Origin of the sequence: Psychrobacter sp. PSP (assembly GCF_024085615.1) — a bacterium.
Classification (GTDB): Bacteria; Pseudomonadota; Gammaproteobacteria; order Pseudomonadales; family Moraxellaceae; genus Psychrobacter; species Psychrobacter pacificensis.
In genome coordinates, this window is record NZ_JABLTF010000014.1 from 1 (window position 1) to 57,671 (window position 57,671).

50 protein-coding genes, 2 pseudogenes and 2 riboswitches (1 of these 54 running past the window's edge) are annotated in these 57,671 nt (G+C 45.2%); of the genes and pseudogenes, 29 read left to right on the plus strand and 23 right to left on the minus strand.

The features are described from left to right. Positions 1 to 125: 125 nt before the first annotated feature. The 5 genes and pseudogenes from HL061_RS03510 to HL061_RS03530 all read left to right on the plus strand — a co-directional run. Positions 126 to 518: pseudogene (locus HL061_RS03510) on the plus strand (TerD family protein); the annotation flags it as partial. Between the two features lie 222 nt (positions 519 to 740). After that, entirely contained in the window at positions 741 to 1,802 is a 1,062-nt protein-coding gene (locus HL061_RS03515) for a DUF475 domain-containing protein (protein WP_071001908.1), read from the plus strand. 586 nt (positions 1,803 to 2,388) lie between these two features. Then, positions 2,389 to 2,964: a TerD family protein gene (locus tag HL061_RS03520; protein ID WP_071001909.1), complete on the plus strand. Its 576-nt coding sequence runs from the start codon at positions 2,389 to 2,391 to the stop codon at positions 2,962 to 2,964. A 210-nt stretch (positions 2,965 to 3,174) separates the two neighbouring features. After that, positions 3,175 to 3,927 carry a TIGR00266 family protein gene (locus HL061_RS03525; protein ID WP_071001910.1) on the plus strand — a complete coding sequence of 251 codons (753 nt, stop codon included), beginning with the start codon at positions 3,175 to 3,177 and terminating at the stop codon, positions 3,925 to 3,927. A 57-nt stretch (positions 3,928 to 3,984) separates the two neighbouring features. Further along, positions 3,985 to 4,593, plus strand: coding sequence for a TerD family protein (locus tag HL061_RS03530; RefSeq protein WP_071001911.1), 609 nt, complete (start codon positions 3,985 to 3,987; stop codon positions 4,591 to 4,593). Positions 4,594 to 4,873: 280 nt separating this feature from the next. Here HL061_RS03530 and HL061_RS03535 read toward each other — a convergent pair whose 3' ends face one another. Beyond that, complete coding sequence (locus HL061_RS03535; RefSeq protein ID WP_071001912.1) at positions 4,874 to 6,121, minus strand: TerD family protein; 1,248 nt, start codon at positions 6,119 to 6,121, stop codon at positions 4,874 to 4,876. 293 nt (positions 6,122 to 6,414) lie between these two features. Between HL061_RS03535 and HL061_RS03540 the strand changes: the two genes are divergently transcribed. The 7 genes from HL061_RS03540 to HL061_RS03570 all read left to right on the plus strand — a co-directional run bounded on the left by HL061_RS03540 (position 6,415) and on the right by HL061_RS03570 (position 14,658). Continuing rightward, positions 6,415 to 7,560 carry an ATP-grasp domain-containing protein gene (locus HL061_RS03540; protein WP_071001914.1) on the plus strand — a complete coding sequence of 382 codons (1,146 nt, stop codon included), beginning with the start codon at positions 6,415 to 6,417 and terminating at the stop codon, positions 7,558 to 7,560. Positions 7,561 to 7,626: 66 nt separating this feature from the next. After that, entirely contained in the window at positions 7,627 to 8,850 is a 1,224-nt protein-coding gene (locus HL061_RS03545) for a serine protease (protein WP_071001915.1), read from the plus strand. A 60-nt stretch (positions 8,851 to 8,910) separates the two neighbouring features. Continuing rightward, entirely contained in the window at positions 8,911 to 9,999 is a 1,089-nt protein-coding gene (locus tag HL061_RS03550) for an NYN domain-containing protein (RefSeq protein WP_071001916.1), read from the plus strand. Between the two features lie 48 nt (positions 10,000 to 10,047). Continuing rightward, the gene (locus HL061_RS03555; protein ID WP_071001917.1) at positions 10,048 to 11,364 is read left to right on the plus strand and encodes a phosphoribosyltransferase domain-containing protein; all 1,317 of its coding nucleotides are present in this window, start codon (positions 10,048 to 10,050) and stop codon (positions 11,362 to 11,364) included. Positions 11,365 to 11,406: 42 nt separating this feature from the next. Then, positions 11,407 to 12,225: an HAD hydrolase family protein gene (locus tag HL061_RS03560; RefSeq protein ID WP_071001918.1), complete on the plus strand. Its 819-nt coding sequence runs from the start codon at positions 11,407 to 11,409 to the stop codon at positions 12,223 to 12,225. Positions 12,226 to 12,327: 102 nt separating this feature from the next. Next, complete coding sequence (locus tag HL061_RS03565) at positions 12,328 to 13,509, plus strand: cysteine protease StiP domain-containing protein (RefSeq protein ID WP_240366182.1); 1,182 nt, start codon at positions 12,328 to 12,330, stop codon at positions 13,507 to 13,509. A gap of 69 nt (positions 13,510 to 13,578) precedes the next feature. Next, complete coding sequence (locus tag HL061_RS03570; RefSeq protein WP_252962536.1) at positions 13,579 to 14,658, plus strand: HpcH/HpaI aldolase/citrate lyase family protein; 1,080 nt, start codon at positions 13,579 to 13,581, stop codon at positions 14,656 to 14,658. A gap of 130 nt (positions 14,659 to 14,788) precedes the next feature. On the opposite strand, the gene HL061_RS03575 is transcribed toward HL061_RS03570, so the two are convergent. Beyond that, a complete protein-coding gene (locus tag HL061_RS03575; protein ID WP_252962537.1) occupies positions 14,789 to 15,601 on the minus strand; it encodes an alpha/beta fold hydrolase in 813 nt (270 codons plus the stop codon). A gap of 372 nt (positions 15,602 to 15,973) precedes the next feature. Between HL061_RS03575 and HL061_RS03580 the strand changes: the two genes are divergently transcribed. Further along, positions 15,974 to 16,771 carry an enoyl-CoA hydratase-related protein gene (locus tag HL061_RS03580; protein ID WP_071001921.1) on the plus strand — a complete coding sequence of 266 codons (798 nt, stop codon included), beginning with the start codon at positions 15,974 to 15,976 and terminating at the stop codon, positions 16,769 to 16,771. A gap of 120 nt (positions 16,772 to 16,891) precedes the next feature. On the opposite strand, the gene HL061_RS03585 is transcribed toward HL061_RS03580, so the two are convergent. Together HL061_RS03585 and acnB are read right to left on the minus strand one after the other, a co-directional pair. Then, positions 16,892 to 17,335, minus strand: a complete 444-nt coding sequence (locus tag HL061_RS03585; protein WP_083328840.1) for a PACE efflux transporter — start codon at positions 17,333 to 17,335, stop codon at positions 16,892 to 16,894. A gap of 244 nt (positions 17,336 to 17,579) precedes the next feature. Then, positions 17,580 to 20,183, minus strand: coding sequence for a bifunctional aconitate hydratase 2/2-methylisocitrate dehydratase (gene acnB, locus HL061_RS03590; RefSeq protein ID WP_071001922.1), 2,604 nt, complete (start codon positions 20,181 to 20,183; stop codon positions 17,580 to 17,582). A gap of 323 nt (positions 20,184 to 20,506) precedes the next feature. Between acnB and HL061_RS03595 the strand changes: the two genes are divergently transcribed. Both HL061_RS03595 and lipA read left to right on the plus strand, forming a co-directional pair. Then, entirely contained in the window at positions 20,507 to 20,920 is a 414-nt protein-coding gene (locus HL061_RS03595) for a carboxymuconolactone decarboxylase family protein (RefSeq protein WP_058025284.1), read from the plus strand. 117 nt (positions 20,921 to 21,037) lie between these two features. Further along, positions 21,038 to 22,081 carry a lipoyl synthase gene (lipA, locus tag HL061_RS03600; RefSeq protein WP_186474195.1) on the plus strand — a complete coding sequence of 348 codons (1,044 nt, stop codon included), beginning with the start codon at positions 21,038 to 21,040 and terminating at the stop codon, positions 22,079 to 22,081. 144 nt (positions 22,082 to 22,225) lie between these two features. On the opposite strand, the gene HL061_RS03605 is transcribed toward lipA, so the two are convergent. The 5 genes and pseudogenes from HL061_RS03605 to HL061_RS03625 all read right to left on the minus strand — a co-directional run bounded on the left by HL061_RS03605 (position 22,226) and on the right by HL061_RS03625 (position 27,502). Beyond that, positions 22,226 to 24,268 (minus strand): TRAP transporter permease, encoded by a 2,043-nt coding sequence (locus tag HL061_RS03605; protein WP_252962538.1) that lies wholly within the window; start codon positions 24,266 to 24,268, stop codon positions 22,226 to 22,228. After that, on the minus strand, positions 24,240 to 24,800 hold the full coding sequence (locus HL061_RS03610) for a DUF1850 domain-containing protein (protein ID WP_252962539.1): 561 nt from the start codon (positions 24,798 to 24,800) through the stop codon (positions 24,240 to 24,242). Before HL061_RS03610 ends, HL061_RS03605 begins: the two co-directional genes overlap by 29 nt. Beyond that, entirely contained in the window at positions 24,778 to 25,797 is a 1,020-nt protein-coding gene (locus tag HL061_RS03615) for a TAXI family TRAP transporter solute-binding subunit (RefSeq protein WP_252962540.1), read from the minus strand. The genes HL061_RS03610 and HL061_RS03615 overlap by 23 nt, the downstream gene beginning before the upstream one ends. 350 nt (positions 25,798 to 26,147) lie before the next feature. Next, positions 26,148 to 26,219 (minus strand): annotated as a pseudogene (locus tag HL061_RS03620) (IS5/IS1182 family transposase); the annotation flags it as partial. A 143-nt stretch (positions 26,220 to 26,362) separates the two neighbouring features. Next, entirely contained in the window at positions 26,363 to 27,502 is a 1,140-nt protein-coding gene (locus HL061_RS03625) for an alkene reductase (RefSeq protein WP_071001926.1), read from the minus strand. A gap of 164 nt (positions 27,503 to 27,666) precedes the next feature. Here HL061_RS03625 and HL061_RS03630 point away from each other — a divergent pair, with 164 nt between their 5' ends. After that, a complete protein-coding gene (locus tag HL061_RS03630; protein ID WP_252962541.1) occupies positions 27,667 to 27,918 on the plus strand; it encodes a LysR family transcriptional regulator in 252 nt (83 codons plus the stop codon). Between the two features lie 155 nt (positions 27,919 to 28,073). On the opposite strand, the gene HL061_RS03635 is transcribed toward HL061_RS03630, so the two are convergent. From HL061_RS03635 to HL061_RS03655, 5 genes are read right to left on the minus strand one after another with little or no spacing between them, the layout of a single operon-like run. Next, a complete protein-coding gene (locus HL061_RS03635) occupies positions 28,074 to 28,766 on the minus strand; it encodes a Hint domain-containing protein (protein ID WP_071001865.1) in 693 nt (230 codons plus the stop codon). Between the two features lie 29 nt (positions 28,767 to 28,795). Beyond that, positions 28,796 to 29,617 carry a hypothetical protein gene (locus HL061_RS03640; RefSeq protein WP_071001866.1) on the minus strand — a complete coding sequence of 274 codons (822 nt, stop codon included), beginning with the start codon at positions 29,615 to 29,617 and terminating at the stop codon, positions 28,796 to 28,798. A 29-nt stretch (positions 29,618 to 29,646) separates the two neighbouring features. After that, complete coding sequence (locus HL061_RS03645) at positions 29,647 to 30,636, minus strand: hypothetical protein (protein ID WP_093068166.1); 990 nt, start codon at positions 30,634 to 30,636, stop codon at positions 29,647 to 29,649. Positions 30,637 to 30,654: 18 nt separating this feature from the next. Then, on the minus strand, positions 30,655 to 32,316 hold the full coding sequence (gene rtcR / locus HL061_RS03650; RefSeq protein ID WP_071001868.1) for an RNA repair transcriptional activator RtcR: 1,662 nt from the start codon (positions 32,314 to 32,316) through the stop codon (positions 30,655 to 30,657). 45 nt (positions 32,317 to 32,361) lie between these two features. After that, positions 32,362 to 33,249, minus strand: coding sequence for a prolyl oligopeptidase family serine peptidase (locus HL061_RS03655; RefSeq protein ID WP_167669370.1), 888 nt, complete (start codon positions 33,247 to 33,249; stop codon positions 32,362 to 32,364). 286 nt (positions 33,250 to 33,535) lie between these two features. Between HL061_RS03655 and HL061_RS03660 the strand changes: the two genes are divergently transcribed. From HL061_RS03660 to HL061_RS03685, 6 genes are all read left to right on the plus strand, one after another. Next, positions 33,536 to 34,768, plus strand: a complete 1,233-nt coding sequence (locus tag HL061_RS03660) for an RtcB family protein (RefSeq protein ID WP_071001870.1) — start codon at positions 33,536 to 33,538, stop codon at positions 34,766 to 34,768. Between the two features lie 75 nt (positions 34,769 to 34,843). After that, the gene (locus HL061_RS03665; protein WP_071001871.1) at positions 34,844 to 35,572 is read left to right on the plus strand and encodes a hypothetical protein; all 729 of its coding nucleotides are present in this window, start codon (positions 34,844 to 34,846) and stop codon (positions 35,570 to 35,572) included. A gap of 11 nt (positions 35,573 to 35,583) precedes the next feature. Then, on the plus strand, positions 35,584 to 36,042 hold the full coding sequence (locus HL061_RS03670) for a DIP1984 family protein (RefSeq protein ID WP_071001872.1): 459 nt from the start codon (positions 35,584 to 35,586) through the stop codon (positions 36,040 to 36,042). A gap of 343 nt (positions 36,043 to 36,385) precedes the next feature. Next, on the plus strand, positions 36,386 to 37,489 hold the full coding sequence (rtcA, locus tag HL061_RS03675) for an RNA 3'-terminal phosphate cyclase (protein WP_093068163.1): 1,104 nt from the start codon (positions 36,386 to 36,388) through the stop codon (positions 37,487 to 37,489). A gap of 121 nt (positions 37,490 to 37,610) precedes the next feature. Further along, positions 37,611 to 39,434 (plus strand): FMN-binding glutamate synthase family protein, encoded by a 1,824-nt coding sequence (locus tag HL061_RS03680; RefSeq protein WP_093068160.1) that lies wholly within the window; start codon positions 37,611 to 37,613, stop codon positions 39,432 to 39,434. A gap of 74 nt (positions 39,435 to 39,508) precedes the next feature. After that, on the plus strand, positions 39,509 to 40,318 hold the full coding sequence (locus HL061_RS03685; RefSeq protein WP_071001875.1) for a phosphodiester glycosidase family protein: 810 nt from the start codon (positions 39,509 to 39,511) through the stop codon (positions 40,316 to 40,318). A 156-nt stretch (positions 40,319 to 40,474) separates the two neighbouring features. Here HL061_RS03685 and HL061_RS03690 read toward each other — a convergent pair whose 3' ends face one another. The 4 genes from HL061_RS03690 to HL061_RS03705 all read right to left on the minus strand — a co-directional run bounded on the left by HL061_RS03690 (position 40,475) and on the right by HL061_RS03705 (position 44,178). Next, entirely contained in the window at positions 40,475 to 41,698 is a 1,224-nt protein-coding gene (locus tag HL061_RS03690; RefSeq protein WP_071001876.1) for a VWA domain-containing protein, read from the minus strand. Between the two features lie 57 nt (positions 41,699 to 41,755). After that, on the minus strand, positions 41,756 to 42,610 hold the full coding sequence (locus tag HL061_RS03695; protein WP_083328837.1) for a MoxR family ATPase: 855 nt from the start codon (positions 42,608 to 42,610) through the stop codon (positions 41,756 to 41,758). A 302-nt stretch (positions 42,611 to 42,912) separates the two neighbouring features. Continuing rightward, positions 42,913 to 43,581 carry a hypothetical protein gene (locus tag HL061_RS03700; RefSeq protein WP_227674256.1) on the minus strand — a complete coding sequence of 223 codons (669 nt, stop codon included), beginning with the start codon at positions 43,579 to 43,581 and terminating at the stop codon, positions 42,913 to 42,915. A gap of 276 nt (positions 43,582 to 43,857) precedes the next feature. After that, the gene (locus HL061_RS03705; RefSeq protein ID WP_071001878.1) at positions 43,858 to 44,178 is read right to left on the minus strand and encodes a YcgL domain-containing protein; all 321 of its coding nucleotides are present in this window, start codon (positions 44,176 to 44,178) and stop codon (positions 43,858 to 43,860) included. Between the two features lie 260 nt (positions 44,179 to 44,438). Beyond that, positions 44,439 to 44,577, plus strand: a riboswitch (glycine riboswitch). A gap of 66 nt (positions 44,578 to 44,643) precedes the next feature. Beyond that, a riboswitch (glycine riboswitch) is annotated at positions 44,644 to 44,788 on the plus strand. Positions 44,789 to 44,953: 165 nt separating this feature from the next. Here HL061_RS03705 and gcvT point away from each other — a divergent pair. From gcvT to gcvP, 4 genes are all read left to right on the plus strand, one after another. Further along, positions 44,954 to 46,135, plus strand: coding sequence for a glycine cleavage system aminomethyltransferase GcvT (gene gcvT, locus HL061_RS03710; protein ID WP_071001879.1), 1,182 nt, complete (start codon positions 44,954 to 44,956; stop codon positions 46,133 to 46,135). A 117-nt stretch (positions 46,136 to 46,252) separates the two neighbouring features. Further along, complete coding sequence (gene gcvH / locus HL061_RS03715) at positions 46,253 to 46,633, plus strand: glycine cleavage system protein GcvH (RefSeq protein ID WP_071001880.1); 381 nt, start codon at positions 46,253 to 46,255, stop codon at positions 46,631 to 46,633. Positions 46,634 to 46,944: 311 nt separating this feature from the next. Beyond that, complete coding sequence (locus HL061_RS03720; RefSeq protein WP_212564370.1) at positions 46,945 to 47,703, plus strand: nitroreductase family protein; 759 nt, start codon at positions 46,945 to 46,947, stop codon at positions 47,701 to 47,703. Between the two features lie 85 nt (positions 47,704 to 47,788). After that, positions 47,789 to 50,686, plus strand: a complete 2,898-nt coding sequence (gene gcvP, locus HL061_RS03725) for an aminomethyl-transferring glycine dehydrogenase (protein WP_093068138.1) — start codon at positions 47,789 to 47,791, stop codon at positions 50,684 to 50,686. Positions 50,687 to 50,799: 113 nt separating this feature from the next. Here gcvP and HL061_RS03730 read toward each other — a convergent pair whose 3' ends face one another. Continuing rightward, positions 50,800 to 51,183: a hypothetical protein gene (locus HL061_RS03730; RefSeq protein ID WP_093068134.1), complete on the minus strand. Its 384-nt coding sequence runs from the start codon at positions 51,181 to 51,183 to the stop codon at positions 50,800 to 50,802. 349 nt (positions 51,184 to 51,532) lie between these two features. Between HL061_RS03730 and HL061_RS03735 the strand changes: the two genes are divergently transcribed. Continuing rightward, on the plus strand, positions 51,533 to 52,237 hold the full coding sequence (locus HL061_RS03735; RefSeq protein ID WP_227674255.1) for an alpha/beta fold hydrolase: 705 nt from the start codon (positions 51,533 to 51,535) through the stop codon (positions 52,235 to 52,237). A 54-nt stretch (positions 52,238 to 52,291) separates the two neighbouring features. Further along, the gene (locus HL061_RS03740) at positions 52,292 to 52,450 is read left to right on the plus strand and encodes a hypothetical protein (protein ID WP_156770969.1); all 159 of its coding nucleotides are present in this window, start codon (positions 52,292 to 52,294) and stop codon (positions 52,448 to 52,450) included. Here the strand turns inward: HL061_RS03740 and HL061_RS03745 are convergent. From HL061_RS03745 to HL061_RS03760, 4 genes are all read right to left on the minus strand, one after another. Continuing rightward, on the minus strand, positions 52,443 to 53,777 hold the full coding sequence (locus HL061_RS03745) for an HRDC domain-containing protein (protein WP_335725902.1): 1,335 nt from the start codon (positions 53,775 to 53,777) through the stop codon (positions 52,443 to 52,445). The two genes, HL061_RS03740 and HL061_RS03745, sit on opposite strands and share 8 nt — an antisense overlap. Before the next feature lie 136 nt (positions 53,778 to 53,913). Next, complete coding sequence (gene recR / locus HL061_RS03750) at positions 53,914 to 54,507, minus strand: recombination mediator RecR (RefSeq protein WP_071001884.1); 594 nt, start codon at positions 54,505 to 54,507, stop codon at positions 53,914 to 53,916. Between the two features lie 118 nt (positions 54,508 to 54,625). Continuing rightward, positions 54,626 to 54,955, minus strand: a complete 330-nt coding sequence (locus HL061_RS03755; RefSeq protein ID WP_025651278.1) for a YbaB/EbfC family nucleoid-associated protein — start codon at positions 54,953 to 54,955, stop codon at positions 54,626 to 54,628. Between the two features lie 80 nt (positions 54,956 to 55,035). Then, positions 55,036 to 56,328 (minus strand): O-succinylhomoserine sulfhydrylase, encoded by a 1,293-nt coding sequence (locus tag HL061_RS03760; protein WP_071001885.1) that lies wholly within the window; start codon positions 56,326 to 56,328, stop codon positions 55,036 to 55,038. A gap of 437 nt (positions 56,329 to 56,765) precedes the next feature. Between HL061_RS03760 and HL061_RS03765 the strand changes: the two genes are divergently transcribed. Beyond that, on the plus strand, positions 56,766 to 57,671 hold the 5' portion of the coding sequence (locus HL061_RS03765) for a phospholipase D family protein (RefSeq protein ID WP_071001886.1). It continues 738 nt past the right edge of the window; the window shows 906 of its 1,644 coding nt (coding positions 1-906); the start codon lies at positions 56,766 to 56,768; its stop codon lies off the right edge, out of view.

Here is a 57,671-nt window from a genome sequence, read left to right on the forward strand (position 1 = left end):
GATAATGAAATACAGGACATTGAGAACAAACTAAACAACAGACCAAGAAAACGATTAGGGTTTAAAACGCCTATGCAGGCGTTCTATAATATTAATTAGCGTTGCACTTGGTGTGTTAATCTAAGTTCTATAATCAGCTGAAATCTGATAATGGCGCGGTCGAGCACACAGGTGACAACCGTACTGGCGAAGGCGATGGTGATGATGAAGTTATCAAAGTAAACTTAACCCAAGTACCTGCTGACGTTGATAAAGTAGTCGTGACGGTGACTATCCATGACGCTGCTACTCGCAACCAAAACTTCGGTCAGGTAGCCAATGCCTTTATCCGCGTTGTTAACGAAGAAACCGGTACTGAAGTGGTACGTTTTGATCTAGCAGAAGATTACTCTGTTGAGACAGCCATGGTATTCGGTGAAGTATATCGCCATAACGGTGAATGGAAGTTCCGCGCGGTAGGTCAAGGTTATTCAGGTGGCTTACAGGCGATGTGTCATCAGTACGGCGTTGATATCTAGAGCCTTATTTTTATTGGCATTTGGGCTATCAGCCATTCCGATTATCACGTCCAAGATATCAAGCGAGCATCGTTGCAAATAGTCACAATTTTTAATGCCCCAATGACTAGTAATGCTTTACGTTTCGTTTAAAATTATGCATAAAAAGTGGTTAGCAATAACCACTTTTTTGCGGCTTGTGTCTATAATAGACCAGCTTTACGCAACCAGATAGGATGTGTCATGAGACATTTTTATTTAGATATTATCTTCACAATCATTGCCTTAGCAATAGCGGCATGGTGGGGATATTCACATGGCGGTATGGGTGGGATGATAACCACGCTATCGATTACCGCTATTTTGGCCGTCATGGAGATTTCGTTATCTTTTGATAACGCGGTGGTCAACGCTTCAGTCCTTAAGGGCTGGGACGAATTTTGGAAAAAGATATTTTTAACCGTGGGTATTTTAATTGCGGTATTCGGTATGCGCTTGGTCTTCCCTATTGTCATCGTTGCGGTTACCGCTGACCTTGGTATGATGCAAGTGATCGATTTGGCCTTGAACAATCCTCAAGAATACTCAGCCAGATTGATGGCGCACCATGCTGAAATCTCAGCCTTTGGTGGTATTTTCTTACTATTGGTTTTCTTGAACTTTATTTTTGATGACAAAGATGTCCATTGGTTTGACTGGCTTGAGAGCCGTTTGGTCAAGCTAGGCAAAGTCGATGCGATGAGCGTATTTGTTGCGCTTATCGTCTTAATGATTGCGGTATCATGGGCCAGTGCAGAGCAGTCAAGTGCTGTGCTCATTGCTGGCGTTTGGGGCATTCTAGTATACCTTGGTGTACAGGTTGTCTCTGGTATGCTAGAAGGTGATCTCGAAGAAGACTTAGAAAACGAAGGAAGTGGCGCAGCCGCAACCAGCGCTATCATGAAAGGCGGTATCATTGGTTTCTTATACTTAGAAATCCTCGATGCTTCATTCAGTTTCGATGGTGTGATTGGCGCATTTGCCATTACCAATGATGTCATTGTTATCATGCTTGGTCTTGCCATTGGTGCGATGTTCGTACGTTCGATGACTATCTTCTTGGTAGACAAAGGCACGCTTGATGAGTTTATTTATCTTGAGCATGGCGCACATTACGCCATCGGTGCCTTAGCCATCATTATGCTGTTGTCAGTGAAGTTCCATGTACCAGAAATTATTACTGGTCTTATCGGTATTGCCTTTATTGGTTTTGCATTATGGGCGTCGCTGAAACATCGTAAAGCGGAAGCAGCAAGGCTTAATTAGCACCTGTTGTTCGCATGATGCTGTATAGCTTTGAGCAGGTCGTATCATCAGATATGGCCTGCTTTTTTGCGTTATAATGGCAGGCAAACAGGCTGGTCGGTTTTTGCCGAATAAAACCTTTATCTAAATACTTTTATTAATGGATTATTCAGTACAATATTACGTTTAAATTTTATTGAGTTGTCAAGCTTATAGCGGGTCGTACCAACATATCTGGTACGACCCGCTTTTTTTGGTTATGTCTTTGCAACCTAGGGTAGGTTTCTCTTCATTCTATGGCTTAATCCAAAGGAAACAGTCATTAAATAATTTACCTTTGCATAACAATACGTTAACCACTATTGCTAAGATGATTAAAAAGTATCAAAAATGCAGGGTTATTATGTCGCTTAGTAAGCATATAGTAAGCGCACAAAATACGCCTTGCTTAGTGAGCAAACGCTTAGTATAGTAAAACGTAATGATATGCAGGACGTGGTATACAACTAGGTTCTTTACCAGTTGTCCTTTCACATCAGTCACTGCACAACCTTTAATTTATTTTTTCGACCCAATCCACTTAATTATTAATCCAAAGGGTATTTGTATGGCTATTAGCTTAACAAAAGGCGGCAACGTAAACTTATCAAAAGAAGCACCAGGTTTAACCAACATCACAGTTGGTTTAGGCTGGGATCCACGCGCAACTGACGGTCAAGAGTTTGACTTGGACGCTATTGCCTTCTTAATCAACGAAGCAGGCAAAGTCCGTAACGATCAAGATTTTATCTTTTTTAATAATCTAAAGTCAGACAATGGCGCCGTTGAGCACACTGGTGATAACCGTACTGGCGAAGGCGATGGCGATGACGAAAAAATCAAAATAAATCTTGCGAGCATCCCAGCTGATGTAAACAAAGTTGCCATTTGTGCCATCATCTATGAAGGCCAAGCACGTAACCAAAACTTCGGTCAAGTTGGCGATGCTTATATCCGTGTTGTAAACGATAATGGTCAATCTGAAATCGCCCGTTACGACCTATCAGAAGATGGCAGCACTGAAACAGCTATGATCTTTGGTGAGCTATATCGCCACAGCGGCGATTGGAAATTCCGTGCCGTCGGTCAAGGTTTCAGCGGTGGTCTTGGACCATTAGCAGCGTCTTACGGCGTAAACGTGTAACGTTAAATTGACGTAAATATCTAGCGAGCCAAGCGTTGCTATCAGTTTTCTGATAGCAACGCCTATGAGCCATCAAGTGTGCCCTTTTAACGCATTTGATGGCTTTAAATTTAATAGGCTCATCAATATAAAAACGCTAAAACACATAGGTCTATCCCCCCCCACATTAAGAGCACCTATCAAAGATATTAGAATAAGGATTTGCACCCCATGGCCGCAACATTCAGTTTAATCGGTACTATTGAGCCTTTTTTGCATTGTAATCTCAAAAAAGGTGATTCAATTTATTGTGAAGCCAATGCAATGGTAATGATGGAGTCTAACCTTGAGCTAAAAGGTAAGCTACAAGGTGGACTGATGCAATCGCTTATGCGCCGCTTTGCCAATGATGAATCGTTATTTCAACAGCAGATTGAAGCAGTCCATGGCGAAGGCGACTGTTTGCTTGCCCCCACACTAGATGGCGATATGCAAATCATCGAGGTGGGATCACAGCAATATACCTTGAGTGATGGTGCTTTTGTCGCGGCGCAAACTGGCGTTGATATCAGAGCCAATATTCAGCGTAATCTAGGCGGCGCGGTATTCGGTGATAATGGTGGCTTTATGGTCATGCAGACGCAAGGAAAAGGTCAGGTTGTGGTATCTGGTTTTGGCTCATTGTTTGAGATTGAGGTCACCCCAGACAAAGATGTCATTATTGATAATGGTCATGTGGTTTGCTGGGATTCGAACCTCGACTATAAGCTGTCTGTCTCGACCAGCAAGAAAAAAGGCATCATGAGCAATATCATCAATTCCGTCACCAGTGGCGAAGGTATGGTTCTGAACTTTTCAGGAAGCGGTAAAGTCATTATTTGCTCGCGCAATCGCGACAGCTATCAAGGTTGGCTGCAGAGTGTCTTAGGAACGAGCTCAGGCGGTCGCGGCGGCGGCGGTGGTTTTTTAGATAATATCTTATAGCGTTTTTTAGAACTATGTTTAAGCAGTTTTACTCACAATTATTATAAGGATACTCACATGGCAGTTAGTCTACAAAAGGGACAGAAAATCTCCCTAAGCAAAGAAGCAGGCGGCGAGCTGACTCAAGTCAAATTAGGTCTAGGTTGGGATGTCGCTCAAAATCCACAAGACAAAAAAGGTGGCTTTTTAGGTAAATTATTCGGCGGTGGTAGCGGCGGCGATTCTATCGATTTGGATGCTTCGTGCATTATGTTTGACGCAAACAAACAAGCGGTCGATGCTATCTGGTTCAGTCAGCTTAAATCAAAAGATGGCAGTATCGTCCATACAGGCGACAACCGTACTGGCGACGGCGATGGCGATGATGAAGTCATCGACGTTGATCTCTCAAGAGTCCCAGCCAACGTGACTTCATTAGTGTTTACGGTCAATAGCTTTACCGGCCAGACGTTTGAGACGGTAGAAAACGCGTTTTGCCGTATCGTTAATGCCAATAACAACAGCGAAGTAGCTCGCTACAACTTATCGGCACAAGGTGGACATACTGCTATGGTGATGGCAAAAGTCTATCGGCATAACAATGAATGGAAAATGCACGCTATTGGCGAGACTGCGTCTGGTCGCACTTTCCATGATTTAATGCCTGCAATTACGCCGCACGCATAACTGAGTTGAGCCTTTAACTGGAGTATTACTAATCCAGTTGAATAATTTATTTCAAAAAAGAGCGGCCCATCTATCAATAGATGGGCCGCTCTTTTTATCAATGGGCTTTTACACTATAGTCAATCCTAAATAAAACAGATACATTATATATTAAGGTGGAACTGGTCTAAATTTTCCTTGCGTGCTGTACCTACGCTGCTCGATGCTGCGAAAAATTTATCCCAGTCCCGCTGTATCGTTTTTATACTGAATTCACTATAAAAAAGTATTATTAACGCTGTTATTTACGACCACGCTTCCAGCTAAACCCCCAGTTAAAGGCCTTATCCATTTCCTGATGCCCTTTAAAATACTGATTGATACGCTCGACATTGATACTGCCTTGCTGATTGACCAAACGCGCGATGGCACACATCGGCAAGTTACTAGCCCCTTCTGTTAAACGGGTCTCAATCGGTGACTGATCGGGTACATGAATGGTCACGACGCCATCGGTTTTTTCCCAGTTTGGCGCGCCCTCATAAATAAAGGCAAAGATAAATACCTCCTCAATCTGTGACCACTGCTTACCATTGATATCAAGCCACTCACCGCCACTCACCTGCCCCGTTCTATCATCGGCTCGCAGGCATACATAAGGCGCTGATTGCAGGCTACCAAAGCGATTACCCAGTGCTTGAATCAGGGTTTTTTCGCCGTTTTTTAGATGAATCATCGCGCCAACATCTAGATCTATACCGCTTGATTGATGCTGTTTGAACAGATCACCCAATAGGCCTTCCTTGGGTGCTGACTTATTACTCTCTGGACGTTGGTTCCAGTCTAAGTTCACTGAGATTTTGCCAAAATCATCGCGCTTTTTCAGATTGATGCTGGACTGATTTTTGGTTAAAGTGATTTTGTTTAGGTTGACCGACGGGGTCGCAGGAATCGGTGGCGGAGTACTCGCTTGAGAGGTATTGTCTGCTTTTTGCGTATTAATCAGCTGAGCCTGATTTTGCGTTGTATTTTGGGGTGCTGGCGCATCATCAGCAATCTCAACGCCAAAGTGCTCCGACAACGGTTTTAGGCCGCCATTAAATCCTTGCGCGATAAAGCGAAACTTCCAGTTGCCTTGTCTGCGATAACACTCCGCCAAAATAATGGCTTTTTCATTACGCCCAGCACTGCTCAGCTGACAAGTCATCAATACCTGACTGCCTTGTAGTACCTGAATATCGACATCGCCGACTTGTGCCAGCGTTTGCTCGCTAGAGAATGCCAAAGCGATTTTTTCAATACTCGCAGGCTGCGCGGGCAAATTGATATCAAAAAATCCGTCACTGTCGTGACCACGAAAACTAACATTGCCATCATCGCTACGTTTCTGACCATAAAATATCATGTCACCATCGCCGCGTACTTTGCCATCAGTCGTCAGACGATAAGCGGCGCAATCAATGGCGTTTTGGCTTAAGATGCGGACACTAATATTATCAGTTGGTAATGGTGCATTGGCACCTGCGATCAGTTGCTGAGGTTGATTCATCATACGTCCTTTAGATTCTTTATTATGTTGTCGTTGTTGTCATTGGCATGCTCACTATCGTCATATAGTAGCATGAATATTATGAACATTTTAAACCGACCAACCGCGCTACTAGCTACAAGATCACTCTTACAAATCCTTTTGCCTATTTCATCAGGGGCATTTATAACCTGTGCCATTTGTATATAATATATGCTGCTGAATGATCAAATTTTGACTATACTGCCGCCAGTTTTCAATAACCGTATCCACTCATCCAACTCCCTACATATGATAATAACGCTGAGAGAATTATGACTAACCTTGCTAACGATAGCGTCCACTCCACATCAATAGCTGCTTGGTTAGCTGAGGGTCAATCCAGCCAGCGCGATATGTTAGAGAGCTTACAGAACTTAAAAAGCAAATCTAGCACCCCTTTTAATATTATTGCCTCACACCGTCATAACCGACCTGAGATTTTTGAATTTGCTGATAGGGTCTATCGCGAACCATATCCAGAAAAAGCAGCCATAGAGGATGAGGCACAAGAGACAACTGAGCCTGTTATACCTCGCTGGCAATTCGTCTTGGAACACGCCAAAGAGCACAACGTCAAAGTATTATTAACGGGGCGCAATGGGGTCGATTATGAAGCGCATCGTGAGGCGTTTGATGCCGCTGGTATTCGTTTGCTTACAGGCGCAACCAGCGTAGCAGCACTAGAGTCGATCGAAGATAAGTTTGCCTTTATGCAGCAGTGTCACCAACACAATATCCCTGTCGCTGATGCTTGGCGCTTTGATAATGTGACAGAGCTGGAAGCATTACTTGCCGAACACGGTCATCAGCCCCTATGTGTCAAACCAGTTGTTGGTATTTTTGCTCAAGGATTTTGGCGCTTGGACTCAGGTAAAGAACCTGATGAACACTACGATAGTTTTGAGCATTTGTACTTTACCGAAGAGAAAAAAATCAATACCGCGCAGTTTATCAATGCGTATACCAACAGTCTAATGGTACGTGAGCGCCCTATTCCTATGCTGCTTATGCCTTATCTATCAGGGCAGGAATACTCTATCGATGTGGTCTGCGAATACGGTGAGGTCTTGGCCGCCGTCACGCGTTATAAAACCGGCAAAATCCAGCATATTGGCTATGAGCAATCCGTCATGGATGTGGTGATTCCATTGATTAAAGCCTTTGGCTGTGACGGTATCGTCAGTGTGCAGACCAAAGCTGATGATGACGGTCAGCACCGTGTGCTTGAGATCAATAGCCGCCCGTCTGGTGGTATTGGTTACACAACGCATAGCGATGTGGATTTGACACAGGTCGGATTTGGCTATTGGCTTGGCTTGACCGATAAGCCACAATTGACTGATATCATACAGCAAATAACGCCCTGTCAAGTACGCTCCATTATGGTAGGCGTAAAAATTGAAGATACTGCTGAATAAGTAAAAATAAGCAGGCAACATAAAGAACGACTGACAACCGAGTATATATCCAATAAAAGGTAGACGATGACAGCACAGACCACACTCGTGTTAGGCGCTAATGCTGTTATCGCAGACGTGCGCTGCTCGGTCGCATTTTCTAGCACTTCTCCGCTTAAGTTTGGACAGCAGCTTGGGCTACTTTGGTTGCCATTAGATGCCAATCGTCAGGCTGTTTGTAGCCCTGCTTATTTACATGAGCCCAAAGACTGGGCAACGATAGATGATGCCAATAACCCAAGCAAATGGCAGCTTAATCTACCCAAATTGTTTGAGCAACAAGGTGTGCATTTTTTACAGCTGATTGCTTATGCTTACGATGAGCCTAGCCTGAACTTGCCTGCGGTTGAGCTAAGCAATGTTTGCTTAACACTGAATGATGGCGCACTTCGCTACGACTTTACAGCGCGCGAACGCCACGTCAAAGCTGCGATTATACTAGAGATATATCAGCGGAATGGACAGTTTAAATGTCGGGCGCTTGACGAAGCTTCGACCCAAGGTTTGACGAGTCTTGAGCAGCGAGTACAAGTCAGTCTTGATGTTCGTCCACCCAACACACATGCACGTATCCAAGCAGCACAGCAACAGCAAGCCTGCCCTCACAATGAAATGCGTCCGCCTCGTCACGTGCAGGCAGGTGAGACATGGACAGGGACGGCGTTTGCCATTGATCCGCACCACTTGCTCACCTGCTATCATGTGATTGAGTCCGCTCAAATGATTGGCATACGCCAGCAAGGTCAGCCTGATCGCGAGGCACAAGTCGTGCTCAGTGATATCGGTAGCGACTCCGCTATTATCAGAGTCAGTGACCCCCTGCCCAGCCATATACCATTGGCACAGCAATGCAGTGACATATTGGGTGAGACCATTACTACATTAGGATTTCCATTATCAGGGCTAAGCAGTCAACTACAAGTCACACAAGGCTGTATCTCAGGGCTAACGGGCTTAAACGATGATATTCGTTATCTTCAGTTTACCGCACCCATTCAGCCTGGCTCTAGTGGTAGTCCTTTACTACTACCAACCGGTGAGGTCATCGGCATGGTGACTGCCAGTCTCGTTCATGAACACGCCCAAAACATGAACTATGCGGTGAAATTTCAGTTATTATCTGCCTTAATTGCGAGCGCTGGGATCAGTTTGGAGAGTAAGGCTGATTCGTCAAGCGCCACGCTTCTGACCACGCCGCAACTGAGCAAGCAAAGTCGCAGTGCATTATGGCTGGTAGGCTGTCAGGGTTAACGACATACTACAATGATAAGATCAAAAGAAAAACGGTATTAATCAAGGACTGTTATATCAATGAAACTCAACAACATAGCCGTTCTTATCGATGCCGATAATGCTTCAGCTAATAACATTAATTATATTTTACGTAAGATAGAGAGTATCGGTAATGTTACTTGCAAAAAAGTCTATGGTGACTGGGGCAATGTACATATTCAAGGTTGGCAAGAAGCACTCTTAAAACACGCTATCGACCCAATACAACATTTCGCCTATGCTAAAGGTAAAAATACGACTGATATTGGTCTAGTTATTGAAGCTATGGACTTATTACATAGTGGTCATTATGACGGTTTTTGCTTAGTATCTAGTGATAGTGACTTCACTGCTTTGGCGTTACGCATACGAAAAAATGGTATCAAAGTCTTTGGTTTCGGTAAAAAGCAGACCGTTAAAGCATTCACACAAGCCTGTGACAGTTTTTACTACGTGGAGGATCTAGTACCTTTACCAAAAGCACTGCCCATTAGCGAGCACAAAGACACGCCTAGCTTTGATACTAAGACAAAACCATTGCTGCCTGTCGCCGAATCCAAAACATCACCCGAAAAATGGACAACCAAAGCACTTCAAAAGCAGACACATCTTATTAGCATATTAAACAAGCTGATAAAAGAAGACCCAAATTCTGCCAAAGGCTGGTCAAATTTATCTTATCTTGCCAGCCAGATTAAACAACACCATACAAATATCAAGTTAGATAGATATGGCTATGCAAAGTTTTCAGAATTAATTATAGCAATGGCGTTATATGACATCCGTACTGTGAACAAAGTCATTTCTATTAAACTAAAAAATGGTACATTGCCAATGTCCAGTGTAGCACCAAACGGCAATGTCACGTCAACATGGAATGAGAGTCGCCTAAAATGTGATACAAAATTATTAAATAGTCTGCGTGCTTCCATTATCGATCACCCGAAAGCCGACCACGAGCGCTGGGTGAATTTCGGTTTGATTGGCAACGCCATAAAAACACACTACCCAAATTTCGATCCTAAAAATTACGGTTATGCCAGACTCTCTAGCATGATTAGAAATATCGGAATATTTGAAACCAAAACGGTAAACTCTACGCTCTATGTACGTCATAAAGCTAAGTAAACACTAGCAACAAACAAAATCTGATAATACATAGGACAACAAGAAATAATGAATGATACAAATCAAGATATAACTTCTAACAAAACCTATAAACGCAGCATCACCCTACCTCGCGGCACCCTTGATCTGACCTATCAGACCAACTCAATGGCTAACAAAAATAGCCTGAAACAAAACGACAGTTATCAATTAGAAGATCTGCTTGGTTTTGCTCAGCGTATTAATCCAAAACGGGCGTTTTTGTTTGTATCCAAAGTATTGGGCCGTCATATCCCCGTGGCACCCAGCACGATGCGAGATGCGTTTACTGATTTAGCCAATTTAGTTCCTAGCGATTTGCCCAAGCCAATTTTAGTTATTGGTATGGCAGAGACAGCAGTGGGTCTATCCGCTGGCGTGCATCAAGCACTACAAACACGTTATCCAAATGCGTTATTGCTAAACTCTACGCGTCACACGCAGCATAGTGACAATAACTCCGAAGCGTTATTAACAACGTTTAATGAAGATCATAGTCATGCCAGCCAGCATTTAATTTATCAAAGTACAGATAGCGTCACGCAAGAGCAGCTACTCGCTAGCAAAACGCTGATTATGGTCGATGATGAAGCATCAACAGGCAATACTTGTGTCAATGTCGTCACGGCCTTACGTGATGCAGGGCTCACTCAGCTAGAGCAAGTACATCTAACGACTTTGGTTGATTGGTCATTGGATCAAGAAAATACAAACCAGCAGACAGATGATATTATGCCTGCGCGTATGGCAGATCGCTTAACTGGTATTGAGTTTCATCGCCATCACTTACTGTCAGGCGCATGGCAATGGACAGACGCGCCCAACCCAGAGCCTATCACCATGCCATCGGTTGATACCACTGCCGCTGGTAGTCAAGCGCTTGGATTTACAGGTAACTGGGGACGTTTTCCCACATTAAATAGCACAGATGGCTTTAATAACTATCTTTCGAGCTTTCAGGCTGCATTTGCAAGCTTCCATAATCAAGACAGCTTTGATGTCACTCAATTGCCCAAAAAAATATTGGTGTTGGGTAGCAATGAGTTTGTTTGGTTGCCGTTTTTGTTGGCGGAATGGCTTGAGACAACATCTCAAAACCTCAAAGCTGACACAAATGCTATCGTGAAATTTAGTGCATTAACTCGCTCACCGATTGCGCTTGGCGGCGCCATTACTACGATGCTGAGCTTTCATGATAATTATGGGCTTGGCATGACCAACTTTGCTTATAATGTTGACCCTGACGAGTGGGACTTGATTGTGTTGTGTGTGGAGACAGCTGCTGATAGCGTCGATGCGATGTGGCGCGGTTTGAATAATGTGTTGGTGGTAAGTCCGACAATTTAAACCATTCTTTAACTTTCATACTAACTGTTTATGGACGACGTCATGACTATCCCATTTTTCAAGCCCAGCGCCGATATTATCAAACCCTATGCCTTAATGGATTTGGACGATACACTTTTTCAAACCCAGCGCAAGATTGATGCTTGGCAAGTCCCGACTGCAGAGCCAGAACACTTGGTTTGTGCGACGGTCAATAAGCAAAATGAGCCACTAAGCTTTATGAGTCAGCGCCAAGCGACTTTTTTTAATTGGCTACTCAATAGCACTGAATTAATCGTAGTAACAGCACGTGACCGCAGTGAGATCAAACGCGTGAAACTGCCATTCGACAGTTGGCAAGTATTGACCCATGGCGCCATTATTTTAACGGCTGATGGGCAGTTACTAAGCGCGTGGCAGCAACATATGCATAGCAAGCTTGCACCGTTGCAAGATAAGTTAAACCAACTAAGCGAGCTGTTTGCTAGTCATAGCAAAAGTGAGCAGAGTCATTTGGTATTTACGCCGCATGTCGATAGCTTTAATAATGGGTCTGTAAATGAAGAATTAACGATTTATCTAGCGATCAAACACGCGCAAAAAGACCATCAAGCATTAGTTGAACTGGCCAAAAAACTGCCCACGTTAATACGCGATTTTGAGCAAGATTTTTATGTGCATGTGAATGCCAACAATCTAGCGATATTACCGCACGCGGTACACAAGCGCCATGCTGTACAGTTTTTATTAGACAATCATTTAGACCATCAGCGTCCCAGTTTTGGTTTTGGTGATAGCTTGGCAGACTTGCCTTTTTTGCAGCTGCTTGACTGGTACGGTATGCCAAGCCGCGGTCAGATGCATGAGCAGTATCAGCCTTAGCCATCTGTCTAATTATTTGGGCTAGAACATCAGCCCAGAAAATCAGCCAAAAAGCAGACACAGAACCTCTCTTTTATCATCACGAGTGCTATTATTCATACTATGACTTTACCTAACATACAGACCAACAGAGCCAATCTAAACAATTACGGCTCAGGTAGCTACCTTGCCAGTGATGTGACCGTACTGCTCGATATCGTCGATAAAGACGCTGTTGCTGATGTGCCCGTCAGTCAAAAAGAGGCACTCATTCAAAGTGGGCAACGTCACTACTCTGATATGTTGACCTTGGAGCAAGCGCCTACCGCGATGCATGAAGAGCTATACCAACAGGCACTAGCGCAAGGTGGCAAGAGAGCCGCAACTGATATCGCACGCTTAGCGCATACCCTACATCATGTCTTTTGTCATGATGTCAGTGACGAGCATCCGCTAGTCTTGATTAGCTTGGTACGGGCAGGTCTACCGATTGGTGTGCTATTGCAGCGTGCGTTATCTGACACAGATAGCAGCTATCATTTGCCAAGTATACATTATGGCATCAGTATCATTCGTGATCGCGGGCTAGATCCTGTGGCGCTGCAAATGCTGCTTGACGCTTACCCAAACAGTCCGATTGTATTTGTCGATGGCTGGACAGGTAAAGGCGCGATTTATAAGGAGCTTGCTCGTAGCTTAGAGACATTTAGCGATCCCATTCACACCAGCTTTGCCAATATTTTTCATCAAGGTGCTGATGTCATTCCACTACTGACCCTTGCCGATCCGGCGGGCGTTGCTTGGCTCGCCGCGAGCGCGGAAGATTGGTTAATTCCATCGGGTTTGTTAAATAGTACCGTATCAGGACTGATTTCACGCAGCTTATACACCGAGCCGTCATCTGGTCTACACCGCAGTGTCTTTTATGAGGATTTGATAGACGCAGATCATAGTTTGGCATTTATCGATCATGTTGATGCAGCCAGACGCTCATTGACTATGCTGCCAGAGCATTTGCCAACCTATCAGCAGCCGCGCTACCAGACGGCAGCATTAATAGATGCGCTCGCCACGGACTATGACATTACCAATCGCAACCGTATTAAGCCGACTATCGCCGAGGCGACGCGCGCGATACTACGCCGCGATCCAGAGCGTATATTGCTCGCGACCGCGGCGCATCCCGATACCGCACTACTGCGTCATTTATGTGCGCAGCGAGGCATCACTATTGAGGTATTAGGTGATAAAATACACCCTTATCAAGCCATCACCCTTATCAAGCAACGAGCCAAAGACAGTTAATGCTTTTGGCTTGAGCACCACTAGCGCGATTGAACGCTTGCCCTTTACACTCTATTTATGATGCCAACTATGTCAGATATAACAAACAACGAGTCAGCGACTTACCTTGACACTCAGTCCTATGATACCCTGTCTTATGCGCATCTGATTACTGAGCGTCATGCGATGGTCAGACCGCACACGCACCATCCCTACCAACTAGGGGCGAGCCTCTATATGCCTGCCACTCGCCAAGACATCTGGCAAGTGATTAAGCGCGACAAGCTACCAACGATCAATAGTATTATTATCTGTTTAGAAGATGCCGTCAGTCATGAGGATGTGGAGTTGGCGCTTGAGCGTTTGCGCACGCTGCTGGGTACGTGGGCTGAGCATGTCAATAGCATCAATGATCCATCCCGAGCCGCTGCTATTCACGCACAGCACCCAACGCGTCCACTGGTTTTTATACGTCCGCGTAGCCCAATGATGCTACAGCAATTGGCTGATTATGCGCATATTGATCTCATTGATGGTTTTGTCATGCCAAAAGTCGATATGTATAGCTTATCCAATTGGCGCATGGCCTGTCAGAACCTCAATGCTGATCATCTGCTGATGCCGACGCTCGAAACGGCTGCATTATTCAATCCGCATCATAATCAAGAGCTGGCGATTGCCTTTAAAGAAGCGTTTAGTCAGCCAGTATTTGCGCTACGTATCGGGGGTAATGACTTATTTGCCGCATTGCGCCTGCGTCGTCCAAAGAATAGCATTGTCTATGATACGCCTATCGGCACCCTTGCCTATCAGCTGCTTGGCTGCTTTGTACCGCATGGTTTTTATCTCACCGCACCTGTATTTGAGTATTTAGATCAGCCAACCCTTTTTATGCAGGAGCTAAATCATGATGTCAGTTTGGGACTGGTCGGTAAAACGGTCATTCACCCAAGCCAAATTGCACTGGTGCAGCAAGCCTACTGTGTGCCGCTAAGTACATTGGATGAAGCACAAGCGATTCTACATAGTGAGGCCAAGGCCGTATTTAAGTACAACAATACCATGCTAGAACCTGCGACCCACCGGGCATGGGCAACCGAAATCGTCAATCGTGCAGAAGCATTTGGCACTATCGATGATGGCCACAGCCAATATAGCTCACGGATGTAATCGTCAGTATTGAGCATAATAGGATAAAAAAAAGCCGCTATCAATGACTGGTAGCGGCTTTTCTATGAATTGTTATAACCTACTGCCAAAACAGTCTGACTTTATGCGAATTTGCCTCAGCAGCTTAGCATTACACACAGCTTGTCAAAAACTGACTGAGCACTCGGTTCACTTGATCAGGCTCTTCCACTGTCGACGTATGGCCAGCGCCTTTAATAATAGCAAGCTTCGACCCAGCGATAGCAAAATGCATACGCTCAGACTTTGCGTAAGGCGTTGCGGCATCTTCATCACCCACGACAATAAGTGTCGGTGTCGTGATATCACCCAGTTGCTCATAAGTGCCAGTGCGATCGATGACCCCCATTGTCGCCTTAACGACACCACCCTTACGATTACTTTGTAGCATCGTCAGCCACTGTTTGCGATCAGATTTGCGCAGCTTGTCGGCCAAAAAAGTACTGCCAAACATAATGGGCATGACTTTTTTGCTCACACGCTTCATCCCTAGCCAACGAATGGCTTTGACCAGTTTGCGGTACTCAGGAATGTTTTTTGGGTCTTCAGGATCAGCTGATGTCTCAAGTAGCGCGAGTGATAACAGCAAATCCGGTCGCTTAAGCGCAATACGTTGAGCGACAAACCCGCCCATGGATAACCCAACAAAATGACATTTAGCAATAGCGAGTGCGTCAATTAGGCCAAGTGTATCCTCAGTCAATGTCTCCATATCATAGCCAGATTTGGTAATCTGTGACTGACCCTGCCCTCGAAAATCAAACGCAATGCAGCGATAATCGGTTTGAAAATACTCTACTTGCTTGTCATACATCTGCGAGCTCCACAGCAGACCATGGGCAAACACGATAACGGGTTTTTGCGTGTCATTGGGCGCGCTGTCTTCATAATAGATATCGACATCGTTGACTTTTATCGTTGGCATAATCACTTCCTTGTTTGGTGAAAACTTTGATTAATCAGTTGGGCTGCGCATGACCTAACGCGCTACCTGCATAGTAGCATAATCTATTAATAAGTCAGGAACTCACCTTTTTATGAACCATGCGTATTATCTGTATCTTATTCATACACTCTTTTTGTTCATACAGGCATGGCAGTTTATACGAGCAACTCAAAGAGCCAACCGCCATGTAGATGTGTCTTAAGCGCCCACAAAACCTGCTTTTATAATGCGCGCAAGCTGCTATAGTAATCAGCATTGCGTTATTTATTACCATCAATTTGTCCCGCTGTCTTTTATACGGGTACCAAAAATCGCTGCTTAACACAGTCACTGAAAATAAGGAAATCTCAAATGTCACAGTCTATCGTTGATTATCAAGTGAATAATCACATTGCCACCATTACGTTTAACGATCCAAAAAGCTTAAATGCGTTTGGCACGCCACTAAAAAACAACGTGTTAATAGCGCTAGATAAAGCAGCGGCTGATGATCAAGTACGAGTCATTATCTTGCAAGGCGCTGGTGGTAATTTTTCAAGTGGCGGCGATATCAAAGAGATGTTATCTGAAGGATTGGACAAGGACATTGTTTCAAACAAACTAAAGGGCATGGTAGAAGGCGCAGGCGAAGTCAGCTTAAAGCTACGTAATGTCCATAAACCAATCATTGCCAAATTAGAAGGTGCCGTAGCAGGGGCTGGCATGAACTTAGCGCTTACCTGTGATTTTCGTATCGCAGCGGATAATGCAAAGTTTGTCCAAGCCTTTGTCAATATTGGTTTAGTGCCAGATGCAGGCGGTATTTATTTATTGAATCAATTGGTTGGTACAGCAAAAGCCACTGAGCTTGTGATGCTGGGTGATAAGCTAAAAGCAGAAGATATGGCACGCTTAAATCTGGTCAATCAAGTGGTTAGTGCAGAAGAGCTAGACGCCACCGTTCAAGCATTGGCTCTAAGATTGAGCCAGCTGCCAGGTAAAGCCCTAGCCTCTATGAAACATATGTTCAATGTGCACGCGTTTATGGGTTTGAACGAAGCATTAGATATGGAAGTGGAGCAGCAGACCATGATGGCAAAAACCGATGACTTTATCGAAGGCGTCAGCGCCTTTATTGAAAAGCGCAAACCAGTTTATCAAGGTAAATGATTGAGTAGTAAGCGGGTTGATTTGACGGCTAAATTTATTCATAACCAAATAACTCGCTATTTATAGTATCAAAAAAAAGGGCTGCCAATATGGTAGCCCTCTTTTCGTTTATGTCTGCGGTTAAGAAGCAGATACTGACTTATAGTGATACGGTAAGGTAAATATCTTGTCAAAAATAAAGGTGAATACGAAATTATAAATTAAGAAAAACACTAGCAAGGCAGCTTCCATCATAAACGCTTGGAGCAAGCCAACGTGATACCAAACCATATATAGTGGCAAGCAGATCAACACCAGCCCACCTTCAAAACCAAACGCATGAGCACTACGTATCCATAACGTACGACACGCAATATGCCTGCGACGCTCCCATGCTTCAAAAGCAGTATTATATAGAAAGTTCCAAATAACGGCTGCTAGAGAGACCATCATCGCAACGGGCAATGATTCTGACGCCTTGCTATTGCTCAGCTTCATCAATACAAAGGTAGAGGAGATAATTGCGACAATCTCGAACACAGTTACGTAGACAATACGACGTCTAAACGGTGATAATGTAATCATCAACCAAAACTCCAAAGCACCTGTATTTAAACAAAAAAGTGCATATCAAAGTATCGGTCCGTCCCGAGATAGAAAAGATAAAAAAGAGGTAAGCGAAGTGCAGAGCCACGGTTTCCGCCTGCCCTTATATTATACAGAAGATAGTGAGAGAAATCAGCTGGTGCCTTCATAACAAAAACCCCGCATCATGACGATACGGGGTTTTTGTTTACTTAAAAACGGCTAACTCAATTTTTAACCAAAATTAGGTCAACTGAGCAACGTTAATTTTATCCGCTTCTTCAGTGTACTCTTCCATACGGTCGAAGTTCATGTATTGATAGACTTCATCACCCATGCTGTTGAGCATGCCAGCATACTGCTGATACTCATCGTTAGTCGGCAATTTACCAAGTACCGCGGCAACTGCGGCAAGCTCTGCAGATGCTAGGTATACGTTAGCGCCTTGACCCAGACGGTTCGGGAAGTTACGCGTTGATGTTGATACCGCAGTCGATTTCGGTGCGATACGTGCTTGGTTACCCATACATAGTGAACAACCTGGCATTTCAGTACGAGCGCCGGCTTGTGCGTAGACGTTGTAATAACCTTCTTCCATCAACTGGCGTGCATCCATCTTAGTAGGCGGTGCAATCCATAGACGCGTCTTGAGGCTACCTGCTGGTACGTCTTGTAGCAATTTACCAGCGGCACGGAAGTGACCGATGTTGGTCATGCACGAACCAATGAATACTTCATCAATGGTATCACCAGCCACGTCTGCCAAGGTCTTGGCATCATCTGGATCGTTCGGGCAGCAAAGGATAGGCTCTTTGATCTCGCTCATATCGATAGTGATGTCGATAGCATATTCAGCATCATCATCCGCACGCATGAGGCTTGGGTTCGCAAGCCACTCTTGCATGGCTTCGATACGGCGGCTGATGGTACGCGCATCGCCATAGCCTTCTGAAATCATCCACTTAAGTAGCGTGATGTTTGAGTTTAGGTACTCAGTTACCGATTCTTCAGATAGCGTGATGGTACAGCCAGCCGCACTACGCTCCGCAGACGCATCAGACAGCTCGAACGCCTGCTCAGCGGTCAAATCTTCTAGACCTTCGATTTCAAGGATACGGCCGTTGAACTCGTTGATTTTACTTTTCTTATCAACCGTCAAGTAACCTTCTTTGATCGCTTGATAAGGAATCGCATGGACGAGGTCACGCAAGGTAATACCAGGCTGACGCTCACCAACGAAACGAACACGAACAGATTCGGGCATATCTAGTGGCATCACACCAGTTGCCGCTGCGAAAGCAACCAGACCAGAACCTGCTGGGAACGAGATACCCATTGGGAAACGAGTATGTGAGTCACCACCAGTACCAACGGTATCTGGCAGTAGCATACGGTTCAACCATGAGTGAATGATACCATCACCTGGACGTAAGCTGACGCCACCACGGTTCATGATAAAGTCAGGTAGTGTGTGCTGAGTCTCAACGTCAACTGGTTTTGGATAAGCCGCAGTATGACAGAATGACTGCATCACGAGATCCGCTTGGAAACCCAAACATGCCAAGTCTTTTAGCTCGTCACGTGTCATTGGGCCAGTCGTATCCTGAGAGCCGACCGTAGTCATCTTAGGCTCACAGTACATACCTGGACGTACGCCTTCTAGGCCACACGCTTTACCAACCATTTTCTGCGCTAGCGTAAAGCCTTTACCCGTATCGGCTGGCTCTTCAGGTTTCGCAAACACGTCTGAGTGACCAAGACCCATGTATTCACGCGCACGGTTGGTCAAACCACGACCAACGATCAATGGAATACGGCCACCAGCACGCACTTCATCAAGCAATGTTGGCGAGCTTAGCGTAAACGTTGATAGCACTTCATCAGAGTCATGCTTGGTGATTTTGCCGTCATGTGGATAGATGTCAAACACATCGCCCATGTTTAGCTTATCGACAGCTACTTTTTCGATTGGCAAGGCGCCAGAATCTTCCATCGTATTAAAGAAGATCGGTGCGATGTTGTTACCTAGTACTAGACCGCCACCACGTTTGTTTGGCACGTTAGGAATGTCTTCACCCATCAGCCATAGCACTGAGTTGGTCGCAGACTTACGGCTAGAGCCGGTACCGACAACGTCACCAACGTACGCAAGTGGGTGGCCTTTTTCTTTTAGCTCATCAATAAGTTTCATTGGACCACGCACGCCCTCTTCGTCAGCAGTAATGCCGTCACGAGAGTTTTTGTGCATGGCTAATGAATGCAGTGGGATATCAGGACGGCTCCATGCGTCTTGCGCTGGTGACAAGTCATCCGTGTTGGTCTCGCCAGTGACTTTGAACGTCGTGTAAGTGGTTTTCTTTGGTACTTCAGGGCGATTCAAGAACCATTCTGCGTCAGCCCAAGATTGAACGACTTCTTTAGCAATGGTGTTGCCCGCTTCGGCTTTTTCAGTCACGTCATTGAACGCGTCAAATACGAGCAAAGTTTTCTTTAATGCTTCAGCAGCGTCTTGTGCGACTTCGCTGTCATCTAGTGCCGCAACCAATGGCTGTACATTGTAGCCACCTTGCATCGTACCTAGGATTTCAACCGCTTTTTGCTTGCTGATCAATGGTGATGACGTCTCACCTTTTAAGATAGCTGCCAAAAATGCCGCTTTGACGTAGGCTGCTTGGTCTACACCAGCAGGGATACGGTTTTCTAGCAAGTTCATCAAAAATGCTTCTTCGCCCGCTGGCGGGTTCTTTAGTAATTCAACCAACTCTGCTACTTGTTTTTCGTTCAATGGTAGCGGAACCGTTCCTAGCTCAGCACGTTCTTCGACATGTTTACGATAAGCTTCTAACACAATAGTCGTCCTCGTCAGTTGGGATTTAGCACATTACGTGGGTAGTCAGCATGACCGCCTGCGTCTATATACTATAGAAAATAATTATCCGTGCAATCATAGCTTAAAACGCTCTAAATGTTAATGGCTGAGCCTTCAAAAGGCTCATAGTAAGGCCATATCCAACATTTATTATAAAAATAGTCCCATCAATAATATGATTGCACACCTTATAATCGCTCGTATTTACGTACCTGCACTGATTGATAAAAACTTGCTTTATGAGTGCGCAGACACCATATGACGATTATAGATTTTTATAACAGGATTAGGGAGGATGCAATATGAATGATAGTAATGCCAACTATCAGGCAGGTCTAAAAGTCCGCACAGAAGTGATGGGTGAAGCACATGTAAAACGCTCACTCGATGCGGCGACTGGATTTACTCAGCCGCTGCAAGACTGGATTATAGAGCACGCGTGGGGCAGCACATGGCAAGATGAGTCAGTACTACCACGCAAATATCGCTCACTGATTACCATTGCCTTTTTAATTGCGCAAAAAAGCCCAAATGAGTTAAAAGGACATATCCGAGGTGCCATCAACAATGGCGCTAGCGTCGCCGAGATTCGAGAGGTCTTGATGCATAGCCTACCATACTGCGGCGCACCTGCCACGCAAGAAGCGTTTCGCGCGGCTATCGAAGTGTTTAATGAGATGGGTATAGATATTGACAACTTAAACAAAAAGCCATAGCACAAAGGGTTGAATAATAAACCCTGAGCGCAATATCTGTTATAATAAAGACACCTATAAAGCATGCTGATAATTCCATAAACCCTTATACTATAAAGGGTTAAGAGATCATTGATTATGACTACTGCCGTACAAACCCATATTCCTGCGCCAAGAGTAAAACCCAAAAAAGCCATTCAAGGTGAAAAGCTGCGTGGCTACGATAAAGTCGCCCGCATCCCGATTAAAGTCATCCCGACAGTCGAAGCGAAGAAAAAGCCGGATTGGATTCGAGTAAAAATGTCCTCACCTGCCGAGGTGGCGCGTATCAAAGCCAAACTACGCGAACAAAAGCTCTATACTGTTTGTGAAGAAGCCGCTTGCCCGAATCTTGCGCAGTGCTTTGGTGACGGCACCGCCACCTTTATGATTATGGGTGATATCTGTACTCGCCGCTGTCCGTTCTGTGATGTCGGTCATGGTCGCCCGAACGAGCTTGATAAAGATGAGCCGCGCCACACTGCTGAGACCATTCAAGGCTTGGGTCTTAAATATGCGGTGATTACGTCTGTTGATCGCGATGATCTAAAAGATGGCGGTGCTGGACATTTTGTAGAAGTGCTAAACGAGTCAAGAGCGCTTAGCCCAAACTGCTTAATTGAAATCCTAGTACCCGATTTCCGTGGTCGTATGGATATTGCGTTAGACTTACTGACAGAGACTGCGCCAGATGTGTTTAACCACAATATTGAAACCGTGCCACGTCTATACAAAGCCTTCCGTCCAGGTTCTGACTATCAGCATTCACTCGACTTGCTCAAGATTTATAAAGAGCGCCGTCCTGATATCGCGACCAAATGCGGCTTTATGGTTGGCCTCGGCGAGACCGAAGAAGAGGTCTATGCGCTACTTGATGATCTAAAAGCGCATGATGTCGATATGATCACGATTGGTCAGTATCTACAGCCTAGTAAGAACCATGCACCTGTTGACCGTTATGTCCATCCAGACGAGTTCCAACGCTATATGGACTACGGCAAAAAGATTGGCTTCTTTAGCATTTGGGCAGGCCCAATGGTACGCTCAAGCTACTTTGCCGATCGTCAGTACTATGGCGAAGATTGCCCAGCACCTATCCGCAGCAAAAAAGCATTAGAAGCGGAAGGCAAACTTGGCTGCTAATTTAGCCATACGGTGATATAAAACCGCCGCTAACCACTATTGCTACACGCTATCGTTAATACAGTTGTTAAAACACAAAAAGGGTGAATAACAAATCTGTTATTCACCCTTTTTTATGACTTACTCTAATATCAGTGGCTAAAACTAAACACTCACTGTCGGCGTTGGTGCCGCACTTGTCTTTATATTGAATACCGCAATACTAAGTACAATCACACCGCCTACGATACCTGTCATCAACTCAGGATAAATCAATAACAAGGCACCAATCGCTAAGATGATACGGGTTATGGTATTCATCTCACCTCTGAAGTACCCCTCAAGCGCTGAGCTTAATGCAATCACACCTGTCACTGAGGTCACAACGACTGTGATAATATCCAAAATAGGCGGTAGCGGGAAGTCTTTCGCCGTAACTGCCAGACCAGTTGGATCTATCATGAGCATCGTCGGACTATAAATAAACATAAACGGTACGATAAATCCGGCAAGTGCCAGTTTGAGCGACAAGAACCCTGTTTTCATCGGATCACCACCGGATATACCTGCACCAGCGAAGGCTGCTAGACACACAGGCGGGGTAATATTAGCAAAGATACCAAAGTAGAAGACAAACATGTGCGCTGACAAGATGGGAATATCAAACCCTGCCAATGCCGGGGCTGCCATGGTCGCGGTAATGATATAGGCAGGGATAGAAGGTAGCCCCATGCCCAAGACCATTGATGCGAGCATCGTCAAAATAAGCGTAAAGAACAATGACCCTGCGCCTAAGGTCACGATAGAAGATGTCATTACCGTACCAAAGCTGGTCAGACTGACCACGCCAATGATAATACCGACGACTGCACAAGCCGCCATAACCGCGAGCGACTGGCGCGCACCGTCTTCTAATGCACCCAAAATATCAGAGAAGCTCATACGTGTTTCAGCACGTAGCATACTGATTACCACGGTAAAACCAATCGTATAAGCAGCTGCATATCCCACAGGTACATTTCTGATTAATAAGAAAATCAAGAAGACAATCGGTAATAGCATGTGACCGCGAGCTTTTAACACTTCTTTTACCGCGGGTAAGCTCTCTTTGGCGATACCTTTTAGGTCACGACGTCCAGCGCGGAAGTGCACTTGTGCAATGACCCCTAAGTAGTACAATATCGCAGGCAACAAAGCGGCAAGCGCAATCGTACTATACGGCAGACCAGTGGTCTCCGCCATAATGAACGCACTGGCTCCCATAATCGGTGGCAAAATCTGTCCGCCAACCGAGGCACTGGCCTCAACCGCGCCTGCAAAATCTTTATGATAACCAACCTTTTTCATCAATGGAATGGTAAAGGCACCCGTACTTACCACGTTTGATAATGCAGAACCATTAATACTGCCCATAAAGCCACTAGAAATCACCGCGACTTTTGCAGGTCCTCCTTTTTTGTGACCTGCGATGGCTAATGCCAAATCATTAAACAGCTGTCCCATTCCTGAGCGTGCCAAGAATGCACCAAAGAGAATGAACAAAAAGATAAAGGTCACTGACGCGCCAATCGCAACAGAATAAAGACCTTCGGTTTTTAGGAATAATTGACCAAAAATATCGCCCATGTCATAAGGGCGAGTCAGCAATCTATCAGGCATGAAATCCATGTGACTGACAAACGGATAGGCCAAAAATATCCCTGCCAATATTGGCAAAATCCAACCGGTGATACGGCGACTGCCTTCTAGCACACAGACCACAGTGATCAGCGAAAATATCACGTCAAGCGGATTGGCCATGCCACCACGTGAGGTCACAATGTCTTGATATTCGTAGATCAAATAGCTCATACCAGATAAAGACAATAAAAACCAAATCCAGTCATACCAAGCGACTCGACTGCGGCTGCTATTTTTACTGGCGGGGAAAATCAAGAAAATTAAGGCAAAACCAACACCGACGTGTACAGAGCGCTGTAGCAATGCAGGCATCGGGTTAAAGGTAATATAAAGATGAAAAAGTGAATAGAGTATACAAATACCAGCAATGAAATACTTTACTGGTCCTTGCGTAATATGACGTGTGATTGATTCTCGGTCATATTTTTCCAGTACTGCTTTGTTGATCGCATCTGCATCAGCATCTTTATCAACGTCAGCATCTGGCGTGGTATTCACGCTACCGTGATCCGTCACTTGGGAGTTCATGACACAAGTCCTTTTTAAATCTATCAATTAAACCATACGTCTTAGGCATGATCACCACTTCAGAATAATCTGGCACCCACTGATGAATCAAAAAACGATGACCAGTATAATCGATCTCGCCTTTGGTCAGTCTAGAGACTACCCAATTTAGGCTAGGTAGTTTTTCATTGACTTGATAACCCAGATAGCCAGGTTTTTGTATGGGCGCAAGGGGTTCGGTCGAAGGCGTACCAGCACCAAATGCTTCAAAGTATGTGGTGGTGAGGAGTAGCATAGCCTCTTCTGTGCTGCTTTTTTCTATGCGTTGGTACTGCTCTTCCCACCACTGCTTTTCTACAGAATGTATCCAGCGCAGCTGAAAGTCAGGGTCAGTGAAATAACATACCTTGTCATCGCTACCCTCTATTGCAACGCGAACCTCGACCACAGACTGACGCGCGACACCTATCCATAGGGTCAAAAAAACCAGCGCGGCAAGTCCTGCAGCGCCAGTCGATAACCATAATAAATTATTTGGCTGCTTGTTCGTCATAGTACTTTTTAGCGCCAGGATGAATTGGAGCGACCATACCGTCACTAGCCGTCTCTAGACTGATATCGTTGGCTGCTTGGTGTGCTGTTTTTAGACCGTCCAGATTATCAAATAACGCCTTAGTCAATTTGTAGCCATCAGATTCAGACAGATCAGAGTTCACCAATAATGCATTCATGATTGCAGCAGTTGGCACACCTGCCTCATTGCCATAAGTACCAGCAGGAATCTCAAAGGTATTGAAATAAGGCTTGGTTGCAATGATTTCTTTTAGCTTGTCTTGGTCGATAGAAACCAACTGCAAATCCACGCCTTGCTCAAGCTCCATAAGCGATGAGTTTGGTAAGCCACTACTAAAGAATGCGGCTTCAATCTTGCCCGCTTTCATACCATCAGCTGCTTCAGCAAAGCCCAAGTAATCAACAGTGATGTCATCATAAGTGATGCCAAACCCTTCTAGTAGTGTTCGCGCATTGACTTCGGTACCAGAGCCTTGATCACCAACTGCGATGCGCTTGCCTCTTAAATCTTCGATGGTTTTGATACCCGTGTCTTTCGTGGTCACGATTTGCACGACGTTAGGATACAAAACGGCAATTTGCTGGATGTTGTCAATAGGCTTATCGAAGTTGTTTTTGCCTTCGACAGCATCGGTGACCACGTCACTGAGTGCCAAGACCATGTCCACTTTGCCTTGGGTCAATAGATTGACGTTTTCAACGGACGCACCTGTCGTTTGTGTTTTTGAGTTAACGCCAAAGTTTTTTACATAGACTTCGGACAATGCAGTGCCGATGATGTTATAAGGGCCAGACGCACCGCCTGTGGCAATGGTTAGGAACTTAGTATCGAGTGTATCGGTAGCCGCATCAGCTGACGTACTATCCGCAGCAGCCGTCTCATTGCCTTCTGAGCTTGGCGATGAGCAGGCGGTTAAGCCTAGCATGGCGCTTAATATCGCTGAAAAAAGTAAGGGAGATTTTAGAGAAGTGAGCATTGAGTTCATCCTTGAAATAATCGATTTAATACAATAAACGGCATTAATATATAGGTATTAATCCGTTACACCTGAGTAATAATATAGCAATTTTTGTGATAAATAAACCAAAGACTGTTTTCTCTTTTGCTTTCAATGCCTTATATTTCAGGCTTTTTGAGAAAATACTTGCATCTTTTATCATAGCCAAAACTTATATTGTTTCGCTATGTGAAACTTAGTTTCAACTTTATTTAACCAAATTTCGATGCTGTTGTAAACCTTTATCACGGTTTATGTGCATGCATTACGCTGTATATAGTCAATCCACTATAAAAGCGTTACAGCGTTAACCTCGCTTGAAGTATGACATAGATATTAAGTTCTAGTAATATAGGTTTCAGTCTTGTCCAGTGTTCATCTTTGAGCATGGTGCGAGGCATAGCGAACGATATCTTTTTTGCCATCAATTTATACCCAATGTTCAACACTACTAAGATTATCTACGCCATTTTCGATTATTTTCATAATCCAGTATTCACTTTATAAAAAAATAAGGCCACGAATGGCCTTATTTTTTCAATAGCTACTTTTGATAATAAGGATAATCGCTATAGCCTATTTCCGTGCCTCCATACATTGTGGCTGGATCTACCTCATTGAGCGACCAATGATGAGCTATGCGCTCTGGTAAATCAGGATTAGCAATAAAAGGACGACCAAAAGCAAATAAATCACCATAACCTTTAGATAACATATTGAGCGATTTCTCTACAGTGTATTTTCCCGCATAAATAATACGTCCTGAAAACTCAGCTCTAACCGCTTGATAAAAGGGCTCTGGTAAATCAGGTGCATTATCCCAATCAGCTTCTGCAATGGACAAATAAGCGATGCCCGCTTTCTCAAGTACTTTAACCGCTTCAATATAAGTATGATGAGGATCTGATTCTACCAGCCCTAAGTACACACGATCCTCACCGGTACTAGCAAACAAAGGCGCAAAACGGACGCCTAAACGATCAGCACCGACCACATCACTCACAGCAGCAACCACTTCTTTTAGGAACCGCAAACGATTCTCTAGCGAGCCACCATACTGGTCATCACGTTTATTGCTATGCTCAGAGATAAACTGGTTCACTAAATAACCATTGGCACAGTGCAGCTCTACCCCATCAAAACCCGCTTCTAAGGCGTTGCGAGCGGCTTGAGCGTACATCGTTACCAACTCGCTCACCTCTTCTGTGCTCAGTGCCCGCGGCTCACTTGGATCAGCTAAAGCACCTTCGCCTGGACCTGTTTCAATGAATACTTTGACATTATCAGCAGTAATAGCAGAGGGCGCTACAGGCTGATTTTGGTTGGGTTGTAAGCTAGTATGAGACACACGGCCAACGTGCCATAGCTGAGCAAAGATAATACCGCCCTTGGCATGTACCGCTTGCGTGATTTTTTTCCAGCCTTCAATTTGTGCTTGCGTATGAATACCTGGCGTCCATGCATAACCTTGGCCTCTAGGTTCGATCTGTGTCCCCTCCGTCACCATAAAGCCTGCAGAAGCACGCTGGGCATAATAACTTGCCATTAAATCATTAGGAATATTGCCAGGTTGCGTGCTACGAGAGCGCGTCAATGGTGGCATCACAATACGATTTTTAAGCGTATAAGGCCCAAGTTTTACAGGCGAAAACAGTGCACTGGTATTAGGAATAGTTTGTTTCATGACATTCTCTTTTATAGCAAACAGATAGGCTTATTACTTGAAATTTATCCGTTGTTTTAAGGTTTGATTGATCACTTAAGTAATATGAGTAAGCATAAAGTTTTAGAGGTACAATTAGAAACAACGTTTTCTTGTTGAAGATACAATTATTAATGGTACAGATGATGAATGGTATAAATCGGCTTGATATCAAACAGCTCAGAGTGCTACAGGCATTGCTTGATCTAAAGAACCTATCAAAAGTTGCACGTAAAATGGGCTTAACCCAACAAGCTATCAGTGAGCAGCTGCGTAAGCTACGTGATCTATTTGATGATCGTCTGTTTATTCGTCAAGGAAATAGCATGGTGCCCACACCAAAAGCACTATCGATGCAGCAACCTATTAACGATATATTAGACCTCTTGCAAAAGTAGCAGAGGGAATTAAAATAAGAAGAACATTCATCGTTGTCTAAGAACCATGCCAAACATAGATAAGCTACTCAAACAAAGTGACGCTGGTTTTAAACGCTACACTGGCTGCATAGCACGATTGGTTATGTGTCACCTTTTGAGTTTGAAAAGCGGTATTACGATAATTTAACCCTGTCAGGCATCGCTGCCTGACTCAAGTAAATCACTCTCCGATATAGTCGGGGCGGTTCAGCCCTTTCATTAATAACCAACTTGGCATCGGAAGTTTGCATATTAACGGTTTTGATCTCTTCTTTGAACGCTTCTTCTGTATTGGCTAAACTGACAAACTGGTAGCCATCATCCGTAAATCTCACAAACTGAACCAGACCGTCTGTCTCCCATAAGTCATGTTCCTCAATACTTTGAGTATAAGCTGTACCTTCAGGGAAGTTCGGCAAGGTACGCACAGGGATGAACGAGTAATCATCAAGCGCAATCGTATCACCATGAGCAGAGGTTAGATATCCAGCTGGCAAGCGCTCCGCCGATAGCCATTCACCCTCTAAATCTTTAGGCTGGCGAGTTACCCAGAATGGGTGATTGCTGGTGCATAAGATATAATTGCTACCCTTTTCTCCTCGCGCATCAGCGGTCTCATTAAAATACTCAACTTTAAAGATGCGTTTCTTACTGGGTGATTTAAAAGTGCTGAGTACGGGTTTGTACTCTATATCACCACTACCATCTTCAGACTTAGAGGATACAGGCTTTGATAAAATGAGGTCGCCGACTTTAATATCTTGAATCGGTACTAGACCTTTGTCCGTATGAACGAGCGTGCCTGCAACGAAGCCTCTGTTATTCATGAGTTTTCCTTTTTTTATTATTGATATGGTTAGCTATTTAAACTGGCGTCATGTACCCATAGTCCTACGCGACCAATGAAGTAGGTATGGTTGTCTGCCACCTCAAAGTTATAGACGGTTGCCTGATATAAAATGTGTTCACCTTGCGCGTTGGTCAATTGATTGAACATCCGCATGGTGCCTCCATTATCTTCAATATGTTGGCCCAAATAGCCTTTCTCCTGATAAAAGCTAATGTCATCAACATATCCCATACCCTTATATTCTACTTCGCTGTAGTCGAGCATATGCGCTTCGGCATCTTGTACATAATCATCGTAGTAGTCTTCATGATAATGTTTTTGATACCAGTAATAATTTGGATTGAATTCTAAATTATCATTAGCGACTTGATAGGTAGGTTGCACACGCTCAACGGTATACATTACGCCATCGGTATTCACAGCAATTTCATACTGCTGTAGTTCATCCACACGTTTAAAGTGAGGCTGGTCATAGAACTCAATATCTTCCTGTGGGTTTTCCATGGCACCGACTACCCAAACAGGGTGATTGAGCGTCGCTAGAAAACTACTAAAGCGACTAGCTGACTTGTATGTTTGATAATCAACCATCTCTCGATCTTTATTAAACTTCTCAAGATTTTTCTCTAAACGCACGATCCACATCTCTTTGTCTTCATGCACAAAGGTCTTGACCACAGGCTTATACTCTATGTCACCGCTACCATCTTCAGGCTTAGAGAGTACAGGCTTTGATAAAATAAGGTCGCCCACTTTGATATCTTGAATCGGCACTAACCCTTTATCCGTATGAACGAGCGTTCCTGCGACAAATCCTGTGTTATTCATGAGTTTTCCTTTTTTTATTATTGATATGGTTAGCTATTTAAACTGGCGTCATGTACCCATATAGCCTGCTCTCCTATAAAATAGGTATGTGTATCAGCGACTTCTATATTATAAACATAGTCCTCGTAGGGGTTCGGGCAAGCGTCATAGTAGTTCTCCATTTGCTCATGGATACTTTCCTCTGTTAAACCCGTTGCATTGCCATATTTTCTAAGATTACTTACTGCTTTTTTGTATAGAGATTCATCAGAAATCTTATTGTCTTTTACTACCTTGCCATTAAACATTAAAGGTGCGTTGACAAATTCTATATAGCTTTCTACTGAATGAGAATGAGGAGCCGTATCTTGTGCTAAGCGAATGTTCAAAGTTTTATATAATTCCGAGTCAACTAAGAAGGGGGCTTTTTGATTGATAAGCAACTTAGCATCAGAGGTTTTCCAGTTCAATGTTTTAATCTCATGCTCAAATGCTTCTTTTGTATCCGCCAAGCTCACATACTGATAGCCACTATCTGAAAACTTCACAAACTGAACCAGACCATCTTCCTCCCAAAAGTCTTTATCTTGTATACTTTGTAGATAGGCACAGCCTTCAGGGAAGTTCGGCAAGGTACGCACAGGGATGAACGAGTAATCATCAAGCGCAATCGTATCGCCATGAGCAGAGGTTAGATATCCAGCTGGCAAGCGCTCCGCCGATAACCACTCACCCTCTAAATCTTCAGGATTTCTTTTTACCCAAAATGGGTGATTGCTGGTGCATAAGATATAATTGCTACCCTCTTCTCCTCGCGCATCAGCGGTCTCATTAAAATACTCAACTTTAAAGATGCGTTTCTTATTGGGTGATTTAAAGGTGCTAAGTACGGGTTTGTACTCGATATCACCGACCCCACCTTCGGGCTTAGAGAGTACAGGCTTTGATAAAATAAGATCGCCCACTTTGATATCCTGAATCGGCACTAACCCTTTATCCGTATGAACGAGCGTTCCTGCGACAAATCCTGTGTTATTCATATCCTCTCCTTTTTAATATTATCGTTTTAATCCATCAAACCTCAGCCCAAACTTTAGCAGATACTTCCGCAGTCGGTCGCTGTCATTGTTACTTTTTAGCTGGTTTCTGGAGTTGGCATACAGATAGCGCCCTGCCGCCGCTTGGCTGCTGTGCTGATAGCAGACCTCAATCACATACGCCAGCTGCACCGCATCAAACGGGTCGAGCGCGTCTTTGTCGTCGCTTGATAGATGGCGGCTCAGCACCGTATCTGCGTGCGCTTGCTGCTCAGTTAGGCTGGGCGTATCCGCCTTGTCCACTTGATGTTGCGCGCTACTAGGTAATGCCCACAGATGCTTAAGGCGGGTGATTTCTGCCTTAACATCGGGCATACGAATCACTTTGCCCTCGCACAATGTCGTTAAGCGCGTCATACTGGCGCTTAAATCACGAAAGTTGCCCTGCCACGTCGCCTCAGAACTCATGGCAAAGTCTTCAAAGTACGCACGCGCCTCAGGCTCAAAGCGGTACTGGTACTGCTGCTCGCTGCCCAGACGCGCCAGCTCGTAATCAATATTGGCGGGTAAGTCCTCGATACGGTCTTTTAACGACGGTAAAAAAAACGTCCACGTGTTCAGACGCGCAAACAAGTCGGCACGAAATTCGCCGTCCGCGACCGCTTGGCGCAAATCCTTATTCGTCCCTGCCATCAGCTGAAACGACACATCAATGGGCGTATCGCTACCGAGCGGATAAAAGCGCTGCGCCTCAAGCGCAGTCAAGAGCATCGCCTGTTCGTCCAGCCCCAGCTCGCCGATTTCATCCAAAAACAGCAAGCCACCGTCCGCTGATTTGAGTAGCCCCTCACGGCTCGACGCCGCGCCCGTAAACGCGCCTTTGACATGACCAAACAGCACGCTCATTGCCGTATCGCCGCGCAAGGTGGCGCAGTTGACTTCGACGAACGCGCCGAGTGCCTGTTTGTTGTTGGCTTTGTTTTTCTTGAGCGTATAGATTTGCGTTGCCAGTTGCGACTTGCCCGCCCCTGTCGCGCCCATCAATAAAATCGGCGCGTTGGAGCGCGTGGCGACTTTTTCAATATCAGCAATCAGCTGTTGATAGGCGGCGTTTTGGGTAACAAGATTGGCTTGTAAGGTTTGCCAATGCTGGGCTTTTTCGGCCTCAAAACGCGCGCGCAAACTGTCATAACGCGACACGTCCAAATCAATGACTTGATAGCGCCCTTGTGGGTCGTATTGGTCAGGCTTGGGACACGGCGAGGTCTGAATCAAATCGGCAGGCAAAAACCCCGCCTCAACCAGCAAAAACCAGCAAATCTGCGCCACATGCGTCCCTGTGGTCAGATGCAGCAGATAGTCTGTGTCTTCACGAAAGGCGAAGCCTGTGACAAAGTCATACAGCTCAGCATAGACATCGGCAAAATCCCACGGACTCGCCAGCGTCACCCGATGCCCAATGACTTTGGTATTGGCGCTGACCTGCGCCACATCATCAACGATGACGTTGAACAGTCGCTTGTCGCGCTTGCTATAGAGGATATGCAGCTCATCGACCAGCAGGTCATCATGCAGGCACAGGCTGACGCTCGGCCGCCAGCGCTGCCAACGTTTGTCATTAAAGCCGTTGTCCAAGGTCGTACCGAGAAAGCCGATAACGGCGGTTTTATGACATTTAATCATGTTGCTTTTACTCATAATAATGCGCTTGGCTTATTGGTTTTGATGTTACTTTTTGATTGCCCACGACTTCATACTGTCAATAGACAACGGCTCGTCTGCCATAATCTGCTGCGCAAGGTGACGATTCAACGGATACAGCACGCTAAAGTGCTCGTGCCGTGCAATAAACGCACAGTGCAGCATGGGGCTTTTGTTCTTATCACACATCGGCTTTAGGTCGCGATAGTTACCGTCACGCTTGCCCTCAATAATCCACGTCGGCATGCGAATATCATTCGTCCAGTTTGCAGGCGCACGCAAATCCATTTCGCGTTGCTCATCACCAGTAAAGTCAACCTCTTGCAAAAACATCGTCTCTTGCGTAGCGCCAAAGCTAATCACTTCTTTAAACAACTCAGGATGCGTGCTGCTCGCCACCTCACTGACCAATAGCGCGAGCGTGCCGCCCGTACTGTGCCCGCCCAAATAGATACGGCTGCTATCGACATATGGCAGGGTCGCCAAATATTCTGCCGCCGCGATGACATCATCGACTTCACCATAATTCACTTCGATATTGCCCGCATTGTCATTGCCACCGCGCAAGGTGGGAAACATCATGATCACGCCAGCATCACGATATGGGCTGGCGGTTTGGTCATTTTGCCTTGAGCCTTTGCGCCAAAAGTCCGCCAGCGTGTTGGACTCACCGCCCGTTATCCAAACGATAGCAGGATGCTTGTCGCCATCGTTTGGATCGGGCGTGACAAAGGCGGCGAGCGACATGCCGTCACTGTCATAGCGCACGCTGTCAAATAGGGCTGCGGGCGGCTTGGGCAATGGCATTTGCATGGTGGGCGCAACTTGTATCGAGGTCTGATAATTGCCGCGTAGCGATGCCAAAGACGGCGCAGCAAAACAACTGCTGATGCTCACGCCTAGTAAAATCGCCATGCTGAATAAGCGTTTGTTAGAGACAACGTTATGCTTTGTTTTATATTGAACCTTCACCATTACACACAATTCCTTTATAGAATAAAAGCTATATTTATAGAATAAATTATATTTTTATTTACTTGATTAAAGTCCATTTTTTTATAAAAAAAGAATTTAAAATGTTTTTTATTATTCAATATCAAATGCTTATAAAAATAAAAACTATCTTTCCCAAAAACTGGCACACCCTTAGCAGTATATAAAGTACAGACAGAACATTTTTATAAAAAACTAAGGAGACACTATGCAGCCTATCAATCACAATATCATTCAAGACGGTGGCACCCCTATCCGCCTATGGACCAAAGGCGTGCCTGTCGACCCAAAAGCCCACGACCAGCTGATTAAAGCCTCACAGATGCCCTTTATTTATAAGTGGCTCGCGGTGATGCCTGATGTCCATGTCGGTATCGGTGCGACCATCGGTACGGTGCTGCCGACCAAAGAAGCGATTATCCCAGCAGCGGTCGGCGTGGATATCGGCTGCGGCATGATGGCGGTGCAGACCACGCTGTCCGCAGATGATTTGCCCGACAACCTGCACGGTCTGCGCACCGAGCTGGAAAAAGCCATTCCGCATGGACGCAGCAAGACACGCGGTCGCGGCTCGCGCCGTGACGTGGGCGCGTGGGCGAACCCTGATGATACCGTGATGAATGGCTGGGGTACGCTGGTCGATGATTTTAATTATCTGACCCAAAAGCATCCCAAACTAAAAAACACCAACAATCTAAAGCATTTGGGCACTCTGGGTACAGGCAATCACTTTGTTGAGGTGTGCCTTGATGAGACCAATCAGGTGTGGATTATGCTGCATTCAGGCTCACGCGGCGTGGGCAATGCCATCGGGCGCTACTTTATTGAGCTGGCGCGTGAGGACATGCGCAAATGGTTTATTAACCTGCCTGATAAAGATTTGGCGTATTTTGCTGAGGGGACTGAACATTTTGACGATTATTGGTTTGCGGTTGGCTGGGCGCAGCGCTTTGCCTTTAAAAACCGCGAAATCATGATGGAAAAAGCCATCCAAGCGCTACGCACCATCGTGCCAAAACCGTTCGATGCTGCGGTAAAAGCGGTCAACTGTCACCACAACTATGTGGCAAAAGAAGAGCACTACGGCGAGGAAGTCTTTGTCACGCGTAAAGGCGCAGTGCGCGCACGCGTCGGCGAATACGGCATCATCCCAGGGTCGATGGGCGCAAAATCCTTTATCGTCAAAGGTAAAGGCAACGAAGAATCGTTTTGCTCTTGCTCGCATGGCGCAGGTCGCGTGATGTCACGCACTGAGGCGAAAAAAGTCTTTACTATTGATGACCAAATCGCCCAAACCAAAGGCGTAGAATGTCGTAAAGACGCAAACGTGATTGACGAAATCCCAGCGGCGTACAAAAATATTGAAGACGTGATGAGCGCACAAAGTGACTTGGTGGAAGTGGTACATACCTTGCGGCAAGTGGTTTGTGTGAAGGGTTAAACCAAAATATTTAAAAAAATCAGTTAATTATATTACTTTAACCTATATTAATTAATCCAAAAAATAAGGCTAAATATGATTCCCCAGACATTTATTGAAACAGCAGGTGATATTCTAGGTAGCACCGAGAAAGGCTTATCAGGCTCTAAAATTGCTAGTTTATTTGCAGCATACGCAGTTGACTATAACACTGATATTCCTTATACAAGTTATCCCTTTACAGTATCCACACCTAATAAAAGGTATGCCTTAAAGAAAAACTTAAGCTCGTTTAACCCTAAACAACAATTTAAAATCATAAAAGAACTTTGCGAGCATCCGGAAATTAAAGACTTACCTGAAGTTAGAGATCTTAAGATCAAGCTGTTGACACGCTTTAAAGGTTTGAATACTGACATAGACACGGTCAATGAAATTTTAGTAGATGAAACTAGATTTTGGTTAGATGACTATACTAAATCCCTAGAACAATATAACTATGCTTTAGAAAAATATAAAGGAAATATATTTGAGAGAAACTTGTTAGATGACCTTCGACTATCGTTAGAGCTATTAGTAAAAGAAATACTAGGAAATTCCAAGTCTTTAGAAAATCAGCTTACTGATATTGGTACATTTATTAAGAGGAATAATGGCTCCCGAGAACTAGTAAATATGTTTGTAAAGCTAATTGATTATTTTACTAAGTATCAAAACGATTACGTCAAACATGACTCTCAAGTTATCGAAGAAGAAGTTGAGTTTATCCTTGAAATAACCTCTTCATTTATGAAACATTTCATTAGAATGAAAAATAGAATTTAAGGAAAACTAAAATGAAACTCGCAGAAGCCCTACTTATCCGCAGTGATATGCAAAAAAAGCTGGCGCAAATCAAAGGACGCATTCGCAGCAATGTAAAAGTCCAAGATGGCGATACGCCAAGCGAAGACCCCAATCAGCTATTGATGGACGCAAGCCAGCTGATTACCGAGCTGTCCGCGCTTATCGCCCGTATCCAGCGTACCAACGCGGTGGCGCTGACGGACAACAATCAATCGATGCTGGCGCTGCTCGTTGAGCGCGACACCCTTGAGATGCGCCACAAGCTATTGACCGAGTCGATAGCCGCGACCGAAACCGAGGTCGATCGCTATAGCCCGCGTGAGATTAAATGGCAAGTGATGGTCTCGGTCGGCGCATTGCAAAAGCAGGCGGACGATATTGCCATGAAGCTACGTCAGCTTAACATTGTCATTCAAGCCAACAACTGGCAAATTGACCTTGTGGACTAGGCGCTTACCTAGCTCATTAAACCTTTTTTAGCTTTGTCTGTCTGATAATGGACAGACCACCCTTTTGAAATCGACTGGGCGAGTGTCAGACCCCGCGACCCACAGCAGGGGGTTGAAAATATACTGTCGTGGCTGCTACGCGTTGTGGGCAGGCGCATTTTTTACCACTTATGCCCCGCACATGGCACTTGGCACAATGCACCATTTAGACCTTACCACCAGACACTGACAGTCGGTTTCAATCTTATTTTAAATGCGACCCGAAAAGTATTGGGAAGCATTTTATTATGCCCATTAACGACACTACCAATCAATAGTCTTACAAATCATAAAGACATTTATCATGCCAGCATCAACACGTAAAGCCCTAAAAATCGACGGCAGCACAGGCGAAGGCGGTGGACAAATCATTCGTACGGCACTGTCATTATCGATGCTCACAGGCACACCGATTGAAATCACCAATATTCGTGCTGGACGCGCCAAACCCGGATTGATGCGTCAGCATTTGATGTGTGTACAAGCGTCACAACAGATATCAAACGCTAGCGTATCGGGCGCTCATTTAGGTAGTATGGCGTTCACCTTTACGCCAAGCACCGTGCAAGCGGGCGATTATACCTTCGATATCGGCTCGGCAGGCAGTACCAGTCTGGTGTTACAGACGCTACTGCCTGCCCTACTCTTTGCCAATGCTGACTCAAGCAACAAGTCCACCGTTACCATCATAGGCGGCACGCACAATCCGTTAGCGCCAACCACCGACTTTTTGCAGCACGCCTTTGTGCCGCTACTTGCCAAGCTCGGCATGCAGGTCGAGATTGAGTGCGTGCAAGCGGGCTTTGCCCCTATCGGCGGCGGCGCGATTAAAGCAACTGTTGCGCCATTTGTGCGCCGTGCTAATGCTTCACGATTAGACCTCACGGAACGCGGTAAGCTTGTCAGCACGGAGCTGGTCGCAAGCGTGCTCAATCTAGAATACGATATCTGCCTGCGTGAGCTTGCCAGCGCCAAAGCCGCGTTGATTGAAGCGGGTATGGATGAGGCGCTTATCACAACACGCGGTAATAAATTATACGGCATTGGTGAAGGCAATACCTGCTATGCAAAAGTCACTCACGAGAGTATTAGTATCCAAAATCACAAAGAATATCACTCTGAAATATTTACATTACTAGGAGAAAAACGCAGCTCAGCAGAAAAGATAGGTGGTCGTTTGTCAGGCTTAGTAAAGCGTTATTTGTTTGACACCGATGCGCTGATTGATGAATATTTGACCGATCAGCTGCTATTACCGTTAGCCTTAGCAGGCGGCGGTGCGTTTAGCGCGCGGGTTATTAGCGAGCATAGCAAAACCCAAGCATGGCTCATTGAGCAGTTTTTACCCGTTGCGATCACGTTTGATGCTATAGAGGATGAGCAAATATTAGTCAGAATCACCTGCTAAAATTTGCCAGCATTAGTATACTGTTACCCAATGATACCGACTTGGCGATAGCATCAGTGTATGATGTACGCGACAAATTTGAACGTATTATCTATATTTACAGTGACTGTTGAGCCTCGTTATGCCTGAATCCCGTACCAATCTGAACCCTGAACCCAAAACCAGCTCGCCGTATTTTGTCGGGCTGCTGCTGCGCTATAGCACACTGGGTGCAGCCATTTGTCTATTATTAGCCGGATTGCTGCTGATGCACGGTTGGCTAATTGTGATTGGAGGTTTTGGCGTAGGACTCGGTATTTATGATCTGATTCAGTCCAAGCATTCAGTGCTAAAAAACTACCCGATAGCAGGACATATACGCTACGTACTAGAGGATTTTCGTCCTGAGATTCGTCAGTATTTGCTTGAAGATGACAAAGAGCAGGTGCCATTTTCACGCCAGCAGCGCGCGCTAGTGTATCAGCGGGCAAAGAACGTCAGCGATACCAATGCGTTTGGTACGCTAGACAATCTTTATACTCATGGTAAAGAATGGTTTTTGCAATCCGCCGTTAGCCAGCCGTTAGAAAACAAAGACTTTCGTATCACTGTTGGCGGCGAGCGTTGTAAGCAGCCGCATGATATGTCGGTATTCAACATCTCCGCGATGAGTTTTGGCAGTCTGTCCGCAAACGCCATTATGGCACTCAATCAAGGCGCAAAAATAGGCGGATTTACACATGATACGGGCGAAGGCGCGATCAGCCCTTATCATCGTAAGTTCGGTGGTGATCTGATTTGGGAGTTAGGTACAGGGTATTTTGGCTGCCGTGATGCCGAAGGCAATTTTGACCCACAGTCTTTCGCCGAAAAAGCTGTCGATCCACAAGTCAAAATGATCGAGATCAAGCTGTCGCAAGGTGCCAAACCGGGTAAAGGCGGCGTGTTGCCATCGAGCAAAATCACTCAAGAGATTGCCGATACTCGCCAAGTGCCGACGGGTCAAGACTGTATTTCGCCCGCTTCGCACACCGCGTTTAGTACACCGCGTGAGCTTGTCGCCTTTTGGCAGCAGCTACGCGAATTATCTGGTGGCAAGCCTGTTGGCTTCAAGCTATGCGTGGGTCAGCCTTGGCAGTTTATGGCGATTGTCAAAGCCATGATCGAGACGGACAACTATCCTGATTTTATTGTTATTGATGGTGCCGAAGGCGGTACAGGTGCGGCGCCTGTTGAGTTTATGGACAATGTCGGCATGCCGATGGTCGAAGGGTTTTTGCTTGTTCACAATACTTTGGTCGGTGCAGGCATTCGTGACAAGATCAGACTTGGCGTCAGTGGCAAGATTGTCTCAGGGTTTGATATTGCACGGATGATTGCGCTAGGTGCCGATTGGTGTAACTCGGCGCGTGGCTTTATGTTTGCGGTTGGTTGTATTCAGTCGCGCTCTTGCCATACCAATACGTGCCCAACGGGCGTCGCTACCCAAGACCCTTACCGTCAAAAGGCGCTCGATGTCCCTAGCAAAGCAGAGCGTGTGGCAAGCTTCCATAAAAACACACTCAAATCATTGGCCAGTATCGTCGGCGCGGTGGGCTTACAGCATCCGAGTCAGCTACAACCTTATCATATCGCCCGCCGTCTAGATGACGGGCAGATTAAGCTACTGTCTAAGTTTTTCTACTTTACGGATAAGGGCGCATTACTTGATAATAGCGCGCGTGCGGATATTTTCAATCAAATGTGGGTGATGGCCAATCCTGATAGTTTCTTAGCCAATAATGATGCGCTCATTGCTTATAACAAAGACTCTCGTGATAAAGGTAAAGAGACTGGCGCACCAACCGAACATCGCGCTGGATACAGCTCCCCCTACAGCACCGATCATACGATCACAACCGATGGCGGGCAGCTCATCGGCAATGTGAATAACACCTTCCGTGACTATCCGCCCAGTAGCGACTAAAAGCGAGTACCCAAGATTTATATATGAATCAGTAGCAAACCACAAATACCACTATGTTAAAAGACGTGTGATTGATGCCAACCTCCATTTTGACCTTATTGTTATCATTGATAGTGCTTGCGCTTGGCCTTAGCGCTTGCCAGCAGACCAATACTGAGACTGTCAATAGCGACACAGACAACTGGTCATGTCAGACAAAAGACTCGCCATTTACTTATAGCGTGTGCCGCGTGGATGCAAGTGGATTAACAAGCGATCGTTATTCACTGCAGCTGTTTTGGCAAGCCTCTAATGACCAATCACTACTAACCTTTGATACGTTGCTATCTACTTTACCAAAGACTGAAACTCTAAACTTTGCCATGAATGCAGGAATGTACAACGAAAACTATGCACCAATTGGTTACACCGTCATCAAAGGCAAAGAAGTCAAATCGCTCAATCTAAAAGAAGGTGGTGGCAATTTTCATTTATTACCCAATGGCGTTATGTGGTGGGACAAAACTGGTCACGTACAAATCACCGAAAGCCACGCTTTAGATGAACAGATAAACAATGGCAACGCACAGCCTTGGTATGCGACGCAATCTGGTCCTATGCTAGTCATCAATGATGAGATACATCCCGAGTTCAATCCTGATAGTACCTCCATCAAACTGCGTAATGGTGCAGGCATTTGTGACGATGGCAGCATACAATTCGTCAATACAGATGAGCCTGTGACGTTTTATCAGTTTGCGACTCTATTCAAAGACGAGTTAGATTGTCCAAATGCGCTGTTTTTGGATGGCGGCATTGCCTCAGCACTGTATGCACCCAGTATCGATAAGCAAGACAAAAAAGAGATGGGCGTAATGATTGGACTGGTTGAAAACAAAAGCTAGCATCTATCGTCACCATAGCATTTGTCACTAATATGCCTTCTCAAAATTGGCACTACTTAACATAAAAAAGCATTTAAATTAACATAAAAAAGCACTTAAAACGATCACATCGTCTTAAGTGCTTTTTTCATATTACTCGTCCAATGTAGACTAATACTACCGCGCCATGTACTGGGTCATTTCCTCAACACCATGCAAGGTCATCGGATACATCTTATCTTCGAATAGCTTTTTGATCTCAACGATGGTTTGCGTGTACTGCCAATAGCTTGGGGTTTCAGGATTGAGCCACGCCACTTTATCAAAATGATCAAGTACACGCCTTAGCCATACAATACCGGCTTCATTGTTCATATACTCGACACTACCGCCCACGGTCATCAGCTCATAGGGCGACATCGATGCATCACCGACGAAGATGACGCGATACTCGCGCCCATATTTATTGAGTAGCTCAAACGTTGGCATCAGTGCGCTATGGCGACGATTATTGTCTTTCCATACATAGTCATATAGGCAGTTATGAAAATAAAAGAACTCTAATGTTTTAAATTCATTCTTTGCCGCAGAGAACAATTTCTCAAGTGCTTCAACATGGATATCCATACTACCGCCTACGTCAAATAGCATTAATACTTTGACACGGTTGCGGCGCTCGGCTTGCATATGTATGTCAAGCACGCCCTTTTTGGCAGTACGTTTAATGGTCTCATGAATATCGAGCTCGTCAGCGCTGCCTGTGCGCGCAAACTGACGTAGGTTGCGTAGTGCCATTTGGATTTGGCGGGTACCAAGTTGATTATCATCATCAAGATTGCGATATTTACGCTGCTCCCAGACTTTCGCCGCGCTACGTTTACGCGATTCACCGCCGACGCGCACCCCTTCTGGATGGTCGCCATAAGCACCAAATGGCGAGGTGCCACCTGTCCCCACCCATTTACTACCACCTTGGTGACGCTCTTTTTGCTCTTGTAACCGCTCCTCTAACGCTTTCATCAGCTCCTCAAGCGAGCCGTATTTTTTGAGCAGGCGTCTTTGCTCTTCGGTTAAGTTTTTTGGATCGAGCTTTAGATCGAGCCATTCTTTAGGCACATCGGTCAGCTTAGCCAACAGCGCATCCATATCAAGGCTATCCACCCCTTCAAAATAGTCTGCCATTGCCCGATCAAATTTATCAAAATGGCGCTCGTCTTTGACCATGCACAGCCGAATCAGCCGATACATATCCTCACGGCTCGCAAAAGTCGCCAGTGCTGGATCTTCAGGATGCGGCTGCATCATCAGGCCCTTATCTAACGCGGCATTAAGATCAAGCAGCTCACGCGTACTGACTGGTACGCCGTAAGTCCGCAAGGTATAGAATAGTTTTATGAACATAAGAGACGCACCACTGATTGACGTAAAACAAAAAAAGCACTGAACACTTAGACGCGCTTAACGACGCATCATATTGGCAAAACGCTGTAGTAAATTCACATCGGCTTCGTTTTTCAGCAATGCACCGTATAATGGCGGAATGGATTTTTCGCCGCGTAAGTTTTCTTCTAACTCATCCTGCGCCATGTCATCAGCGAGCAATAACGTCAACCAATCGACCAATTCAGACGTTGATGGTGGTTTTTTAAGGCCTTGGATATTGCGCAGCTTGTAGAATATATCCAACGCGTCGTTGACCAATTTTTCCTGAATATCGGGGAAATGCACCTCTATGATTTGGCGCATGGTTTGCTCTTCTGGAAAGTCGATGTAATGGAAGAAGCAACGACGCAAAAACGCATCGGGCAGCTCTTTTTCATTGTTTGATGTAATGATTACTACTGGACGCTGCGCGGCGGTAATGGTCTCGCCCGTCTCATACACATAAAACGACATCTTATCGAGCTCATGCAGCAAGTCATTAGGGAACTCGATATCGGCTTTATCGATCTCATCGATTAGTAGTACGCTGCGCTCGGTGCTAGTGAAGGCATCCCACAGCTTGCCCGGCTTGATGTAATTGCCAATCTCATAAACCTTGTCATCACCCAACTGCGAGTCACGTAGGCGCGATACCGCATCGTACTCGTATAAACCCTGCTCGGCTTTAGTCGTCGACTTGATGTGCCACGTAATCAGTGGCATCCCTAGACTCTCAGCAACCTCTTCGGCAAGTAAGGTTTTGCCCGTACCAGGTTCACCTTTGATAAGGAGCGGCTTTTGTAATGTCATGGCCGCATTCACTGCCAGTTGTAAATCGTCTGTGGCGATATAATTTTGAGTGCCGGTAAAGGTTTGCTTGTTCATAATCAGGTCTCGATTGTTGTTATAGATAAATTGTTATGAATATATGGTTATAAATAAGTAGAACTAAAAATTTGATAATGAATAAAAGATAAATTAGATTAGCACAGCCTGAGGCATTGCCAAAATACTCATGCGTTCGCCTTTGTGAGCAATGGTTGGGTGCCTCTCATAATTCTCAATAATTCATAAGGTTGCCAGACGATTTGGCATAAAAAAAGACACGCATGGGTGTCTTTTTTTATCATTACTCGATTACTTTACTGGCTCGCCTGCTTATTTATTACACCGTACAAACAGACTTCAGCGTTTTAGCGATTGTCAGCATCAGTATTCTTAGACAAGCCATTCTGTTTTTTTAAGTCAACATGACTTTTAGTATTACTGCTCTCAGGCTTAGCGGCTAGGGCCGTATCATCAGACTGCTCAGTCAACGTAGAACCTTCTGCCAAATAACTGCCGGTCGTCAGTTGCATTGTCGCTTGCGTATCCTCTGCCGTACGGCTGCGGGCTTTGTCCAAGCTCGATGCGAATGCGCCGCGTATCAGCTGCCACATAAAACCGATAAACAAACCGATGACCAGTACCACCAATATTGGCAGCATATTGGCAATCGCGCCTGCAAAGTCCTTCATCATAACAGCGTAGACGACGCTGATACTGGCTGGTGCAATTTCACTAGAGTCACCAAGCGCTGTGCCGGGTGCCAATAACACTGCAAACAGTATCATCCAACTCATACCGCCCAGTGGTTTTGGCAATATGCGAGCGACTAGCAACCATAACACCAATACCAAAATGGAACCACCAAGATACGCATACATTGGCAAATCGGCGGGCGGTACATCTTTCACCATTTGGCCCCACCAAATAGCAATCTCACCGAGAATGTCACTAATAGATTCTAATGGTAAGCTGTGCAAAATATTTTTTAACCAATCCATACGTGTTTCACTACCTGCGTTTATCACCGTTGACACGTTATGTGCCTAGCAGTGTATGGTGCGTTCTGTCGTACCAAAATAAGATCAAATACAGTATCGATGCACACATCATGTGCGTTTCTATCTGTATTTTTTTATGTGGATGTCATGGGGTGTCAGTTTATCACGACTTTCTACCCAAATGCATGTGACCAAATGTGTCATGAGTGTTTTGTCCATGGCATTGTAAAGACCATTCTCTCAATCATCTTGCCACAACCGTCTTATCAATAAGCGTACCAATCGTCAATGTTATCTAGTGGTAAAATGTATCTAGTCGTAGATATTGTCCTGCGCTTCACGAGCGCGTAGCTCTGCTTGGCGGCGCATGACATCTTGCGGTGGCATCTGCACAAAATAACCTTGGGACGCTAGCTTTGCCAGTACTTCTTCTTTATCAACACGCGCCAGAGTGGGCGTCGCCGCCAAATCAAGATGCATGACAAACTGGCTACGGCCCAACCCTGCACGAAAGTCCTTTGGCAGTACGCCAAGCCAATCTTTGATCTCATCGGTATCATCAGGATATTCAGGGCGCGCAATATATACATACATGTCGTCATGTTTGGGAAATTTATAAATATCGCAATGCATAAAAACCACCTATCAGAAACTATGGTCGTAGGTTAGCATATTTCAGGCAAACACCAGTAGTCGCTTTGCGTGTTGCTATGGTAATTTTTGCGCCCATACATCATTTTATTGATTCTCAAAACGGCTGATAGAGATAAAAAACACTATCTTGCTAAGCGTCTTTGGTGAGCAAATGTCCTAATGAGCACACATTTTTGCCAAATTTATTTGTTTTAATGGCGGTGATGACTTGTAAAAGCGCTTTGAACCTTTCATAATAAAAGCGTTTTTCAGGAGAGAGTCTGTCGGCACAGATTTTGTATCAAACCCTATTGGTGATACAAACTGACAACTGCCATACGACCACCGAAGGCGCATCCACCCTGCCAATCGCTCAGGTAAAAGGACTGAAAAACACATGTCACTGTTGTTTGGTAGTGTTTGCTAGCATCACGCTCATAGCGCACTACTTTATCAAACGTCAGACATAACAAATCTGGAGAGTGGTAAGAACGGACGACGTCTTACCCACCGAAGGGGAGAAAATACGCAATCATTCATTGGAGCTTTATATAATTGCTCACAAATGAGGCGTGTTGAAAATCTCAGGTCACAGGACAGATAGGGCTTTAGCTTAAACCGACGTTCAGCGTCTGTTTGGCCTACGTCTTTATCTTTGCTTTCTGTGTCACCCTTTGATGTAATATTGCGCCTTGCAATATTGCTTCTCGCTACTTTTACGTTGCACACCACTCTACTCTATCGAGTACGACTGATGTACACATAAGGATTTGTTATGACTGATACCCACTCTCAAGACTCTAGCAACACCCAAACCCCTAAGCGCACCCCTTTTTACCAGTCTCATCTTGATAGTGAGGGCAAATTGGTCGATTTTTCTGGTTGGGAATTGCCAATTCATTACGGTTCACAAATCGAAGAGCACGACGCGGTACGGACAGATGCCGGTATGTTTGATGTCTCACATATGGTTGTCACAGATATCAAAGGCGCAGATACTAAAGCATGGCTCCAAAAACTACTCGCAAATGATGTCAACAAACTCACTACCGCTGGTAAAGCGCTGTACTCTGGCATGCTCAATGAGCAAGGCGGCGTCATCGATGATTTGATCGTCTATCTGATGAATGCAGAGGAAACTGAGTACCGTATCGTCTCCAATGCAGCCACTCGTGACAAAGACTTAGCACAGTTTAATAAAGTCGCTGAAGGCTTTGATATTGCGATTACCGAGCGTCCTGAGCTTGCCATGCTCGCCGTTCAAGGGCCAAATGCTATTGAGAAACTGGCTCAAGCCAAACCAAACTGGGCAGATACCTTAGCTGGGCTAAAACCTTTCGTTGGCGCTGACTTGACCGATATCGAAGGCACCGATTGGTTTGTGGCTCGTACTGGCTATACTGGTGAAGATGGCGTCGAAGTCATTATGCATGCCGATGATGCCCCTGCTTTTTTTGAGCAGCTAAAAACAAATGGCATCAAACCTGCCGGTCTTGGCGCACGTGATACCTTGCGTATGGAAGCGGGCATGAACCTATATGGCCATGACATGGATGAGAATGTTAGCCCTTATGAGTGCAATATGGGCTGGACGCTTGCACTAAAAGACGATCGCGCCTTTGTCGGTCGTGACGCTTTGGTCAGCAAACGCAAGCAGGCAAAAGAAGACAACACCGCTATGAAGCAAGTAGGTCTGCTATTGACCACGCGCGGCGTATTGCGTGAAGGCATGACAGTGACTATCAATCAGGGCACTAACAATGAGCAAACTGGCCTTATCACCAGCGGTACATTCTCCCCTAGCCTAAAAAACTCCATTGCGATTGCTCGCGTGCCTGCCAGCTTATCAGAAGATGATCACGTACAGGTCGATCTACGCGGCAAAGGTAAATTCGTCGATGTACGCGTATTAAAGCTGCCTTTTGTCCGTAACGGCAAGCAACAGTTTGACTCGTAGGTCTTATAAATCTTATTATTAGAGCGCATTGTCGTTTTAGACATAATGATAAAAACGACGACACGCCCAGCCTCCATTATTTTTGTTAATTAACCTCTATCATTTAGGAGAGAGACCATGAGCAACATCCCAGCAGAGCTAAAATATATTGCAAGTCACGAGTGGCTGCGCCTAGAAGACGACGGTACGATCACTGTTGGTATCACTGACCATGCTCAAGACCTATTGGGTGATGTGGTGTTTGTTGAGCTACCAGAAGTGGGCGATATTATCGCTGTTGACGACGAAATCTCAGTTGTTGAATCAGTAAAAGCCGCCTCTGACGTATACGCGCCTATCTCAGGCGAAGTCATCGCTATCAACGAAGCACTAGAAGATGATCCTGAAATCATCAACTCTGACCCATATGGTGAAGGCTGGTTCTTTAAAGTGAAGCCTGACAACATCGCTGACTATGAAGCACTGATGACCGCTGACGAGTACGAAAGCGAATTATAATAACCACCTCTGTATAGCAGAAAGACAGTAGCCAAACCAAAATAGCAGCCAAACTTGTAGATACTGGCAAAAGCGGGTATCTACATCTCCTATTTGATACCCCTTTCTTATCAGCAAGGTTGATTCATAGATGACGCCTTTGATAACAAAGCAGCTTTATATATAGACCACCAAAAACCATTATCGTCCGATGTTATTGCTCTCAAGCGTTATCTCATTGACTCGTATTGATCACCTCTTCGAATTCCAATGAATACGTGCTATCAATAACGACGCAAACTGATAACCCAATTCTCAGCATGGATCCTAATATGAATACCAACACCGATAATAAAGACCCCATCGCCACACCAAACCATACACCGCAGCTACAAGCCTTTCGCGATATCGTAGAATCACGCCGTTCCGTGCGCCGTTTTACTGACACGCCCATCCCTGACGACGTACTGGCAGACTGTCTGCGTTTGGCCATGCTAGCACCAAACTCTAGCAACCTACAGCCGTGGGAGTTTTATGTTATCGATGATGCTGATAATCGCAAACGCGCCATCAAAAACTGTATGAACCAAAACGCGGCAAAAACATCGGCGCGCTTAATCGCTATCGTTGCTCGCACCGACATCTGGCATGAGCATGCTCAGCAAATATTGCGCGAATACCCTGATCAGCCAGTCCCTAAGAAAGTGAAAGACTACTACAACAAAGTCGTCACGCTGGACTTTTTGCGCGGTCCTGCCAATGTGATATCCGCTGCCAAATGGGGCGCCACGCAAGTGGTCAGACGCGTCAAAGGCCCTCTCAAATCGCCTTACTATACCTTTGAGGATACCAAAAACTGGGCAACCAATAACACCGCGCTTGCTGCCGAAAACCTAATGTTGGCACTACGTGCTCATGGTTTTGATAGCTGTCCTATGGGCGGCTTTGATGAGCCTGCCATGAAAGCGTTGCTCAATCTTAGCGACGACCATCATATCGTTATGATGATTGGCGCAGGCGAGCGTGCTGACAATGGCGTTTACAACACCCAATTCCGCTTTGACCAAAAACAGTTTGTGCATTACGTATAACGTACCGCTCACAGTGTTTCCTTAACTGCTCACAATGTTTTCTTAATTGCTATTTTGTTTATTACTCCCTTAACCAAGGATTGTCATGACTATCTCTCAAAACCCATCGTTTGATACCTTTCAAGGATTGTTCAACGAAGCTGAATTTGTCTATCGCCACTTAGGTTCGAACGAAACCAAGCAAGCTGACCTACTCAGCGCTGTTGGTTATAAAGATATGCAAAGCTTTATCAATGACACTGTGCCTGAGCCGGTACGTTTGCACAAAGAATTGGATTTGCCAGTGGCAATGAGTGAGCATGCGGCACTTGCCAAACTACGCACGATGGCAGATGACATCACCGTCAATAAGAGCTATATCGGTCAAGGCTACTCTCCGGTTCGTATGCCTGCCGTCATTCAGCGTAACGTCCTTGAAAATCCAGGCTGGTATACCGCTTATACCCCTTACCAAGCAGAAATCGCTCAAGGTCGTTTGGAGGCATTGCTGAACTTCCAACAAGTTTGTATCGATTTGACTGGTCTTGAATTAGCTGGTGCGTCACTGCTTGATGAAGCAACGGCAGCAGCAGAAGCCATGGCGATGTCAAAGCGTGTAAGTAAAAGCAAGTCAACGCAGTACTTCGTCGATGAGCGCGTCTATCCACAAACGCTAGATGTCATCAATACTCGTGCGAAATACTTTGGTTGGGACGTGGTCGTGGGTGATTTTGAAACGGCCAAATCAGGCGACTATTTCGGTGCGCTATTCCAGTATGTTGGCGTAGAAGGCGACGTTAAAGACTTAACAGACGTCATCGCGGCCGTAAAAGAAAACAAGACTTACGTCAGTGTCGTCAGTGATATCATGAGCTTGGTGTTATTAAAATCACCAGCCGATATGGGTGCGGACGTAGCACTAGGTAGCACACAGCGTTTCGGTATTCCAATGGGCTTTGGTGGCCCACATGCTGCTTACTTTGCATTCTCTGATAAAGCAAAACGCTCAGCACCTGGTCGTATCATTGGCGTATCTAAAGACGCACAAGGCAATACCGCATTACGTATGGCGCTACAGACGCGTGAGCAGCATATCCGCCGCGAAAAAGCCAACTCAAACATCTGTACTTCGCAGGTATTGCTCGCCAATCTCGCTGGTATGTATGCCGTCTATCATGGCCCAAGTGGCGTGAAGCGTATTGCGACTCGTATCCATGCGTTTGCCACCGCCTTTGCTGATGCCATCACAGCAGCGAATGACAGCAGCTTAAGCGTGGTACACGATCAATTCTTCGATACAGTCGTGGTTGATTGCGGCTCAGAGAAGCTAGCTACGCAAATCTTTAAAAATGCAGACAACGTTGGCTACAACTTATGGCGTCTAAGCGACACCAAATTGAGCGTTGCCTTTAGTGAAACCAGTGATCAGCAAGATTTTGGCGTATTGACTCAGTTATTCGTCAACAAGTCACACGATCTACCTGAAACCGCTCGCATCTCACTTGACAGCGCACACCTGCGTACGGATGACATCTTGACTCATCCAGTATTCAACTCGCATCATACCGAGCATGAAATGCTACGCTACCTAAAGTCGCTTGAAGACAAAGATCTAGCGATGAACCGCAGCATGATTTCACTAGGCAGCTGCACCATGAAGTTGAATGCCACCAGTGAGATGCTACCGATTACTTGGCCTGAGTTTGCCAATGTGCATCCATTCGCACCGCGTGACCAAGTCACAGGCTATATTGCGATGATCGATAGCTTACAAGATCAATTAAAAGCCATCACTGGTTTTGATGATGTCTCTATGCAGCCAAACTCTGGCGCTTCTGGTGAATATGCTGGTCTGCTCGCGATTCGCCGTTATCATGAGTCATTGGGCGAAACCGATCGCGATGTGTGCCTCATTCCAATGTCAGCGCACGGTACCAACCCTGCTACTGCCATGATGATGGGTATGAAAGTCGTCGTGGTCAAAACCGATGAAAACGGCAACGTTGATATTGAGGATTTAACCGCCAAGTGTGAAGAGCACAGCGAGCGTTTGGGCGCTTTAATGATCACGTACCCATCGACTCATGGCGTGTTTGAAGAAGGCATCCGTCATATCTGTGATTTGACTCACAAGCACGGTGGTCAGGTCTATATGGATGGCGCCAACATGAATGCTCAGGTAGGCATGATGCAGCCTGCAGACGTTGGTGCTGATGTACTACATATGAACCTGCACAAAACCTTCTGTATCCCGCATGGCGGCGGCGGTCCAGGTATGGGTCCTATCGGTATGAAGGCGCATTTGGCACCATTCATGGCAAACCATACGCTAAGCCCTGTGCATAACGCGCAAAAAGACTGCTCAGCGGTATCGGCTGCGCCTTATGGTTCAGCGAGCATCTTACCTATCTCATGGATGTATATCACTATGATGGGCCGCGATGGCCTACTAAAAGCAACCGAGCTTGCCCTGCTAAACGCTAACTATGTAGCCGCCCAGCTAAAAGACCACTACCCTGTATTATATACAGGTAAAAACGGCCGCGTGGCTCACGAATGTATCATCGATATTCGTCCGTTAAAAGAAGAGACTGGCATCACTGAAAGCGATATTGCTAAGCGCTTGATGGATTACGGTTTTCACTCACCAACGATGAGCTTCCCAGTCGCAGGCACACTGATGATTGAGCCCACAGAGTCTGAGTCTGTCGAGGAGTTGGATCGTTTTATCAGTGCGCTGAAATCTATCAAAGCTGAAGCGATGAAAGCAAAAGCGGGCGAAGACAACTGGACGCTAGAAGACAACCCATTGGTCAATGCACCGCATACGGCTGCTATGATTACTAATGAAGAATGGACGCATCCATACAGCCGTGAGACTGCTGCGTTCCCACTGCCTTACATCCGTGCAAACAAGTTCTGGCCAAGTGTGGCACGCGTCGATGATGCGTACGGTGACAAGAACCTTATGTGTTCTTGCCCAAGTATCGAAAACTATATGTAATGATCATTTTCGATAACTGCTCGTTTATTTTATAAAAAACCGCCAAATCAGTCGCTGATTTGGCGGTTTTGTTTTATGCATGCATTGTTAAATTTTGACACTATCAATGAGACTTAACCGCCCAACCATCCTTTATTCAAGCCACAGTCTATCCAGTTCACTTTTATCTGATCTGTAATATTAGCATTGGGATAAGTAAACGCCGCACCACCAAGATAAAGCGCATCGCCGACCTTATAGGACTTACCTTCAAATAACATAATCTCTTTATCCGCCTCCCACGAAAAGAAAGTATTCGCTAATACTAATAAAAGAGTATTGTCCTGTGTCATTACTTCTTCATTATCTCTAGTTAAAGCAAGATAGTTATTAATAACTGTCAAATATCCCGCTGTCATCGCTGTAAATCGACCATCATATTTAGTTGGGGACCAAGTAGCAATTTGTAGAGGTGTCTTAGCTGGTATAGGTTCGCTTACTACTATCATTTCTGGCATCTCCACCTTAACAATTAGTGCTCTATCTACTCTATATAGTCAATCCTAAATAAAACAGATACATTATATATCAAGGTGGAACTGGTCTAAATTCTCCTTTCGTGCTGTGCCTACGCTGCTCGATGCTGCGTAAAATTTATCCCAGTCCCACTGTATCGTTTTTATACTGAATTCACTATAAGTAGTACAACCTGACAGCGAAAAAATAGCTAATATTGAAATTAAAAATTTAGATAATTTGACAACCCTTACCCCTAAAGCGCTAATATAAGATGTCTGTCTATCCGCTCATTTTTATAAACAAGCGTCGATAAAAAAATCTTATAATGCTACTCATTTGGATATTGTTATGCAACAAAAAGACATGGCACAAAAAGCGCCTAAACGAAAAAACCTTGTGATTTTGATACATGGTTTGCATCAAACGACTTGGATGATGCGTCCATTAGCGAAGCGTTTACAAGCGCAAGGTTTTGCCACCCATCAATACAGCTATCGCAGCATGCGCGACGGTATCAAAACCAACAGCCAGCGACTACATGAGTGGCTGAGTGCCAACCACAACCCTGATCAGCCAATAGATTTGGTCGGTCATAGCTTGGGTGGATTGATTATTCGTGATTTTTTGGCCAATTATCCCAAGTGGCAAATTGGGCGCTGCGTCACGCTGGGCACGCCGCATGTGGGAAGTGTTTGCGCGGATTACGTATGGCGTTTGAGCCCTTTAATTGTAGGACGATCTTATGCTGATGCGCTCGATGGTACAGCGACGTCCTGTCCTGAACATATTCATATAGGCGTGATTGCAGGCGATAAACCGCGCGGCTTAGGACAACCTTTTTTGCAATATCATAATCGCAAACTGAATAAAGAAAGCGAATCAGCAGCCACAGAAAACTGTGCTCATGATGGTACAGTTTACGTCAGCGAAACACGTCTTGACTGCGCCAACGACCATATCGTACTGCCTGTGACCCATACAGGCATGCTGGTCGATAAAGAAGTGGCTCGGCAAGTGATTTACTTTTTAGAAAATGGTGAGTTTGAACGCTAGGGCATATTTTTAATACCTAAAATGCTCTAGATGACAGCGAATAATGGAATAGATATGACCGAGCAAAAGTATAAGCAAGATTGTCAAAACGGCCATTTATCGATAGAGAGAAAATTGATGCTGCCATTGATTGATTTAAAAAAAATTGATTTAAAAAACAAGCAATGTGAAATTAGGCATCAATTTTTTGAGTTGGCTGTATTTGCTATCTAATACCCATCCCTTGCTGCAATTCAGTTTTATGCTTGCTGATCACTGGAATCAACGTCTGGACGACCCAGTCATTGCGCCAACCTTTGAGACCTTGTGGCAGTTCGCTGAGATTTTTATCAAGAGCAATCACTTCATACAACTGTCCTAGCCATTTTTTGCGCATTAAAACGCTGCTAGGCATGCCGATAGCCTTAGCGTGATCATCAATCGCTTGCTGCACTGCTTTTGACAGGATTTTGTTTTTTGAGCGATATGGCGGCACAAGACAAGCTGGATGCTCGGCAGGTGGTAGGTTTTTGGCGTTTCTTATTATCTTAAGCAGCTCTTCACCATAGAGACGCAGCATACTACGGTGCATCGTCGTTTTGTGCGCCAGCTCACGCATGCTGTTTGGTTTTTCAGTGACGATCTCGCGTACCGCTTGCTTTTTGATGATAAACGTACGCGGCTGATTGGTCGCACGTGCCAGCTCTTCTCGCCACGTCGCAATCCCTTTGAGTATCGCCATTTGCTGTGAGTTATAGCGATAATCTGCCATCGTCAGATACATCGCTTCATCTTCGACGTGCTGCAAGTCATACAAATCACTGGCGTAGAGCTGACAATCCGCCCAGACGTAATCGTATAGGCCTTGTGCCTTAAGCGCATGTTCGATACTGAGATACAGCGCTGGCAAATAACGCACATCATCGATGGCATATTGCTCTTGCTCGTCTGTCAACGGGCGCTGGAGCCAATCAGACTGACTGTGCTCTTTATCGATATGCATATCTAGCTGATCTGCCAATGCCTGCTGATAGCCCATTTGTAATTGACCGGTTAAATAAGACAACGCAATTTGCGTATCAAAAATATTGGTCAATGGTGGACAACCAGATAGCAGATAAAAAATGCCTAAATCTTCGCCGCAAGCATGCCAGATGGCCACATCGACTTGGCGCAAGGCCTCCCACAGCTCAGACAGTTGCAACTCAGGCGCATCTAGTAAATACACGTGATTACCCGTATTTAACTGTACGAGTGCCAAACGCGGATAGTAAGTGTCGCGTTTGATAAACTCAGTATCTAGTGCGACGCGGCCACAAGTTGCCAAGGCATTGATCACCTCAGCCAATTGGTGCTGCTCACGCACCCATGTGACATCAACAGCATCAGCGACATCCAACAGTGCATCGATATCAATTGCATCAACATCCAGTGCATCATCATTTGATTCCGAAGGTGTCGCCACTGATGTCATCTCAGTATTAGCTGCTTTTTGTGATGAGTTATCAGTAATCTCAGAAGGGTTTGATTTGACTGAAGCGTTTGAAACGTTGTTGGACACGGGCAGATACCTGCATAAATAGGAGAAAATAAAACGCGATACTGCGTCTTAATAAAATGAAAAAGGAGAACAATAATAAAGCAATTATAACAATTTCACGAAATGAAATGGGTAAGACTTTGATGTCAGCAAAACCTTATAAAAAAGAGCGGTTTTGCATGGCTTGACCCAGCGTCATACTATCTAGATACTCAAGCTCGCCGCCCATCGGTATCCCTTGTGCCAAACGTGTGACTTTATTGACATGACGACTGACGGCCTCGCTAATAAAATGTGCGGTGGTCTGGCCTTCAACCGTCGTACCTGTTGCCAGTATAATCTCTTCAACAGGCTCTTGTTTGACTCGCCATACCAGCTGATCAATATTTAAGTCATCTGCACTGATTCCATCAATCGGGGATAAGTGTCCGCCAAGCACAAAATAGCGACCACGATACCCTGCCGTTTGCTCGATTGCCATCACATCTGCTGCTGTCTCGACCACACACAGCAGCCCATCATCACGTCTAGGGTCTTGGCATAGAGGACACACCGCTTCATCACTAAAGCTATGACAGCGCTGACATTCAACGATATCGCGCATGGCTTCATCTAGTGCTTGGGCAAGCGCCATGCCTTGCGGACGTTTTTTACTAAGCAAATGTAGCGCCATTCGTTGGGCACTTTTTTGACCGACGCCTGGCAATATACGCAGCTGTTTGACCAGCTGATCAAATTTGGCTGTAAGCAAAGTGGCTTTCCTTTAGTTGACTTTATTTAACTAAATTTATAAATCGTAGCTATAAAAATGGGGTCGTATCGTGCCGATAACAACCCCATTTTTGTGTTCAGTCTAAAGTATTTAATGCTTAGAACATACCTTGCATACCTGGTGGCAGACCCATACCTGAGGTCGCGCCAGCCATGGTTTCTTCGTATAGCTCATCCGCTTGACGCACCGCATCATTGATAGCGGCAGCGATAAGATCTTCGATCATATCTGGCTCATCTTCTAGCAGACTTGGATCGATGGTCAAACGCTTGACCACATGGCGACCAGTCATGGTGACTTTAACCAGACCACTGCCCGCTTCTGCTTGAACTTCTTTGTTCGCAAGCTCTTTCTTAGCATTTTCAACGTTTGCTTCTACTTTCTTTTGCATCGTTTGTGCTTGTTGCATCAATGCTTGAATGTTCATAGCTGCCTCTTTGTCTTATAATAATAAATGGGATACTTTAAAGTGTAAAATAAAATACTGACGGCATTATACCGCTATCTTTACAAACTGTCTAAACCACGCGCCAAATCTTTGATAATATCTTCGACATCTTCCAAACCGACTGATAGACGAATCAGACCGTCTTTCACGCCAGCTTCAGCACGCGCCTCAGGGGTTAGGCGAAAATGCGTGGTCGTCGCAGGATGCGTAATCGTGGTTTTTGCATCGCCCAAGTTGTTGGTGATAGAGACCATTTGAGTCGAGTCAATCACATGCCAAGCCGCTTCTTTCGTATCGCGGCTGTCAGATGCTTTGACTTCAAAACCCATGATAGCACCGTAACCGTCTTTCATATGATGCTGGCGTGTGGCGAGCTCATGTGCAGGATGGTCACTTAGGCCGGAGAAATGTACGGTACTGACATTAGGATGATTGACCAAAAATTCTGCGACTTGATTGGCATTGTTACAATGCGCTTGCATTCGGAGTTTTAGCGTTTCAAGCCCCTTGGTAAATACCCAAGCATTAAACGGGCTCATGCTGATACCGCCTGAGCGCACTACGGTAAACGCTTCTTGCATGAGTTTGTCACTACCAACCAACGCCCCGCCAAGTACTCGGCCCTGACCGTCTAAGTACTTGGTCGCAGAGTGAATAACGACATCGGCACCCAAATCTAGAGGGCGCTGCAATGCTGGCGTGGCAAAGCAGTTATCAACGACCAGTAGTATGTCATTGGCTTTGCAAAGCGTGCTCAAATAACCGATATCGCAAATCTGCGCCAGTGGATTACTTGGGCTTTCACAATAGATCACTTTGGTGTTTGGTTGAACGGCATTGGCCCATGCCTCATTGTCAAAGCAATCAACATAGCTAACTTCAACGCCAAACTTGGCCATATAGTTATTAAACAGCCCAATAGACGAGCCAAATAACTGATTGGCAGCGAGCAGATGGTCACCCGCTTTTAGATATGCCAAGCACATGGTCAGGATTGCACCCATACCAGAGGCCGTTGCAACCGCACGTTCACCGTTTTCTAGCGCGGCGAGACGACGCTCAAAAGTACGGACGCTTGGGTTGGTATGACGAGAGTAAACGTTTCCTGTCTTTGTACCGTCAAAATGTGCCGCAGCATCAGCGGCTGATTGATAAACATAAGAGCTGGTCGTAAAAATCGGCTCTGAATGCTCGCCCTCATCGGTACGATGCTGACCTGCGCGCACGGCGATAGTTTGCATACCGTAATCTAATCCTAAATCTAAGGCATCGTTACGCCAGTTTGGATCTAACCCATCGTTTGAGTTTTTTTGGTTCAAATTATTCTCATCTTTCGTTTGCGACTGACTCATAGACGTTCCGTTGCTTTGTTTTGGTTGGTATAAAAGGACTGCTTATTTTTTTGATTATTAAGCAAATTCATCAGCGTTATCATAACATGCCGACTTATTCCACACATCTGGTTTCAGATAACTTCTAATTATTAATTTTGCCTATTAAAATAACTGGATGTTCAATATGACAGCCATTATGCAGACTTAACCGCTTAACCGACAATAAATCACGATAAACTCAATCGTCAAACCTAACAAAAATAACGTATTTATAATAGGCAGATATGCTAACAGCTGCTAAGCTTAGCGACGATTTGAATTTTGGCGTTGGTGATATTTTTATAGACCGTCCAATCAATGCTATCATCCTTAAAAATAGATGAACAATTTCAGTAAATTACTTATCCATGCATTTTATTTATCAGTATATTTAGGCTCATCAAGGTAAATTCGTTATGTCGATGTTCAGTATAGAACCAAGCAGCTTATCGTTGAGTCTGACACTTGGGCTGACTTTAGGTCTGAGCGCTTGCCAGAGCCTACCCAAACAGCCACATCTACCTGAGAGCCAAGCGTTATCAGCGCGAGTCAATGCTTTATACCAACAAGAAGACAGCCCAAAGATTGAGCAAAATACAGCGACTACAACCAACAATACTGATCTAGTGACCGCCATCACAGCACAAAATGAGATTCATCCTGATCTGTCAGGCTATCATCCGATCGTCACTGGGGCAAATGCGTTTGCCGCCCGTAGTATCTTAACAGGTATGGCCACGCGCAATATCGATGCGCAGTATTATATTTGGCATAATGATCAGGCTGGCCAACTGCTATTAAAAGACTTGTGGGAAGCGGCTGAGCGCGGTGTGATCGTGCGTTTGTTGTTGGATGATTTTAATAACAGTGCAAAGTTTGATCAGCACCTATTACGTTTTGCGAGCCACCCTAATATCGCGGTGCGTATCATCAACCCATTAATGCACCGTAAGTTTTCAACATTGAACTACGTCACAGGTTTGCCGCGTATCAATCGCCGTATGCACAATAAAAGCATGACGTTTGATAAACAGATTACCGTTATCGGCGGACGTAATATCGGTAATGAGTACATGAGTAACGATCAAAGCAGCCAGTTTGCGGATTTGGATGTTTTACTGATTGGTAAAGTCGTCGCAGACATTGATAATAGCTTTGCCAGTTACTGGTCATCGCCACTGTCGTTTGACATCGAAACTTTAGCCAAGTTCGACGATGACGTCACGCCTGATTTTTTGAAGGCATTAGACAAGCTGGGTATAGATGAGGAAAATAACGAAGGCAGTAGCTTGACGGTTTATAAAGCCGCCATCAAAGACTCG

What these genes read in the sequence shown, in the direction of transcription:
- HL061_RS03545 (WP_071001915.1), top strand. Translation starts at nt 7,627, where the DNA reads ATGACAGCACAGACCACACTCGTGTTAGGCGCTAATGCTGTTATCGCA.
- HL061_RS03550 (WP_071001916.1), top strand. Translation starts at nt 8,911, where the DNA reads ATGAAACTCAACAACATAGCCGTTCTTATCGATGCCGATAATGCTTCA.
- HL061_RS03640 (WP_071001866.1), bottom strand. Translation starts at nt 29,617, where the DNA reads ATGAATAACACAGGATTTGTCGCAGGAACGCTCGTTCATACGGATAAA.
- HL061_RS03565 (WP_240366182.1), top strand. Translation starts at nt 12,328, where the DNA reads ATGACTTTACCTAACATACAGACCAACAGAGCCAATCTAAACAATTAC.
- HL061_RS03585 (WP_083328840.1), bottom strand. Translation starts at nt 17,335, where the DNA reads ATGATTACATTATCACCGTTTAGACGTCGTATTGTCTACGTAACTGTG.
- HL061_RS03625 (WP_071001926.1), bottom strand. Translation starts at nt 27,502, where the DNA reads ATGAAACAAACTATTCCTAATACCAGTGCACTGTTTTCGCCTGTAAAA.
- HL061_RS03540 (WP_071001914.1), top strand. Translation starts at nt 6,415, where the DNA reads ATGACTAACCTTGCTAACGATAGCGTCCACTCCACATCAATAGCTGCT.
- HL061_RS03560 (WP_071001918.1), top strand. Translation starts at nt 11,407, where the DNA reads ATGACTATCCCATTTTTCAAGCCCAGCGCCGATATTATCAAACCCTAT.
- HL061_RS03690 (WP_071001876.1), bottom strand. Translation starts at nt 41,698, where the DNA reads ATGTTCATAAAACTATTCTATACCTTGCGGACTTACGGCGTACCAGTC.
- gcvT (WP_071001879.1), top strand. Translation starts at nt 44,954, where the DNA reads ATGACTGATACCCACTCTCAAGACTCTAGCAACACCCAAACCCCTAAG.
- HL061_RS03705 (WP_071001878.1), bottom strand. Translation starts at nt 44,178, where the DNA reads ATGCATTGCGATATTTATAAATTTCCCAAACATGACGACATGTATGTA.
- HL061_RS03570 (WP_252962536.1), top strand. Translation starts at nt 13,579, where the DNA reads ATGTCAGATATAACAAACAACGAGTCAGCGACTTACCTTGACACTCAG.
- HL061_RS03685 (WP_071001875.1), top strand. Translation starts at nt 39,509, where the DNA reads ATGCCAACCTCCATTTTGACCTTATTGTTATCATTGATAGTGCTTGCG.
- rtcR (WP_071001868.1), bottom strand. Translation starts at nt 32,316, where the DNA reads ATGATTAAATGTCATAAAACCGCCGTTATCGGCTTTCTCGGTACGACC.
- HL061_RS03535 (WP_071001912.1), bottom strand. Translation starts at nt 6,121, where the DNA reads ATGAATCAACCTCAGCAACTGATCGCAGGTGCCAATGCACCATTACCA.
- HL061_RS03580 (WP_071001921.1), top strand. Translation starts at nt 15,974, where the DNA reads ATGTCACAGTCTATCGTTGATTATCAAGTGAATAATCACATTGCCACC.
- HL061_RS03530 (WP_071001911.1), top strand. Translation starts at nt 3,985, where the DNA reads ATGGCAGTTAGTCTACAAAAGGGACAGAAAATCTCCCTAAGCAAAGAA.
- HL061_RS03740 (WP_156770969.1), top strand. Translation starts at nt 52,292, where the DNA reads ATGACCGAGCAAAAGTATAAGCAAGATTGTCAAAACGGCCATTTATCG.
- HL061_RS03615 (WP_252962540.1), bottom strand. Translation starts at nt 25,797, where the DNA reads ATGCTCACTTCTCTAAAATCTCCCTTACTTTTTTCAGCGATATTAAGC.
- HL061_RS03555 (WP_071001917.1), top strand. Translation starts at nt 10,048, where the DNA reads ATGAATGATACAAATCAAGATATAACTTCTAACAAAACCTATAAACGC.
- HL061_RS03760 (WP_071001885.1), bottom strand. Translation starts at nt 56,328, where the DNA reads ATGAGTCAGTCGCAAACGAAAGATGAGAATAATTTGAACCAAAAAAAC.
- HL061_RS03720 (WP_212564370.1), top strand. Translation starts at nt 46,945, where the DNA reads ATGAATACCAACACCGATAATAAAGACCCCATCGCCACACCAAACCAT.
- HL061_RS03610 (WP_252962539.1), bottom strand. Translation starts at nt 24,800, where the DNA reads ATGACGAACAAGCAGCCAAATAATTTATTATGGTTATCGACTGGCGCT.
- HL061_RS03635 (WP_071001865.1), bottom strand. Translation starts at nt 28,766, where the DNA reads ATGAATAACAGAGGCTTCGTTGCAGGCACGCTCGTTCATACGGACAAA.
- HL061_RS03680 (WP_093068160.1), top strand. Translation starts at nt 37,611, where the DNA reads ATGCCTGAATCCCGTACCAATCTGAACCCTGAACCCAAAACCAGCTCG.
- HL061_RS03670 (WP_071001872.1), top strand. Translation starts at nt 35,584, where the DNA reads ATGAAACTCGCAGAAGCCCTACTTATCCGCAGTGATATGCAAAAAAAG.
- HL061_RS03595 (WP_058025284.1), top strand. Translation starts at nt 20,507, where the DNA reads ATGAATGATAGTAATGCCAACTATCAGGCAGGTCTAAAAGTCCGCACA.
- HL061_RS03730 (WP_093068134.1), bottom strand. Translation starts at nt 51,183, where the DNA reads ATGCCAGAAATGATAGTAGTAAGCGAACCTATACCAGCTAAGACACCT.
- HL061_RS03735 (WP_227674255.1), top strand. Translation starts at nt 51,533, where the DNA reads ATGCAACAAAAAGACATGGCACAAAAAGCGCCTAAACGAAAAAACCTT.
- HL061_RS03645 (WP_093068166.1), bottom strand. Translation starts at nt 30,636, where the DNA reads ATGAATAACACAGGATTTGTCGCAGGAACGCTCGTTCATACGGATAAA.
- HL061_RS03525 (WP_071001910.1), top strand. Translation starts at nt 3,175, where the DNA reads ATGGCCGCAACATTCAGTTTAATCGGTACTATTGAGCCTTTTTTGCAT.
- HL061_RS03665 (WP_071001871.1), top strand. Translation starts at nt 34,844, where the DNA reads ATGATTCCCCAGACATTTATTGAAACAGCAGGTGATATTCTAGGTAGC.
- HL061_RS03520 (WP_071001909.1), top strand. Translation starts at nt 2,389, where the DNA reads ATGGCTATTAGCTTAACAAAAGGCGGCAACGTAAACTTATCAAAAGAA.
- gcvH (WP_071001880.1), top strand. Translation starts at nt 46,253, where the DNA reads ATGAGCAACATCCCAGCAGAGCTAAAATATATTGCAAGTCACGAGTGG.
- HL061_RS03575 (WP_252962537.1), bottom strand. Translation starts at nt 15,601, where the DNA reads ATGCCAACGATAAAAGTCAACGATGTCGATATCTATTATGAAGACAGC.
- HL061_RS03655 (WP_167669370.1), bottom strand. Translation starts at nt 33,249, where the DNA reads ATGGCGATTTTACTAGGCGTGAGCATCAGCAGTTGTTTTGCTGCGCCG.
- lipA (WP_186474195.1), top strand. Translation starts at nt 21,038, where the DNA reads ATGACTACTGCCGTACAAACCCATATTCCTGCGCCAAGAGTAAAACCC.
- HL061_RS03630 (WP_252962541.1), top strand. Translation starts at nt 27,667, where the DNA reads ATGAATGGTATAAATCGGCTTGATATCAAACAGCTCAGAGTGCTACAG.
- HL061_RS03755 (WP_025651278.1), bottom strand. Translation starts at nt 54,955, where the DNA reads ATGAACATTCAAGCATTGATGCAACAAGCACAAACGATGCAAAAGAAA.
- HL061_RS03605 (WP_252962538.1), bottom strand. Translation starts at nt 24,268, where the DNA reads ATGAACTCCCAAGTGACGGATCACGGTAGCGTGAATACCACGCCAGAT.
- rtcA (WP_093068163.1), top strand. Translation starts at nt 36,386, where the DNA reads ATGCCAGCATCAACACGTAAAGCCCTAAAAATCGACGGCAGCACAGGC.
- HL061_RS03515 (WP_071001908.1), top strand. Translation starts at nt 741, where the DNA reads ATGAGACATTTTTATTTAGATATTATCTTCACAATCATTGCCTTAGCA.
- gcvP (WP_093068138.1), top strand. Translation starts at nt 47,789, where the DNA reads ATGACTATCTCTCAAAACCCATCGTTTGATACCTTTCAAGGATTGTTC.
- HL061_RS03660 (WP_071001870.1), top strand. Translation starts at nt 33,536, where the DNA reads ATGCAGCCTATCAATCACAATATCATTCAAGACGGTGGCACCCCTATC.